The 54,130-nt window shown below is 71.0% G+C and carries 45 protein-coding genes and 5 pseudogenes; 29 read left to right on the top strand and 21 right to left on the bottom strand.

Going from position 1 to position 54,130, the window contains the following annotated elements; all coding sequences use genetic code 11:
* A pseudogene (locus IG08_RS58240) lies at positions 1–765 on the top strand (helix-turn-helix transcriptional regulator); the annotation flags it as partial.
* Positions 766–822: 57 nt separating this feature from the next.
* Here the strand turns inward: IG08_RS58240 and IG08_RS0148285 are convergent.
* On the bottom strand, positions 823–1,734 hold the full coding sequence (locus IG08_RS0148285; protein WP_030619565.1) for a helix-turn-helix transcriptional regulator: 912 nt from the start codon (positions 1,732–1,734) through the stop codon (positions 823–825).
* Between the two features lie 167 nt (positions 1,735–1,901).
* Here IG08_RS0148285 and IG08_RS0148280 point away from each other — a divergent pair, with 167 nt between their 5' ends.
* The 12 genes from IG08_RS0148280 (at position 1,902) to IG08_RS0148225 (ending at position 16,261) form a co-directional block, all read left to right on the top strand.
* Positions 1,902–3,350 carry an MFS transporter gene (locus IG08_RS0148280; protein ID WP_063757851.1) on the top strand — a complete coding sequence of 483 codons (1,449 nt, stop codon included), beginning with the start codon at positions 1,902–1,904 and terminating at the stop codon, positions 3,348–3,350.
* A 43-nt stretch (positions 3,351–3,393) separates the two neighbouring features.
* Positions 3,394–4,245, top strand: coding sequence for an aldo/keto reductase (locus IG08_RS0148275; protein ID WP_030619560.1), 852 nt, complete (start codon positions 3,394–3,396; stop codon positions 4,243–4,245).
* Positions 4,246–4,358: 113 nt separating this feature from the next.
* Positions 4,359–5,138, top strand: a complete 780-nt coding sequence (locus tag IG08_RS0148270; protein ID WP_030619554.1) for an SDR family oxidoreductase — start codon at positions 4,359–4,361, stop codon at positions 5,136–5,138.
* 92 nt (positions 5,139–5,230) lie between these two features.
* Positions 5,231–5,851, top strand: a complete 621-nt coding sequence (locus IG08_RS0148265) for a flavodoxin (RefSeq protein WP_030619550.1) — start codon at positions 5,231–5,233, stop codon at positions 5,849–5,851.
* A gap of 236 nt (positions 5,852–6,087) precedes the next feature.
* Entirely contained in the window at positions 6,088–6,729 is a 642-nt protein-coding gene (locus tag IG08_RS0148260) for a (2Fe-2S)-binding protein (protein ID WP_030619543.1), read from the top strand.
* A 6-nt stretch (positions 6,730–6,735) separates the two neighbouring features.
* Entirely contained in the window at positions 6,736–7,716 is a 981-nt protein-coding gene (locus IG08_RS0148255; RefSeq protein ID WP_030619542.1) for an FAD binding domain-containing protein, read from the top strand.
* Entirely contained in the window at positions 7,713–9,908 is a 2,196-nt protein-coding gene (locus IG08_RS0148250; RefSeq protein ID WP_030619539.1) for a xanthine dehydrogenase family protein molybdopterin-binding subunit, read from the top strand. The genes IG08_RS0148255 and IG08_RS0148250 overlap by 4 nt, the downstream gene beginning before the upstream one ends.
* A gap of 73 nt (positions 9,909–9,981) precedes the next feature.
* A complete protein-coding gene (locus tag IG08_RS0148245; protein WP_030619537.1) occupies positions 9,982–11,103 on the top strand; it encodes an XdhC family protein in 1,122 nt (373 codons plus the stop codon).
* Between the two features lie 407 nt (positions 11,104–11,510).
* A complete protein-coding gene (locus tag IG08_RS0148240; RefSeq protein ID WP_078656041.1) occupies positions 11,511–12,455 on the top strand; it encodes an FAD:protein FMN transferase in 945 nt (314 codons plus the stop codon).
* Between the two features lie 51 nt (positions 12,456–12,506).
* Positions 12,507–12,950 carry a hypothetical protein gene (locus tag IG08_RS60940; protein WP_199821092.1) on the top strand — a complete coding sequence of 148 codons (444 nt, stop codon included), beginning with the start codon at positions 12,507–12,509 and terminating at the stop codon, positions 12,948–12,950.
* 103 nt (positions 12,951–13,053) lie between these two features.
* The gene (locus tag IG08_RS0148230) at positions 13,054–14,409 is read left to right on the top strand and encodes a metallophosphoesterase (RefSeq protein ID WP_030619534.1); all 1,356 of its coding nucleotides are present in this window, start codon (positions 13,054–13,056) and stop codon (positions 14,407–14,409) included.
* A 646-nt stretch (positions 14,410–15,055) separates the two neighbouring features.
* The gene (locus tag IG08_RS0148225; protein WP_030619531.1) at positions 15,056–16,261 is read left to right on the top strand and encodes an aldo/keto reductase; all 1,206 of its coding nucleotides are present in this window, start codon (positions 15,056–15,058) and stop codon (positions 16,259–16,261) included.
* Between the two features lie 212 nt (positions 16,262–16,473).
* Here IG08_RS0148225 and IG08_RS0148220 read toward each other — a convergent pair whose 3' ends face one another.
* From IG08_RS0148220 to IG08_RS0148205, 4 genes and pseudogenes are all read right to left on the bottom strand, one after another.
* The gene (locus IG08_RS0148220; RefSeq protein WP_234343175.1) at positions 16,474–19,299 is read right to left on the bottom strand and encodes an ATP-binding protein; all 2,826 of its coding nucleotides are present in this window, start codon (positions 19,297–19,299) and stop codon (positions 16,474–16,476) included.
* Positions 19,300–19,521: 222 nt separating this feature from the next.
* Positions 19,522–19,896, bottom strand: coding sequence for a WhiB family transcriptional regulator (locus IG08_RS56520; RefSeq protein ID WP_063757850.1), 375 nt, complete (start codon positions 19,894–19,896; stop codon positions 19,522–19,524).
* A complete protein-coding gene (locus IG08_RS0148210) occupies positions 19,893–21,326 on the bottom strand; it encodes a sugar porter family MFS transporter (RefSeq protein WP_030619523.1) in 1,434 nt (477 codons plus the stop codon). Before IG08_RS0148210 ends, IG08_RS56520 begins: the two co-directional genes overlap by 4 nt.
* A gap of 155 nt (positions 21,327–21,481) precedes the next feature.
* Positions 21,482–22,408, bottom strand: a pseudogene (locus IG08_RS0148205) (ROK family glucokinase); the annotation flags it as partial.
* A gap of 153 nt (positions 22,409–22,561) precedes the next feature.
* Here IG08_RS0148205 and IG08_RS0148200 point away from each other — a divergent pair.
* Both IG08_RS0148200 and IG08_RS0148195 read left to right on the top strand, forming a co-directional pair.
* Complete coding sequence (locus tag IG08_RS0148200) at positions 22,562–22,936, top strand: cupin domain-containing protein (protein ID WP_106981161.1); 375 nt, start codon at positions 22,562–22,564, stop codon at positions 22,934–22,936.
* A gap of 71 nt (positions 22,937–23,007) precedes the next feature.
* The gene (locus IG08_RS0148195) at positions 23,008–25,818 is read left to right on the top strand and encodes a helix-turn-helix transcriptional regulator (RefSeq protein ID WP_030619514.1); all 2,811 of its coding nucleotides are present in this window, start codon (positions 23,008–23,010) and stop codon (positions 25,816–25,818) included.
* Here the strand turns inward: IG08_RS0148195 and IG08_RS0148190 are convergent.
* Positions 25,815–28,601, bottom strand: coding sequence for a helix-turn-helix transcriptional regulator (locus IG08_RS0148190; RefSeq protein ID WP_052425235.1), 2,787 nt, complete (start codon positions 28,599–28,601; stop codon positions 25,815–25,817). The genes IG08_RS0148195 and IG08_RS0148190 overlap by 4 nt on opposite strands.
* Before the next feature lie 384 nt (positions 28,602–28,985).
* On the opposite strand from IG08_RS0148190, the gene IG08_RS0148185 reads away from it, so the two are divergent.
* The 3 genes and pseudogenes from IG08_RS0148185 (at position 28,986) to IG08_RS0148170 (ending at position 31,329) form a co-directional block, all read left to right on the top strand.
* Complete coding sequence (locus tag IG08_RS0148185; RefSeq protein ID WP_030619508.1) at positions 28,986–29,435, top strand: SsgA family sporulation/cell division regulator; 450 nt, start codon at positions 28,986–28,988, stop codon at positions 29,433–29,435.
* A 243-nt stretch (positions 29,436–29,678) separates the two neighbouring features.
* Positions 29,679–30,952 (top strand): annotated as a pseudogene (locus IG08_RS55205) (NAD(P)/FAD-dependent oxidoreductase).
* Between the two features lie 35 nt (positions 30,953–30,987).
* The gene (locus IG08_RS0148170) at positions 30,988–31,329 is read left to right on the top strand and encodes a hypothetical protein (protein ID WP_030619505.1); all 342 of its coding nucleotides are present in this window, start codon (positions 30,988–30,990) and stop codon (positions 31,327–31,329) included.
* Here IG08_RS0148170 and IG08_RS63265 read toward each other — a convergent pair.
* Both IG08_RS63265 and IG08_RS0148160 read right to left on the bottom strand, forming a co-directional pair.
* The gene (locus IG08_RS63265; RefSeq protein ID WP_052425233.1) at positions 31,277–31,693 is read right to left on the bottom strand and encodes a hypothetical protein; all 417 of its coding nucleotides are present in this window, start codon (positions 31,691–31,693) and stop codon (positions 31,277–31,279) included. The genes IG08_RS0148170 and IG08_RS63265 overlap by 53 nt on opposite strands.
* Positions 31,694–31,825: 132 nt before the next feature.
* Positions 31,826–32,791, bottom strand: coding sequence for a pirin family protein (locus tag IG08_RS0148160; RefSeq protein WP_030619502.1), 966 nt, complete (start codon positions 32,789–32,791; stop codon positions 31,826–31,828).
* Between the two features lie 156 nt (positions 32,792–32,947).
* Between IG08_RS0148160 and IG08_RS0148155 the strand changes: the two genes are divergently transcribed.
* Together IG08_RS0148155 and IG08_RS63260 are read left to right on the top strand one after the other, a co-directional pair.
* Positions 32,948–33,391: a MarR family winged helix-turn-helix transcriptional regulator gene (locus tag IG08_RS0148155; protein WP_030619500.1), complete on the top strand. Its 444-nt coding sequence runs from the start codon at positions 32,948–32,950 to the stop codon at positions 33,389–33,391.
* Positions 33,392–33,462: 71 nt separating this feature from the next.
* Positions 33,463–33,888: a tetratricopeptide repeat protein gene (locus IG08_RS63260; RefSeq protein ID WP_420823324.1), complete on the top strand. Its 426-nt coding sequence runs from the start codon at positions 33,463–33,465 to the stop codon at positions 33,886–33,888.
* Here IG08_RS63260 and IG08_RS0148150 read toward each other — a convergent pair.
* Positions 33,798–35,174: pseudogene (locus IG08_RS0148150) on the bottom strand (PepSY-associated TM helix domain-containing protein); the annotation flags it as partial. The gene IG08_RS63260 and the pseudogene IG08_RS0148150 overlap by 91 nt on opposite strands.
* Before the next feature lie 138 nt (positions 35,175–35,312).
* Between IG08_RS0148150 and IG08_RS0148145 the strand changes: the two are divergent.
* On the top strand, positions 35,313–35,957 hold the full coding sequence (locus tag IG08_RS0148145) for a peptide deformylase (RefSeq protein ID WP_030619496.1): 645 nt from the start codon (positions 35,313–35,315) through the stop codon (positions 35,955–35,957).
* A gap of 155 nt (positions 35,958–36,112) precedes the next feature.
* Here the strand turns inward: IG08_RS0148145 and IG08_RS0148140 are convergent, their stop codons facing one another.
* Positions 36,113–37,555, bottom strand: coding sequence for a dihydrolipoyl dehydrogenase family protein (locus tag IG08_RS0148140; RefSeq protein WP_030619493.1), 1,443 nt, complete (start codon positions 37,553–37,555; stop codon positions 36,113–36,115).
* 142 nt (positions 37,556–37,697) lie between these two features.
* Here IG08_RS0148140 and trxA point away from each other — a divergent pair, with 142 nt between their 5' ends.
* On the top strand, positions 37,698–38,084 hold the full coding sequence (gene trxA, locus IG08_RS0148135) for a thioredoxin (protein WP_030619491.1): 387 nt from the start codon (positions 37,698–37,700) through the stop codon (positions 38,082–38,084).
* A 12-nt stretch (positions 38,085–38,096) separates the two neighbouring features.
* Here trxA and IG08_RS0148130 read toward each other — a convergent pair whose 3' ends face one another.
* The 4 genes from IG08_RS0148130 to IG08_RS0148115 are packed head-to-tail and all read right to left on the bottom strand — an operon-like array spanning position 38,097 to position 42,546.
* A complete protein-coding gene (locus tag IG08_RS0148130; protein WP_030619487.1) occupies positions 38,097–39,533 on the bottom strand; it encodes a benzaldehyde dehydrogenase in 1,437 nt (478 codons plus the stop codon).
* 30 nt (positions 39,534–39,563) lie between these two features.
* Positions 39,564–40,742, bottom strand: coding sequence for a 4-hydroxybenzoate 3-monooxygenase (locus IG08_RS0148125; protein WP_030619484.1), 1,179 nt, complete (start codon positions 40,740–40,742; stop codon positions 39,564–39,566).
* A gap of 17 nt (positions 40,743–40,759) precedes the next feature.
* The gene (locus IG08_RS0148120; RefSeq protein ID WP_030619482.1) at positions 40,760–41,806 is read right to left on the bottom strand and encodes a LacI family DNA-binding transcriptional regulator; all 1,047 of its coding nucleotides are present in this window, start codon (positions 41,804–41,806) and stop codon (positions 40,760–40,762) included.
* A gap of 59 nt (positions 41,807–41,865) precedes the next feature.
* Positions 41,866–42,546, bottom strand: a complete 681-nt coding sequence (locus IG08_RS0148115; RefSeq protein ID WP_030619480.1) for a TetR/AcrR family transcriptional regulator — start codon at positions 42,544–42,546, stop codon at positions 41,866–41,868.
* Between the two features lie 101 nt (positions 42,547–42,647).
* On the opposite strand from IG08_RS0148115, the gene IG08_RS0148110 reads away from it, so the two are divergent.
* The gene (locus tag IG08_RS0148110) at positions 42,648–43,211 is read left to right on the top strand and encodes an NAD(P)H-dependent oxidoreductase (protein WP_030619478.1); all 564 of its coding nucleotides are present in this window, start codon (positions 42,648–42,650) and stop codon (positions 43,209–43,211) included.
* Positions 43,212–43,271: 60 nt separating this feature from the next.
* Here the strand turns inward: IG08_RS0148110 and IG08_RS0148105 are convergent, their stop codons facing one another.
* Positions 43,272–44,177 (bottom strand): LysR family transcriptional regulator, encoded by a 906-nt coding sequence (locus tag IG08_RS0148105; RefSeq protein WP_030619475.1) that lies wholly within the window; start codon positions 44,175–44,177, stop codon positions 43,272–43,274.
* Between the two features lie 114 nt (positions 44,178–44,291).
* Between IG08_RS0148105 and IG08_RS0148100 the strand changes: the two genes are divergently transcribed.
* Positions 44,292–44,513, top strand: coding sequence for a hypothetical protein (locus IG08_RS0148100; protein WP_030619474.1), 222 nt, complete (start codon positions 44,292–44,294; stop codon positions 44,511–44,513).
* Here the strand turns inward: IG08_RS0148100 and IG08_RS0148095 are convergent.
* Together IG08_RS0148095 and IG08_RS0148090 are read right to left on the bottom strand one after the other, a co-directional pair.
* Positions 44,489–45,370 (bottom strand): LLM class F420-dependent oxidoreductase, encoded by an 882-nt coding sequence (locus IG08_RS0148095; protein WP_030619471.1) that lies wholly within the window; start codon positions 45,368–45,370, stop codon positions 44,489–44,491. The genes IG08_RS0148100 and IG08_RS0148095 overlap by 25 nt on opposite strands.
* Positions 45,371–45,436: 66 nt before the next feature.
* A complete protein-coding gene (locus IG08_RS0148090) occupies positions 45,437–46,441 on the bottom strand; it encodes a TerC/Alx family metal homeostasis membrane protein (protein WP_030619467.1) in 1,005 nt (334 codons plus the stop codon).
* 245 nt (positions 46,442–46,686) lie between these two features.
* Between IG08_RS0148090 and IG08_RS0148085 the strand changes: the two genes are divergently transcribed.
* Positions 46,687–47,664: an alpha/beta hydrolase gene (locus tag IG08_RS0148085; RefSeq protein WP_030619465.1), complete on the top strand. Its 978-nt coding sequence runs from the start codon at positions 46,687–46,689 to the stop codon at positions 47,662–47,664.
* A gap of 124 nt (positions 47,665–47,788) precedes the next feature.
* Here the strand turns inward: IG08_RS0148085 and IG08_RS0148080 are convergent, their stop codons facing one another.
* Both IG08_RS0148080 and IG08_RS0148075 read right to left on the bottom strand, forming a co-directional pair.
* Positions 47,789–48,868 (bottom strand): endonuclease/exonuclease/phosphatase family protein, encoded by a 1,080-nt coding sequence (locus IG08_RS0148080; protein WP_030619461.1) that lies wholly within the window; start codon positions 48,866–48,868, stop codon positions 47,789–47,791.
* A gap of 23 nt (positions 48,869–48,891) precedes the next feature.
* Complete coding sequence (locus tag IG08_RS0148075) at positions 48,892–49,527, bottom strand: M15 family metallopeptidase (protein ID WP_030619459.1); 636 nt, start codon at positions 49,525–49,527, stop codon at positions 48,892–48,894.
* Positions 49,528–49,614: 87 nt separating this feature from the next.
* Between IG08_RS0148075 and IG08_RS0148070 the strand changes: the two genes are divergently transcribed.
* From IG08_RS0148070 to IG08_RS0148060, 3 genes are all read left to right on the top strand, one after another.
* Positions 49,615–50,310 (top strand): response regulator transcription factor, encoded by a 696-nt coding sequence (locus tag IG08_RS0148070; protein WP_030619456.1) that lies wholly within the window; start codon positions 49,615–49,617, stop codon positions 50,308–50,310.
* Positions 50,303–51,427 (top strand): sensor histidine kinase, encoded by a 1,125-nt coding sequence (locus IG08_RS0148065; protein WP_030619454.1) that lies wholly within the window; start codon positions 50,303–50,305, stop codon positions 51,425–51,427. The genes IG08_RS0148070 and IG08_RS0148065 overlap by 8 nt, the downstream gene beginning before the upstream one ends.
* A gap of 490 nt (positions 51,428–51,917) precedes the next feature.
* Positions 51,918–52,907, top strand: a complete 990-nt coding sequence (locus tag IG08_RS0148060) for a helix-turn-helix domain-containing protein (protein WP_030619452.1) — start codon at positions 51,918–51,920, stop codon at positions 52,905–52,907.
* Between the two features lie 20 nt (positions 52,908–52,927).
* On the opposite strand, the gene IG08_RS0148055 is transcribed toward IG08_RS0148060, so the two are convergent.
* Both IG08_RS0148055 and IG08_RS0148050 read right to left on the bottom strand, forming a co-directional pair.
* Positions 52,928–53,281, bottom strand: coding sequence for a hypothetical protein (locus IG08_RS0148055; RefSeq protein WP_030619450.1), 354 nt, complete (start codon positions 53,279–53,281; stop codon positions 52,928–52,930).
* Positions 53,282–53,397: 116 nt separating this feature from the next.
* On the bottom strand, positions 53,398–53,934 hold the full coding sequence (locus IG08_RS0148050; protein ID WP_030619449.1) for a 2'-5' RNA ligase family protein: 537 nt from the start codon (positions 53,932–53,934) through the stop codon (positions 53,398–53,400).
* 117 nt (positions 53,935–54,051) lie between these two features.
* Between IG08_RS0148050 and IG08_RS62015 the strand changes: the two are divergent.
* Positions 54,052–54,130 (top strand): annotated as a pseudogene (locus tag IG08_RS62015) (MarR family transcriptional regulator); the annotation flags it as partial.

The raw sequence follows: 54,130 nt of genomic DNA, 5'->3' as shown, positions 1-54,130 counted from the left end.
CACGCCCGGGCTGCGCCGTGAGGAACTGGCCACCCTGGCCGGCATCAGCATCGACTACTACACCCGCCTGGAGCGCGGCAAGGAAACCCGCCCCAGCCCGTCCGTCGTCGACGCCCTGGCCCGCGCCCTGCTCCTGGAGGACGACGAGCACGAGCACCTGCGCAGCCTCGCCGCCCTCGCCGCCCGCACCGCGCCGGAACCTCCGACGCCGCCCAGCCGCACCATACGGCCGGGCGTGAAGCTGCTGTTGGAGAACCTGCGCCCGAACCCCGCGCATGTGGTCAGCCGTACCAACGACCTCCTCGCGGCCAACCCCAGCGGGCTGAGACTGCTTTCCGGAATCGAGGAATGGCCGGCCAGGCAGCGCAACATCGCCCGCTACGTCTTCCTCCACCCCACCGCCCGCGGCCTCTTCCACGACTGGGCCACCCAGGTCCGCGGCTGCGTCGCCCGCCTGCGCGCCCTGGCCGGCACCGACCCGGACGCCCCCGACCTGACCCGGCTCGCCGGTGAACTCCTCCCTACGACGTCAAGGGCCACGCCCACGGCCGCAAGACGTTCCACCACCCCGAGGTCGGCGACCTCACCCTCGGCTACCAGTCCATGGAACTGGAGGGCACACCGGGCCACCGGCTCATCACGTACTACGCCGAGCCGGGCACCGCCGCCTACGACGCCCTCGTCCTTCTCGACATGCTCGGCTCGCAGCCGACTCCGCACGGACCGACAGCTTCCGCGGACGAGACCACGTCGTCCTCCACCTGAGCCCGCGCAGCGCTCTCCGCGCAGACGGGAAGGTACCTGACAGGCAGTAGGTGTTCGTCAGGACTGTGTGCGTCGTCGCTGTTCGGCCGTCGTGTCGGGATGTGCGGCGGGCTGCGGCGCGGTCATGTCGAGCAGGAGCATGGCGTCGTGGTCGGGGCTGCCGGGTTCGGCGGTGTAGACGCCGAGGCGTTGGCCGGGGGTGCCTTCAAGCTGCATGCTCTGGCCGCTCAGGGTGAGGTCGCCGACCTCGGGATGGTGGAAGGTCTTCTGGATCTTCTTGCGGCCGACAACTTCGTAGCGCTCCCACAACTTGGCGAAGTCGGGGCTCTTGAGCAGGAGTTCACCCACGAGACTGGTGAGATCGGGGGCGTCCGGGTCGGTGCCGGCCACGGCGCGGAGCCGGGCGACGCAGCCGCGGACCAGGTACTCCCAGTCGTCCTGGAAAAGGGTGTGCGCGGTGGGGTGGAGGAAGAGGTAGCGGCCGAGGTTGCGCTGCGTGGCGGGCCAGTCGGCGAGGCCCGCGTACAGGGCGAGGCCGCCGGGATTCCAGGCGAGCAGGTCCATGCTGCGGCTGATGACGTAGGCCGGGCTCGGCCGCAAGGTCTCCAGGACCAGCTTCAGGTGCGGGGGCACGGTTCGGCTGGGCGGCGGCAGTTCGGGAGCGTACCGGGCGGCCTGGGCGCCGAGGTCGCGCATGTGCTGGTGCTCGGCCTCGTCGAGGTGCAGGGCGCGGGCCAGGGCGTCGAGGACAGAGGGACTGGGACGGGTCTCCTTGCCGCGCTCCAGGCGGATGTAATAGTCGATGCTGATACCGGCGAGCGTGGCCAGCTCCTCGCGGCGCAGGCCGGGGGTCCGGCGCAGACCGGCTCCTACGGTGAGGCCGACCTGGTCGGGGCTCGTCTGGGTGCGACGCGCGCGCAGGAACCGGCCCAGTTCCATGTCGGCGCTGCTGCTCTGCTGCGATGCCATAGCGCCAGTGTCACACCGCGCTGACCTGCGTGGCAGGCGCGTGGGGGGCCCTGTCACACCCCTGAACGTCAGTGCCTGGCAGATCCCGGCCTGCCACCGGGGCCGGAAAAGCGCGAGGCTCGATTTCCGACCGCACACCCGGCCTTCCCCGTGCAGGAGATCACCCCTTGTCCACGTCCGCCCCGCCCGCATCGCTCCAAGTCGGCGAGGCCGGTCCGCCACCGCGGAGCACGTCCGGCACTCGCCCGGCGCTCGCCGCCGTACTGCTGGGCTTCTTCACGATCATGGTCGACGCGATGATCGTGAACGTGGCCCTGCCCTCGATCGGACGCGGCTTCGACAGCGGCATGACCGGGCTGCAGTGGGTGGTCGACGGCTACACCCTCGCCTTCGCCGCGTTCCTGCTGTCCGCGGGCGCGGTCAGTGACCGTATCGGAGCCCGCCAGGCGTTCGCCTGCGGCCTCGGCCTGTTCGTGGCGGCGTCCGCGGTCTGCGCGATGGCGCCGAGCCTGGGTGTTCTGGTGGCGGCGCGGCTGGTGCAGGGAGCCGGGGCCGCGCTCGCCGTTCCGTCCTCCCTCTCTCTGCTGCGCGAAACCTTCCCCGACCCGGCGGCCCGGGCGAAGGCGATCGCCCTGTGGGGCGTGGGCGGCTCCGTCGGCGCCGCGGCCGGGCCCGTGGCCGGCGGGCTGCTCACCCTCGTCGACTGGCGGATGATCTTCTTCGTCAACCTGCCCGCCGGCGCGGTGGCCCTGGCGCTCCTCAAGCGCGCCCAGCGCTCCCCGCGCCAGGAGGTGCCCTTCGACTGGACCGGCCAGGTGGCCGCCGTCGCCGCCATGGGCGCGCTGACCTACGCGGTCATCGAGGCCGGTGCCGACGGGTTCGGCGCCGGGCAGGTCCTGGTCGCCTTCGCGGTGGCGGTCGTGGCGGCCGTCGTCTACCTGATCGCCCAGGCTCGTGGACGGCATCCGATGACGCCGCTGCCGCTGCTGCGCTCCCGCACGATGTCGCTCTCGGCCGCCATCGGGTTCGCCCTGAACGTCGGCTTCTACGGAATGATCTTCCTGCTGGGGCTGTACCTCCAGCAGGTGCACGGGCCGAGCGCGCTCGCCACCGGCGTGGCCTTCCTGCCGACGACCGTGCTCACCTCCTTCATGGGCCCCGTCGCCGCCCGCCTGGCCACCCGGTTCGGTGCACGGATGCCGGTGGTCACCGGCCAGTGCCTGATAGCCGCGGGCCTGCTGGCGATGGTGGCCCTGCCCGCCGGCGCGCCGGTATGGCTGACGGTGGTGCTGATGGTGCCCGTCGGCGCCGGCGGTGCGATGGCCGTGACCGCGCTGACGGCGCTGCTGCTGGAGAAGGTGCCCGCCGAACGCGCCGGTGTCGCCGGCGGTGTGCTGAACGCCGCCCGCCAGCTCGGCGGCGCTCTGGCCGTCGCGGTCTTCGGCGCGCTGGTCGCCGACCGGACCGCGTTCGTGTCCGGTCTGCACACCAGCCTCCTGATCGCCGCGGCAACCGTGGCGGCGAGCGTCGTGGCCACCGTGCTGCTGCGCACCCAAGTCCCTCATCGGATTCCGGCCTTCGCCGCCGATACGGGCCCATGCCCGCTCGAACGCTGACCGGTCACCTGCCCCGCCCCATCCCGCACAGAAAGACATCCCCATGCAGAACGTCACCCTCAACAACGGCGTCGAGATGCCGATCCTCGGCTTCGGCGTCTTCCAGATCGCCCCGGAACAGACCGAGCAGGCCGTCACCGACGCCCTGGCCGCCGGCTACCGGCTGCTCGACACCGCCGCCGCGTACGGCAACGAGGAGGCCGTCGGCCGCGCCATCAAGGCCAGCGGCATCCCGCGCGAGGAGCTGTTCGTCACCACCAAGCTGTGGGTCCAGGAGGCGCCCGCCGAGGAGAACACCGAGCGCGCCTTCGAGACCTCGCTGAACAAGCTCGGCCTGGACTACCTCGACCTGTACCTGATGCACCAGCCCTACGGTGACGTGTACGGCCAGTGGCGCGCCATGGAGGCCCTGAACCGCGAGGGCCGCGCCAAGGCGATCGGCGTCGCAAACTTCTACCCCGACCGTCTCCTCGACCTCGTCATCAACAACGAGGTCACCCCCGCGGTCAACCAGATCGAGACCCACCCGTTCTTCCAGCGCACGGCCGACCAGGAGTTGATGCGCGAGCACGGGGTCCAGATCCAGTCGTGGGGCGGGTTCGCCGAGGGCAAGAACGACCTCTTCACCAACCCGGTCCTGAGCGGGATCAGTGAGAAGCACGGCAAGTCCGTGGCCCAGGTCGTGCTCCGCTGGCTGACCCAGCGCGGCGTCGTCGCGATCCCGAAGTCGGTGCGCCCCGAGCGCATGGCGGAGAACCTGGACGTCTTCGACTTCGAGCTCACCGACGACCAGATGGCGGCCATCGCCACCCTGGAAACCGGCGGCTCGCTGTTCTTCGACCACCACGACCCCGCCATGGTCAACTGGCTCAGCGCGCGGCGCCTGGACAGCTGACCTGACCTTCTCGGGTGGGTGCCGTTGGCCGTACGCCCCCAGGCACCCGCCCGAGAGGCACCTTTCCATGCCGTCCTCCCGGCAGCACCCACCTCACGGACCAAGGCCTCACCATGTCCCGGAACCAGAACATCACCGACGTACTCATGGTCGGCGCGACCGGCAGCATCGGACAGCTCGCCGTGCGCGCCGCGCAGCGACACGGCCTGCGCCCGCGGGCACTCGTGCGCGACATGCGACGAGCCGAACAACTGCTCCCCGGCGTCGAGTTGGTACAGGGCGACCTCGAGGACCCCGCCTCCCTGGGGCAGGCGGTCAGCGGAGTCGACGCCATCGTCCTCACCCACGGATCTGGTGGCGACTCCCGCTCGGACGCCCGTGCGCACGTCGACTACGGCGGCGTACGCAACATCCTGCAGGCCCTCGACGGCGCCCGGCCGCGCGTGGCACTCATGACCTCCATCTACGCCACACGCAGCGATATCCCCGGCGCCACCCCCTGGAAGCGGCGCTCCGAACGCCTCCTGCGAGCCAGCGGCCTGCCCTACACGATCGTCCGGCCCGGCTGGTTCGACCACGCCGCACCCACGCAGCGGCGGCTCGTCCTGGAGCAGGGCGGTACGGCCGACGGCGGGATCGCCCGCGACCAGATCGCCGAGACGCTGGTACGCAGCCTGCTGACCGGCACCGCACTCGGCAAGAGCTTCGAGCTCATCGCCACCGAAGGCGAAGAGCCGTCCGACTGGGCTGAGCTCTTCGGCGCCCTGAAGAGCGACGAGTCCGGCTCCGTGGACGGCGTGCTGGACCCGGCCGACCTCCCCGTCGAAGCCGAGCCGCGGGCAGTGCGCGCGGATCTCGACGCTGTCCGTTCCCTCAACGGAAGCGGCGGATGACAGCGGGTGGATTCGGCAGCGGGAAGAGCAGACCCGCCGCGCCGGGGCGACGCACGCTCCTTCGTGGCGTACTTCTGGGAGGAGCCACCGTCATGACCGGTGTCCAGATCACCGGCTGTTCCCCGTCGCAGTCGAGCGGGACGGCGACGGAGTCCAGTGAACGCCCCGCCCCGGCGTCCGGGTCCGGGAAGCGGGTCCTGCTGGCCTACTTCTCCCGGCCGGGTGAGAACTACTCCTACGGTGGGCGTACGAATCTCAAGACCGGGAACACGGAAGTCCTCGCCCGCATGATCAGCGAGCGCATCGAGTGCGACGTGCACCGCATCGAAGCCGTCGCCCCCTACTCCGACGACTACGACGAGACGGTCGCCCGCAACGTCCGCGAACAGGACGCCGACGCACGGCCGGCCATCGCCAACCCCCCGTCCTCGGTCGACCGTTACGACGTGGTCCTGCTGGCCGGCCCCATCTGGAACGTCCGAGCACCCATGATCATGTCGACCTTCGCCGACAGGTACGACTTCCGCGGCAAGACGGTCCATCCGGTCACGACGCATGCAATGAGCGGACTGGGTACCACCGAGCGCGACTACGCGGCCTCCTGCCGGGGCGCGACCATCGGGGAAGGACTCGCGGTGCGCGGCGAGGAAGTCCGGAAGGCCGATGCAGAAGTGCGGTCGTGGCTGCGGCGCATCGACGTTCTCCAGGACTGACTCCGTTTCTCGAACCGAACAGTCTGACAGCTCCGTGGCCTGTGCGACAGGCGGGAGAGGGGCTCTGTCACACCCTGGCTGGTCGATACCTGGCACAACCCGCCCTGCCACACGGCCGGTTGGCCCATCAGGCTGGGGGCGGAAGCCGAAACGCCGTGAGGGGCAACGGTGAACCTCCGTCGTGCGCTCACGCCGATCAGCAAGTCCCCCACCTTCCCTGAGTCGAGAGAGTGAGCATGTCTACCGAAACCTCCGAGTCAGCCACATCTCCCCCCACCCAGCCCCCGTCCGCACCCTCGCGCCGTACCTTCATCGCGACGACCTCCGTGGCCGGCGGTGTCATCGCGGCGGGCGGCCTGACCGCCGGTTCGTCGCTCCTCGGCGCCGATGAGGCCGCGGCCGCCGATACGGCGCCCAGCAGCCGCGTCTCCTTGACCGTGAACGGCTGGCGGCACACCGTCACGGTCGACAACCGGACCTCGCTGCTGGACCTGCTGCGCGAGCACTTCGGCCTGACCGGCTCGAAGAAGGGCTGCAACGCGGGTGCCTGCGGGGCCTGCACGGTCATGGTCGACGGACACCGGGTCAACTCCTGTCTGACGTTGGCGGTTCGATTGGAGGGTGCGGAGGTCACCACCGTCGAGGGACTGGCCGAGGGGGATCAACTGCATCCGCTGCAGCAGGCGTTCATCGACCAGGACGCCTTCCAGTGCGGCTACTGCACACCGGGCCAGATCGTGTCCGGTGTCGGCTGTATCCAGGAGGGCCACACCGGCTCCGCCGAGGAGATCCGGGAGTGGATGAGCGGCAACATCTGCCGCTGCGGCTGCTACGTGAAGATCGTGCGCGCGGTCGAGCAGGCCACGGGCCGGAAGTGAGTGGCCATGTATCCCTTCTCCTTCACCAAGGCGTCCGACACCCAAGATGCCCTCAACGCCGGTCGTCGCGGCGGGCGTTACATCGCGGGCGGCACCACGCTGGTCGACCTGATGCGCGAGACCGTCGAACGCCCCGAGGCTCTGGTCGACATCAGCGCGCTGCCGCTGAGAGAGGTCACGGTCACCGAGCGAGGGGGCCTGCGGATCGGCGCGCTGGTGACCATGGCCGAGACCGCCGCCCACCCCAAGGTGCGCACCACGTTTCCGGTGATCTCCGAGGCGTTGGAGCTGAGCGCGTCCGCGCAGCTGCGGAACATGGCCACCCTCGGCGGCAACATCATGCAGCGCACCCGGTGCACGTACTTCCGTGATGTGACGGCCGCCTGCAACAAGCGTGAGCCCGGCTCGGGTTGCGCGGCGCGGGAGGGCTTCAACCGCAGCCACGCGATTCTGGGCACCTCCGACGCCTGTGTGGCCACCCACCCCTCCGACGTGGCTGTGGCGTTCGCCGCGCTGGAGGCGCGGGTGCATCTGCTGGGCCCGGACGGGCAGCGTCAGGTCCCCTTCGCTGACTTCCTGCTGCGACCTGGCAACACCCCACAGCATGAACAGGCCCTGAACCAGGGTGAGTTGATCACGGCGGTGGAGATCCCAGCGCTTCCGCGCCCGCTCAAGTCCGGCTACCTGAAGGTGCGCGACCGCCAGTCGTACGAGTTCGCCCTGACCTCGGCGGCCGTCGCCCTGCACATCCGTGGCGGTGTGATCCGGGAGGCGAAGGTGGCCGCCGGAGGCGTCGGCACCGTGCCCTGGAAGCTGCCCGCCGTCGAAGAGGCCCTGATCGGCGAACGCCCCTCGGACCGGCTCTGGGCCGAGGCCGCCGCACACGCAGGGGACGGCGCCCGCCCGCTTCAGCACAATCGCTTCAAGGTCGAGCTGCTGAAACGAACTGTCGAACGCCAGCTGCGCATCGTAGGAGGTACGAAGTGAGCCCCCAGCCGCAGGCAGCCGTCGGCGCACCGCTCTCCCGCGTGGATGGGCGTCTGAAGGTGACGGGTCGGGCCAAGTACGCCGCCGACCACGAGCCCGAGGGAGTCGTGCACGCGGTGGTCGTCGACAGCAGCGTCGGCCGCGGTCGCATCACCGGCATCGACACCCGCGCCGCCGAGGCCCAGCCCGGCGTCCTGAAGGTGATCCACCACCGCAACGCCCCCGAGCTGCCGTACGGGCCCAACCCCGGATCGCTCAACCTGCCGGGTGAGCGGCTGCGTGTCTTCCAGGACGACCAGGTCCGCTTCCACGGCCAGCCGGTCGCCGCAGTCGTGGCCACCACCCTGGAGGCCGCCCAGCACGCCGCGAGCCTGGTGAAGATCGACTACGACGCCGAACGGCCCGCCACCGACCTGACCGAGGCCCCGGCGGCGGGCGAGCCCCGCACCTACGCGCGCGGCGACGCGGAGGCGGCCCTGCGCGACGCCCCCGTCCGCCTCGAGATGACCTACCGGCTCGCCCGTACCCACCACAACGCGATGGAGCTCCACGCCACCGTCGCCCAGTGGGAGGGCGAGCGGCTCACGCTGTGGGACAAGACCCAGTGGGTACAGAGCCCGCGCGACGAACTCGCCGCTAACTTCGGCATCCCGGCGGCGAACATCCGCGTCATCTCACCCTTCGTCGGCGGCGCGTTCGGCAACGCCGCGCGGGCCTGGCCGCACCTCACCATCGCGGCCCTCGCCGCACGCGAGACGGGCCGCCCCGCCAAGCTCGTCCTGACGCGCAGGCAGCTCTACTTCGGGGTCGGCTACCGGCCGTCGTACGAGTACAAGGTGCGGTTGGGCAGCGACCGGCGCGGGCGGCTGACCGCCATGACCCACGACCTGCGCTCCGAGACGTCCGGCTACGAGACGTTCGCCGAGCGCGGAGTCATCGTCCCGGGGCAGATGCTCTACACCACCCCCAACGTCAGCCAGACGCACCGGACGGTGCCCCTGGACGTGAACACCCCGACCCCGATGCGCGGCCCGGGCTACTCCACCGCCGCCTTCCCCATCGAGAGCGCGATGGACCAGCTCGCGGCCGAGCTCGGGATGGACCCGATCGAGCTGCGGCGGCGCAACGAGCCCGAGAACGACCAGTCCAGTGGACGGCCGTTCTCCACCCGGCGGCTGCGCGAGTGCTACACCGTCGGCGCCCGCGAGTTCGGCTGGGACCGCCGCAACCCGAAGCCCCGGTCCACCCGCGACGGCGACTGGCTGATCGGCACCGGCATGGCCACCGCGCTCTACGACACCCTGCGCGCCCCGGGTCAGGCCTCGGTGCGGCTGGACGCCGACGGCGCCGCCCTGGTCGAGTCCTCCACCAGCGACATGGGTCCCGGCACCTACACCTCCATGACCCAGGTCGCCGCCGACGCCCTCGGCCTCGCGGTCCGCAACGTGACCTTCCGGCTCGGCGACACCAACATGCCCACGGCCCCGCTCCACGGCGGCTCGCTGACCATGGCGAGTGTCGGCTCCACCGTCCAGGACGGCTGCGACAAGCTGCGGCAGCAGGCGATCGAACTCGCCGTCGAGGACGCGCGATCACCGCTGTACGGCGTCGACGCCGGCGACGTGGTGGTGCGCGGCGGCCGTCTGCACGTACGGGACAACCCCGCACGCGGGGAGACGTACCGGCAGCTCCTCACCCGCAACAACCGCGAGTATCTGGAGGCGACGGGCTCCTGGACACCCGGCCAGTCCCGGTCGTCCATGTTCGCGTACGGCGCGGTGTTCGCCGAGGTCGCCGTGGACGCCCGTCTGGGCCTGGTCCGGGTGCGGCGGATGCTCGGTGTCTTCGACGCGGGCCGCATCATCAGCCCGAAGCTGGCCGACAGCCAGGCCATCGGCGCGATGACCGGCGGCATCGGTGCCGCGCTGCTGGAGCACACGGTCACCGACCACCGCGACGGCCGGATCGTCAACGCCAACCTGGCCGACTACCTCGTCCCGGTCAACGCCGACGTCCCCGACCTCAAGGCGATCTACGTCGACGGCCGGGACGACGAGGCCGACCCCCTCGGCGTCAAGGGCCTCGGCGAGGTCGTCCTGGTGGGCGTGGCGCCCGCCATCGCCAACGCCGTCTTCCACGCGACCGGCCGCCGCGTGCGCGAACTGCCCATCACCGCCGAGTCCCTGCTGTGAGCCGAGCCCTGTGCGGCGGTGCGGCGGTGAACACGCACCGCCGCCCAGACCGTCCCTCCTGGAGAGCCCGCCCATGCTGAACATCGCGGACACGCTGTACGACTGGTGCCGCGCGGCCCGCCCCTTCGCCCTCGCCACCGTCGTCCAGGTCAGCGGCAGCGCACCGCTGCCCGTCGGCACCGCGCTGGCCATGGACGCCGACGGCACCGTGGTCGGCAGTGTGTCCGGCGGCTGCGTGGAGGGCACCGTCCACGAGCTGTGCCAACAGGTACTCAAGGGGGACGGACCTCCGACCCGGGCACGGTTCGGGTACTCCGACGACGACGCCTTCGCCGTAGGTCTGACCTGCGGCGGCGAAATCGACGTCCTGGTGCAGCGGATCGACCCCACCGACCAGCCCCAACTCACCGCGGCCTTCGACGAGGTGACGTCCGGCAGGCCCGTCGCCGTGGCCCAGATCATCGACGGACCCGAAGAACTCCTCGGCCGCACCCTGAGCCTCACCGGCGACGGCAGCACGGAGGACGGAGCAGTGGGTGGCGAGGGCTGGGAGGGTGCGGTGGCAGCACAAGCCGGCGCCCTGCTGCGCGCGGGCCGTACGGGCCCGGTAGAGGTCGGCGGAGACGCGACCATCTGCCCGGAGAGGCTGTCCGTCCTCGTCCACACCCGCGCGTCCCGCCCGCGCATGCTGATCTTCGGCGCCGTCGACTTCGCCGGCGCGCTCAGCGAGATCGGCCGCTTCCTCGGCTACCGGGTCACCGTGTGCGACGCCCGCCCCGTGTTCGCCACCCCCGACCGCTTCCCGCAGGCCGACGAGGTCGTGGCCGACTGGCCGCACCGCTACCTCGCCGCCACCGAAGTGGACGCCCGCACCGCCGTCTGCGTCCTCACCCACGACGCCAAGTTCGACATCCCCCTGCTCCGCCTGGCACTGAGCATGCCGGTCGGCTACGTCGGCGCCATGGGCTCACGCCGTACCCACACCCATCGCCTGGAACTGCTGCGGGAGACCGGAGTTCCCGAGGAACACCTCACCCGCCTGCACTCCCCGATCGGCCTCGACCTCGGCGCCCACACCCCCGAGGAGACCGCCATCTCCATCGCGGCGGAGATCGTCGCCCACACGCATCGGGGCTCGGGGACTCCCCTGACCTGGAGCACAGGGCCCATCCATCGCCGACGGACAGCAGCGTGAGCGTGCCCAGATCGTGGCCGCGCCCCGACCTGCCCGTCCGACCTGCCCGTCCGACCTGCTGGTCCGACCGACCGCGTGGCAGACCGCGCTGTGCCAGGGAACGGCGTTCAGGGGTGTGACAGGGCCCCCCTCACACCTGTCCCGCTGGTCAAGGAAATGCAAAGATGCATGTCACGCTGGCCGCAGGGGATCTCCACCCGCCGTCGGCTTCTGACGGCGCCGGATCCCGAGCACACAGTCGTGTGAGGGACTCCCTCGAACGTGGCTCCCCCGGCACAGCACGGTCTGCCACGCCACGGCCGGAGCCGCGACTCCGGACACGGTGCCGAAGTCCCCGTGTGTGCGACAAACCGCTCACAGCACCCAGGGAGATCGTCAACAGACAGGAAGCAACAGCAGTGAGCCCCATGAAGCCAGGTACGAAGGAGCCGTCAGCGTCGGCCGTCCTGGGCAGGTCCGAGGCCGGCGGCAGCCGGTTCGACTTCGATGCGCTCGGCACCCGTTGGCAGATCGAGACCGACGAGCCTTTGAGCCCGGACCTGCGCTCGCGCATCCTCGACCGGATCGAGCAGTTCGACGCCACGTACTCCCGTTTCCGTCCGGACTCATTGGTCTCCCGGATTGCAACCGCTCCCGACGGCGGGCGATTCGAGTTCCCCGAGGACTCGCTCGCCCTGTTCTCTCTCTACGACCGCCTCCATGCGGCCACCGATGGCGCCGTGGACCCGCTCGTCGGCCGGGAGTTGGAGCTCCTGGGCTACGACTCGGTGTACTCGCTCACACCCGCGCCCGACGAGGTGCGGGCCGCTGAACGCGCCCGGGGACGGGCTTCTTGGGCCGGGGACGTCCGTCGGGACGGCAGGTCAGTCGTCACAAACCGGCCGTTGGTGATCGACGTCGGGGCCGTCGGGAAGGGCTACCTGGTCGACCTCCTCTCGGCGATCCTCCGGGAGGCGGGCCACACCGATTTCGTCGTCGACGGAAGCGGCGACCTGCGTCATGTGGCCGAGCGGGCCATCCGCGTCGGCCTGGAGCACCCCTTCGATCCACGGCGGGTGATCGGTGTGGCCCACCTGCGGGCGCAGGCATTGTGCGCGTCCGGGACCAGCCGGCGAGCCTGGGGCGACGGGCTGCACCACGTTCTCGACGCCAGGACCGGGGTCCCCGTCCGCGAGGTGGTCGCCACGTGGGTCATGGCCGACGAGGCCGCACTCGCCGACGGGCTGGCGACGGCGCTCTTCTTCACCGAGGCGCGTCGGCTCGCGGAGTCCTTCGAGTTCACCTATGTGCGCGTGCGCTCCGACGGACGGGCCGAGTTCTCACCGGATTTCACGGGCGAGCTCTTCACCTGAGGACAGGCAGCCCGACCCCGCAACGAAGCCCCGCACCAAAGCAAGGAAGACATGTCAGCACTGAGCAAGAAGATCGCGACGGCACTGGTGGGGATCTCCGTCACCGCCGCGATCGCCGGCTGCACGGACACGGACAGCGCGAGTTCACCGTCCGCCTCGAACATCACCAGCGCCGCCCCTTCCCGATCCCCCTCGAATCGCGGCCCGTACGAGGACGGCGAGTACACCGTGGACGGCGAGTACGGAACTCGGGGCTCGAGTATCGGGGTGGCCATCACGCTCGAAGACGACGCGATCACCACTGTCGACGTCACCCCTCACGCGACGGACGAGACCTCGCTCGCGTTGCAGAGGCGCTTTGCCGAAGCGGTCCCGACTCTCGTGGTCGGCAGGGACATCGACGCCGTGCGTCTCGACCGCGTGGCGGGGAACAGCCACACGCCCGCCGGATTCAACGACGCACTCGAAAAGATCAAGGCCGAAGCCTCCGGGTGACGCTGTCAGTAACAGGTCGTCAGGGCTCATCCGGCCCGGCGGCATCTCAGTCATATGGGCTCATGGGCCCGCGGACATCTCAAGGGAAGGGCTGCGCAAGGTCGTGGTCGTCATATTCGCGCTCGTCAGTGCCGTCGTGCTGGCGCTGTTCGGCGCACTCCACTGGTACGTGTGGCGCCGCCTCATACGGGACACCATGCCCAAGGGCTCGCTCCTCCGACGAGCAGGAAGCATCGTCTTCGTGGCGGGGCCCCTCCTGTCGATAGGTGCCATGACGGCGGAGGGCGACGCTGTCCCCTTCCTTGTGCAGCGCATCCTGGCCTGGCCCGGATACCTGTGGATGGCCCTGTTCCTGTACCTGCTGCTCGCGCTGCTGGCCGGCGAGGCCGTACGGCCTGTGCTACGGCGGTGGCTCGCGCGTCGGGGCGCCGGGGCAGACCCCCGGCAGGGCGCTCTGCCGACGGCGCAGGCGGCAGAAGCAGGTGACTCCGGCGCGGAGGAACTCGTTTCGGCCGGTGAGCCGCTGTCCGCAACGGCGCATCGCGGCGATTCCGATGCCGCACGGGGCAGCACCGGACCGGTTGCCGTACTGGACCCCCCGCCCACGCCGTCGGCCGGCACTGCCCCCACCGGTCCGTCACGCCGCCTCTTCGTTTCCCGTGTCGTGGGTGGCACCGCGGCGGCCGTCGCGGTCGGTACCGTCGGCCACGGCACATACGGTGTGCTGCGCGGGCCGAAGGTGAAGCGCCTCACGGTTCCGCTGGCCAAACTGCCCCGCAGCGCGCACGGGTTCCGGATCGCCGTGGTCAGCGACATCCACATCGGCCCGGTCCTGGGGCGTGGCTTCTCCCAGCGGGTCGTCGACACCATCAACGCGACCCAGCCCGACCTGATCGCGGTCGTCGGCGACCTGGTGGACGGTAGCGTCGAAAACCTCGCCCCGGCCGTCGAACCCCTCGCCCAACTCCGGGCACCGCACGGCACGTTCTTCGTCACGGGCAACCACGAGTACATCTCCGGCGCCGAACCGTGGATCGAGAAGGTCCGGGATCTGGGGCTGCGCCCGCTGGAGAACGCCCGCACGGAGCTGCCCGGCTTCGACCTGGCGGGCGTCAACGACGTCCGGGGCGAAGCAGAAGGCCAGGGCCCCGACTTCGGCAAGGCCCTCGGCGACCGCGACCGTTCCCGCGCCGCTGTCCTCCTCGCCCACCAGCCCGTCGTCATCCAGGACGCCGTCCGCCACGGCGTCGACCTCCAGCTCTCCGGCCACACCCACGGCGGCCAACTCTGGCCGGGCAACCTCATCGCCGAACTGGCGAACCCCACCGTCGCCGGTCTGGAGCGCTACGCCGACACCCAGCTGTACGTGAGCCGCGGCGCCGGCGCCTGGGGCCCGCCCGTCCGTGTGGGCGCACCGTCCGACATCACCGTCGTCGAACTCGCGTCAAGGCAGGCGTAGTCTCCGGCCGACCGCGCGGCAATCAGCAGCCCTCACCGCACGTTCCGGGGCATCCGGCATGGCCGGACGGACGCGCGGTGGGGCGGAGCACCCGAGACCGACGGAGGGAGTAGCAGCACCGCGTCGCTCACGACCTGACGCTGACGGTGGCCCCTGCCGTGCCCTGAACGACCGGAACCCCTACGCGGCCTCGCGAGTGGTCCAACTCCGCTCTGTTGCACAGGAGTTCATCGCCTCACGGGACGCGGGGCGGCACCCGGCGCCCCCGCCTGCGAGAGCCTCCCCAGGCCCTGGTCGCCGCTGCGACCAGGGCAACATCCTTTTTACGCCAGCGCTCTGTCCGGGAGTGAGGGGTACTGCCGTTGCCTGGCACAGCACGCCCTCCCACCCCGCCGGACACACTGCTTGAATCAGCCTCACCGCCCGGCATCATCCGAAGCCACGGACGTGGACCGACGCCGCCGGACGAAGTGCCCAGGTGCTCATCTCGGGCGCGGTCCGCTTCGGCCGCTCGACAAGGCCGGCCCCCTGGTGGCCCCTCCGGGCCGGGGCCACAACCCCGCCAGGGCAACAGGATCTGCTTCTTCGTCACCGACGGTGACACACCGCGGGTGCTCACAACCGACGACCATGAGGGATGTAATCCATGCACGAACAGGACAGCACGCCGAACGGCAACTCGACAGACCGCGGCCGTCGCAGCTTCCTGAGCGCAGCGGCACTCGCAGCAACCTCGCTGGTGGCCATGACGGGGGCCGCACCGTCACAGGCAAACGCAGCATCGCCTGCCACAGCCACCGGGGCCCCCACCCGCGGTCGTCACCAGGTGGCCGCGGCGATCACGCAGACCGGTCGCCGCAGGCTCGGGTCCCTGAAGGTCTCCAGCATCGGCCTCGGCACCCAGACCATGCCGGGCGACCTTTACGGCCCCGTCACCAGCCGCAAGGACATGATCGCCCTCATCCGGACAGCCGCCGATCAGGGGGTGACGTTCTTCGACACGGCCGAGGCGTACGGGCCGTTCGAGTCGGAACGCATCGTCGGGGACGCCCTCCGCCCTGTCCGCGACAACGTGGTGATCGCGTCCAAGTTCGGCTGGGACATCGACCCGGACACGGGGGCCCGCAACGGCCTGAACAGCCGCCCGGACCATATCCGCCGAGCCGTCGACGGCATGTTGCAGCGCCTCAGGACGGACCACATCGACCTGCTCTACCAGCACCGGGTCGACCCCACCGTCCCGATCGAGGACGTCGCGGACACGGTGAAGGACCTCATCTCCCAGGGCAAGGTCCTGCACTGGGGCCTTTCCGAACCGGGCCTGCAGACCATCCGCCGGGCCCACGCGGTCCTGCCGCTGACCGCGATCCAGAACGAGTACTCCACGCTGTGGCGCGGACCGGAGGAGCAGGTCCTGCCGCTCTGCGAGGAACTCGGTATCGGCTTCGTGTGCTGGGCGCCTCTGGGCATGGGCTTCACGACCGGCACGATGAGCCCGTACTTCCGGTTCACGGAGGACGACCGCCGGACCGCGATGCCCCGCAACAGCCAGGACAACCTGGCCGCCAACATGCCGCTGGTGCAGCTGCTCCAGGACTGGGCCGTACGCAAGGGCGCCACGCCCGCCCAGATCGACCTCGCCTGGCTGCTGGCCCAGAAGCCATGGATCGTGCCGATACCCAGCACCACCAGGCTGCCGCACCTGCTGGAGAACATCGGCGCGGAAGAAGTCAGGTTCAGCCCCGACGAACTCCAGGAACTGAACACCGCCGTCGCGCGCATCACCATCCACGGTGACCGGCTTCCGCCGGCGGCCCTCGCCATGACGGGCGTCGAAGCACCGCCCCGCTGACCGATCACGCGGGCCCGTCACGTCCCGACCCCGCCGAACTCCCGTATGCCGACGGGATGTTCACGAAGCCTCCAGGACGGCCGTCCTGGAGGCTTCGCCGGCACCGGCTGGAGGGCGGTTCCGGACACGGCCTGTGGTTTCCGCAGGCCCGGTGGTGGCCACGGCCTTGCGATACAACGACAGGGCTGCACAGTGCGGGTCGGCACGCACCGTCAGCCGGCGTTGGCGCCTGGCGAGTCGGCCGCCAGGTTTCCGTCGTGGAGTGCGGCGAGTGCGGCGGCGAGCCTGCCACGGCTGGTGATGCCCAGGCGGGGATAGATGCGGTACAGATGGGCTCCGACAGTGCGGTGCGAGATGAACAGGCGCTGGCCGATCTCCCGGTTGCTCAGCCCCTGCGACGCCAGCACGGCGATCTGCATCTCCTGGGCCGACAGCCGGTCGCTGGTGTTCGCATGCCGCCGGTTGCTCGACTCGCCGGCGGCGCGCAGCTGCTCGCGAGCCATCTCGGCCCAGGGCCCCGCGCCGACCCGGTCGAACTCGTCGCGGGCGCTGCGCAGCGGGCTGCGGGCGTCGACGTTGCGCCGTTGCCGACGCAGCCAGCGGCCGTGGTGCAGGTGCAGCCGGGCCCGCGACAGGGCCCAGCCGGCGGGCAGCGCGGCCAGCGCCGCGGTATAGCGCTCCTCCGCCGCGTCGTCCGGCGCCAGCACCGCCTCTGTGTAGGCCTGGGCCACCACCATCATTTCCGAGGGCAGCCGGGCGGCCAACTCGGGGAGTCCGTCCAGTAGTTCCCGGGCCTGCTGCACGGTGCCCGCGGCCACCGCGGCGTCCGCCAGATCCGGTGCGAGCAGCCAGCGGCTGACCGAGTGGTAGTGCGGGTCGGCCGGATCGAAGGCGCGCGCGAGAACGTCGTACGCCTCGGTCGTGCGGCCGTCGAACAGCGCGAGCAGGCCCTCGACCTGCTGCGCCATCACGGCGGCGAACGGCATGCCGGGGAACAGCCGGTGGGCGCGCAGCTCACCGAGCATCCGCGCCGCGGCCTCGGTCTCCCCGCGCAGCGCCGCCACCAGGCTCCCCGTCGCCTTCACTCCCAGCCAGACGATCCATTCCCCGGTCTCCTCGGCCAGGGCGAGTCCTTCGCCGGACTCCTCGCGGGCCTGGTCGAGCTGACCGAGGTACACCCGCGGCCAACTGCCCGCAAGTGACCGGGCGAGCAGCCCGAGCCTGCCCTGCGACCGCCACGCCGCGGCCGCCAGCGACAGGTACCGGGCGGCGCGGGTGACCTCGCCCAGAACCATCGCGCCGCTGCCGAGGAAATGCATGATCCGGCCGTCCTGGCGGTCCGGCCGGAGGCTGTCGAGCCGTGCGATCACCTCGGCGGCGTGCCGGTACGGTTCGGTGTACGCCCGTACCGTCAGGACGACGGGGGCGTCCGGATCGGGGTTCCAGCGGTCCAACTCGGCCGCGGCCAGCGTGCGCACGCGTGCGTCGCCGTCCTGGAAGAAGCACCGGGCGGCGGCCCGCCACAGCAGGTTCTCGGCGACCCGCACGTCTCCTGTGTCGAACGCGCCAGCCGCCGTGGTCACCATGTCCTCGATCCGGCGGTGCGGCTCGTCGGGTTCGAACGCCGCCTTGTCGGACACGACCATGAGGCGGGCCCGCTCCAGTGGACCGAGTTCGCTCATGTCGGCCCGGTCCAGCAACAACTGGGTGTGGACCCGGTCATTGATCTCGCTGGCCGACTCGACCGCCCGGACCAGGATTTCGGTCCTGCGGCGCGGGTTCTGGACGAGCTCGGCCGCCTGGCGAAGGGCCGGGACGGCCGACGCCACCTTGCCCCGAGCCAGCGCGGTGTCGGCGAAACGTTCCAGCCGGGCGGCGAGTTCCTCGTCCGGGCCGAGCGATGCGGCGGCCAGGTGGAGGAGTTGGTGCTCGGGGACATCGGCCATGACCGCGGCGATGGCACTGTGGGTGTCCAGCCGGTCGGAGACCGTGGCGCGGGTGTAGATCGCCGAACGCATCAGCGGATGCCGGAACTCGAGAGTACGGCCGACCAGGCCGACCAGGCCCGCGTCGACCGCCTCCTGCACCGCGTCCACGGAAACCGCCGTTCCCGTCAGACGGCTCGACACGTCCAGCAGCCGGTTCAGTGGTGCGTTGGGCTCGGCGGCCAGGGCCAGCAGGAGCTTTCGGCACTCCGGACTCACCGAGTCCGTACGGGCGGCGAACGCCTCCTCCAGCCGCTGGGTCAGCGGCAGATCGTCCAGCCGCGGTGCCATGTCCTGCACCGTCTTGGGCAGCTCGACCAGGGCCAGCGGGTTGCCCTCGGCGCGCTCCAGGATGAGAGCCCGCATCGGCGCCGACAGGTCCGGTGCACCCGCATCGAGCAGTTCGGCGGCGGCCGACCGGTCGAGCGGTTGCAGAGGGAGGACCGGCTGCGCGCGCGGGTCGTAGGAGTCGGGAGAGTGGAGCCGGGAGGCGCCGATGACCAGTACGGGGAGGTCGCGGGTGCGCCGGGCGACGAATCTGAGGACATCCCGGCTCGACGCGTCGATCCACTGCAGATCGTCGACGAGCAGCAGGAGCGGCTGCCGGTCGGCCTCGTCGGCGAGTAGTTCGAGCACGGCGAGCGCGACCCGGAAGATGTGGGGCTCGGTCTGCGTGGCGCTGAACGCGTCGACCAGCGCCGTCCGGTGCGGGGACGGCAGTTTTCCGATGCCGGCGGCGGCCGGTTGCAGCAGCAGTTGCAGCGCCGCGAACGGCAGCCACCGCTCGGTCTCCACACCGGCTGCGCTCAGCACCTTGAAACCGCCTTCGGTGCCCTCGGCGCCGACCGTGCGCAGCAGAGCCGACTTGCCGACGCCTGCGGTGCCGTGAATCAACAGCGCACTGCCGCGTCCGTCCGCCGCGTCCGTCAGCAGCCTGCGCAGGATTCGCAGCTCCTCGTCCCGGCCGATCATCGCGCGTGTGCCGGGTTCGGCCTCAGGAAGGCTCCGGCTGCTGGGCTGAGCATGTGCGGCTTCCTCCGTGCAGAGGGTCACGTCGCGCGACATCCTAATCGCGACCCATTACACCCTCAGTGCGACCGCACCATCAGTCAAACGACTCAAGCCTCGTCGGTGCTGCGGCGCCGAGACGGGGATTCCAAGGCGTTGACGCGATGGAACCGGCCGGGCTGGTGCTCTCCGGCCGGTTCTTTCGATGACGGCGCTGTTGGGATCAGCTCGGTGTCAGGAGGAACCCTTCGTAGGGGTTCGCCACATTCACCGCGCCGTCCATGACGAATCCGGAGGGGCGATCCACGTCCTCGGTTCGACGAGGAGTTCGGCGGGTTCAGGTGACCGGGTGCGTACGTCCGGCGGCGGCCCCATGCGGATGAGCGTCTCGCGTGTCTCCTCGGTCAGACCGCCCCAGATCCCGTGCCGTTCCCGGTGGTCGAGCGCGTACCGGCGACACGGGATCCGCACCGGGCACTGATCGCAGATCATCAGCGCCCGTCGGACGGTCGCCAGGTCGCCCGGAGGGGGGAAGAAGGTCTCGATGTCGGCGCCTCGGCAGGACGCGGCCGGCCACCAGCCCGTCGCCGAGCGGACGGGCAGGGCACGGTTGTTCAGCCGAGGGGTGCCTGGCGCTGTCATCCCATCTCCTCCAGTTTCCTGCCGTTGGTCTCGCGCACCCGGACGGCGACGAAGACGAAGGAGAGCACGGCGAAGCCCGCGTAGACGGCGTAGGTGGACGACAGGTTCCAGTCCGACATGCGGGGGAAGCTCTCGGTGACGGCCCAGTTGGCGATCCAGTTGGCGGCGGTCGCCACCGACATCGCGGCGGCGCGGATCCGCAGCGGGAACATCTCGCCGACCATCACCCAGAGCACCACGCCCCAGGAGACCGCGAAGAAGAAGACGAAGGCGTGGGCGGCAACCAGCGCCACGGTGCCCTGCGTGTCCGGAATGGACAGACCGCTGCCACTGCCCGTCTTGTACGAGAACGCCCAGGCGGCGACGGCCAGCGACACGGCCATGCCGGCCGAGCCGGACAGCGCGAGCGGTTTGCGGCCGACCCGGTCGATCAGAAGCATCGCCACGACGGTTCCGACGATGTTGATGATCGACGTGGACAGGCTGATCAGCAGGGAGTCGGCCTGGTCGATGCCCACCGACTGCCACAGCAGCGACGAGTAGTAGAAGATGACGTTGATGCCGACGAGTTGCTGGAACACGGCCAGCCCGATGCCGACCCACACGATCGGCAGCAGCCCGAAGCGGCCGTCGAGCAGATCGCGTACGCGCGGCTTGTGGTCGGTCCTGAGCGCGCGCTGGATCTCGGTGATCCGGTCCTCGGCGCCGTCGTATGTGCCCTGCAGGTCGCGCAGTACGGCGAGGGCCTGGACTTCGCGGCCCGTGGCGACGAGGAAGTGCGGCGACTCCGGGATGCGCAGGCTGAGGACCAGGTAGGCGAGCGCCGGGACGACGGCGGCCATGAGCATCCACTGCCAGGCATGCAGGGCGCCGAGCGAGTTCTCGCTCCTGCCGTCGGCCCCTTGGGCTATACCCCAGTTGACGAGCTGGGAGGCGGTGATGCCGAGCACGATGGCCGCCTGCTGGAACGAGGCCAGCCGACCGCGGTGGTCGGGCGGTGCGACCTCGGCGATGTAAGTGGGCCCGATCAGCGAGGCGAGGCCGATCGCCATACCGCCGACGACGCGCCAGGCTCCCAGGTCCCAGGCGGAGAAGGGCATGGACGAGCCGAGCGCGCTGATCGCGAAGAGGGCGGCGGCGAGGTGCATCACGCGCGGACGGCCGATGCGGTCGGCGAGACGCCCTGCGACGGCCGCTCCGAAGGCGGAACCGAGCAGGGCGGAGGCGACGATGGTGCCCGTCTCGCTGGAGGTGACAGCGAATCGGTGCTGGATTCCGGTGACGGCACCGTTGATGACGGCGCTGTCGTAGCCGAACAGGAAGCCGCCGATCGACGCGGCCGCCGAGATGTGGGTGATGCGCCGGAGGTTGGTCGGGCGGAGCGCGGCTCTTGAGTGGGCCGGCCCTTTGGAAGAGGCGTTCGTGATCATGGACAAGGACTCCTTCACAGGACCGGGCGCGCGGACTTGTGGGCGGGGGCTCCCGGCCAGGCGGGCGTACCGGTCGTAGAGGACGTGGATCGGGATGACGACTGCGCTGCTGCCTGGGCACCGCTCTTCGGGCCTGTCGGCGTGCGCGCCGCCGGTCAGAGACTGGCTGCCGGGGATGAGAGCAGTTCGTGGAGGCGGGCGAGGTTGGCCGCGCCGACGAGGCCGGCGTCCGATCCGACGGTGGCGGTGCGGACCTCGGCGTGGACACGGTGCTCGCCGCCGCCGAGGGCCCGACGGTAGGAGATCTCGGCCGGACGCCTGATCAGCTCGCCGGTGTCTCCGAGGCCGCCGCCGATGACGAGGACGGACGGGTCGAGGACGGACGCGAGGTCGGCGAGGACCTGACCCAGCCAGCGGCCCGACTGCGCGAACACATCGAGGGAGAAGGGGTCGCCGCTGAGAGCGGCCTTGGCCACATGGTGCCCCTCAAGGCCGGAGGGGGTGCCGTCGCCCAGCGCGAGCACCACCGCGGCCCGTGCCGGATCGGCGGCCGCCATCTCGCGGGCGCGGCGTGTGTGGGCCGCTCCGCTGGCGTACTGCTCCATGCAGCCGTGCTGGCCGCAGGGGCACGGGAGCCCGTCGGGGACCGCCCGGTAGTGGCCGATCTCGCCGGCCATGCCGAACTGGCCGCGGAAGAGCCGCCCTCTGCTGACGATGCCTCCGCCCAGGCCGGTGCCCGCCATGACCATCAGCATGTCGTCGTGTCCGGCACCGGCTCCGTGGATGAACTCGCCCCATGCGGCGGCGTTCGCGTCGTTCTCGACGACGACCGGAAGCCCGGTGGCCGCCTGGACGATGTCCCGGATCGCCTTGTCGTGCCAGCCCAGGTTGGGCGCGAAGCGCACCGTCGAGCGGTCCGCGTCCACATATCCGGCGGCTCCGACGCCGACCGCCCGGACGTCGTCCCAGCCTCTGCGGACCCGCTGGACCGCCTCGGCGATCGCCTCGGCGATCCGGTCCGGGTCGTGCGGGGTGGGGATGCGCACACGGGAGACGACCTCCCCTCCGGGGTCGACCGCACCTGGACGTCGTCCCCCGCCCTGTCACACATGCGGGCCGTGCCCGGTCTCCTCCTGTGGAGCAAGTTGGATCGACGGAGGTGTGACACGGTGTTGGAGAGGGAATCGACGGGCGGCGACGGCGAGTACGGGGACCGGGAAGGGACCGGCCCCAGGATGCTGGCGGACGTCAGGCCGCCCTTCGTGCCGGAGGGCGCCTCGGCGATGACCGTGCTGGTCGAGTGGCCACCGGGACACCCCGGCACTCCCCCGCACCGGCACTCGGGGCCGTGTTTCGGCTACGTCACCGAGGGCGCCGTCCGGTGGGAACTCGAAGGCGAGCCCGAGCGTGTGATCAAGGCCGGTGAGACGTTCTGGGAGCCGGGCGGTGACGTGATCCACTACCAGAACGGCAACGCCCTGTCGGACACGACGGCCAAGTACGTCGTCGTCATGTTGTGCGCGCCCGGCCGGCCGATGCTCACGCTGGTCGACGACAAGGAGCTGGAGAAGCGGGCCCACCTGCGCGCCCCACAGCCTTCCGCCGACTGAACCACCGCCCGGAGACGGGGAGTTCGTCACGTCAGTTCTCGAAGGGGGCCACTGTGGCCGGTAATGGGTCGATGCCGCGTAGCACGGCCGCGGGGCTGGTGGGACGCGACCGGGAGCTGGAGCTGCTTCGGTCGTACGTCGACCAGGTGCTCGGCCGCGGTGGGGTGCTGCTGCTGTCCGGGGAGCCGGGCGTCGGCAAGTCCGTTCTCCTTGATGCCGCGGCGACGGCGGCGACGGCGGCCGGTGCGCTGGTGCTGCGCTCGGCCGGGGTCGAGTTCCTCGCGGATCTGAGCTTCTCCGGACTGAACCACGTGCTCGAACCGTTGCTGCACGAGCGCGACGGGCTCGACCCGGCACACCGCGAGGCCCTGACCGTTGCGCTGGGCGCGGGTGACGGTGCCCCGGTGGATCGGCTGGTCGTCTACGGAGCCGTACTGGCGCTGCTCCGCCGGGCCGCGAACACCCGTCCGGTTCTGCTCGTGGTCGACGACCTGCAATGGGTCGACCGGGCCAGCGCCGCGGCGCTCGCGTTCGTCGCCCGGCGGCTGACCGCGAGCCGAGTGGGCCTCCTCGCCGCTTCACGGCCGGGGTTCGAGAGCTTCTTCGAACGTGCCGGACTTCCAGAGCTCATCGTGTCGCCGCTGGACGACAGGGCCGCGGCCGACCTGGTCGGCACCCGGTTCCCGCTGCTCGCCGGGCAGGAACTGCGGCGTGTCCTCGCACACGCCCAGGGCAATCCGCTGGCCCTGCTGGAACTGCCGGCCGCACTCGACGACTCGCGAGGCAGCGCCGGAGTGGTGCTGTCCGAGGTGCTCCCGCTCAGCCGTCGACTGCGGGACCTGTATGCCTCCCGGGTCGCGGAGATGCCGGCACCTACCCGCCGGCTGCTGCTTCTGGCCGCACTGGAGGACAGCGGCGACCTGCCGGTCCTGCGGGCCGCGGCCCCCGGCGAGGACGTGCTGTCCCTTCTCGCCCCCGCGGAGCGGGCACAGCTGCTGCGGGTCGAGCACCGCGGCCTGGGGCGGCTGTCCTTCCGTCATCCGCTGATCCGCGCGACGATCGTGTCGGGCTCGACCAGCGGTCAGCGCCTGGACGCCCACCACGCTCTGGCGGAGGCACTGACCGATCAGCCCGATCGCCGGGCGTGGCACCTGGCCGAGGCCACACCCGATCCGGACGAGCAGGTCGCGGCACTCCTGGAGCACACCGCCCACCGGGTCCGCCGACGCGGCGACGCCGTCGGCGCGTTCAACGCACTGGTACGGGCCGCCGACCTCACTCCCAGCGCAGCGGACCGCAGCAGACGGCTGGCCGAAGCCGCCTTCGTGGGCGCGGACGTCGCCGGAGAGCTGCGCACGGCGGCAGAACTGCTAGTGGAGGCCCGGCGCTCCGACCCCGAGCTCAGGGGATCGCTGCGGGCGGCGGCCGCGGCCTCCCACGTGCTGCTCAACCGAGACGGTGACGTCAACACCGCGCACCGGCTGCTCGTCGGTGCGATCACGACCCGCGAGGGCAGGTCCGACGGCGACGACGAGTCGCTCTTCGAGGCGCTGTGCACCCTGCGCAGGGTGTGCCTGTGCGCGGGCAGACCCGAGCTCTGGGACACGTATCACGCGGCCATGTCGCAGCTGACCGTGCCGATGCCTCCCCTCCAGGAAGTGCTCGGCGATGTCTACGCCGACCCGGCACGCTCCTCCGCGACCTCCCTCGGCCTGCTCGATGCGGTGATCCACGACCTGCACCGGGAAGCAGACCCGAGCCGGATCGAACGGATCGCGATGGCGGCACTCTTCGTGGACCGGGCGACGGGGTGCCGTGCCGCTCTCTGGCCCGTCGTCGACGACGGGCGCGAAGGCGGCGCGGTCACCTCGGCTCTCATCGCGCTGGTGGTGCTGTGCCTGGACGACTTCATGACAGGTCGGTGGGACGAGTGCGGCCGCCTCGCCGCGGAGGGGCTGGCGCTGTGCGAGGCCCACGGCTATCAACTGCTGGCCCAGCAGTTCCACCGGGCCCAGGGCCTGCTCGCCGCGGCGCGGGGCGACGACGGCACGGTGCGGGGACTGGCGCAGCGGATCACGGAGTGGGCGGTACCCCGCGGCGCCCGGACCGTCGGGCACTTCGCACTGCACATGACGGCACTGGCCGCCCTGGGACGCGGCGACCACGAGGAGGCCTACCTCGACGCATCGGCGATCAGCCCTTCAGGTGTGCTGGCCTCCCATGCTCCGCTGGCTCTGTGGGTTCCCATGGACCTGGTGGAGGCCGCCGTCCGCAGCGGACGCCGAGCCGAGGCACTCGCGCATGTCGCCGCGATGCGACAGACAGGTCTGCCCGGCATCTCCGGCCGCCTGGCACTGGTCACCGCCGGTTCGGCCGCGATCGCCGCCCCCGAGGACCGGGCCGCCGGCTTCTTCGAGGAGGCGCTCGCCATTCCCGGTGCCGAGCGCTGGCCCTTCGACCTCGCCCGGGTCCGCCTGGCCTACGGGCAGCACCTGCGTCGCACACGGGCCGTCAAGGAGGCCCGGGTGCACCTCGCCGCCGCCCTCAAGACCTTCCGCCGTCTCGGGGCCGTCCCCTGGGCCGCGCGGGCGGCCGAGGAGCTGCGGGCCACCGGCCGTACCGCCACCCGGGCACACCAGGACCTGGGGACCATCCCGCTCACGGAGCAGGAACACCGGATCGCCGCACTCGCCGCCTCCGGAATGACCAACAAACAGATCGGCAAACGTCTGTTTCTCTCCCACCGAACCGTGGCGGCCCACCTGCACCGGATCTTCCCGAAGCTCGGCATCACCTCCCGTGTCACGCTCGGCGAGGCCCTCGCCGCACTGCCGCCGGAGCAGCCCCGGGCACAGCGGTCCCCCACCTCGTCGCAGCCCTAGAACGCGGTACTCGGGGGAAGAGACGCGAGCGCGTCCCTGAGTGCCGCGCGTGAGGCGATTCCGAGTTTCGGGAACAGCTGATAGAGGTGCGAACCCACGGTTCGCGGCGAAAGGTGGAGACGTTCACCGATCTGCTTGTTGGTCATTCCGGAAGCCGCGAGTGCGGCGATCTCCTGTTCCTGCGCGGTGAGAGTCACGGAGCCGTGCTTCGCCCCGGTCCGGGACCGGCGGGTGGCGCGTAGTTCGCCCGCGGCCCGGTCGGCCCACGGCTGGGCACCCAGGCGCTCGAACGCCTCGGCCGCCGCGTCCAGTTGCGCCCGGGCCTCCGTGACGAAGCGCATGCGCCGCAGACGTTCCCCATAGGCCAGCCGTATCCGGGCGAGGTCGAAGGGCTGGCCCTGTGCCCCCGGGACGGCCAAGGCCTGCTCGAAGCGTCCGACCGCGCCGTCATCGGGTGCGACGAGCGCGGCAGAGCCCGCGACCAGCAGCGCCAGCCGCGGGGAGAGCGCCGCGATACCGGCCTTCCGCATCGCACGCACGTGTGCCGCCGCCTCAGCGGTGCGCCGGGTGTGCACCGCCGCCTCCACGAGGTCCATGCAGGCCCACAGCACGTGCGGAGCGTGGGACGCGAGTCGGCCCGCGGGACTGATCGCCACGGCGTGGCGGTATGCGCACTCGTAGTCGCCCGCACCGAGTTCGGCGAGGACCCGGGCGTGGTCGGCGAAGGCCACCGCCCCCAGAACCCCACGAGGAACGGCCCACTGCGTGATCCGGTCTGCCAGGCTCCGGCTCTCCTCGAAGTGCCCGTGGACGGCGGCGAGCAGGGATTGGTGGTACTCGAAGTACCAGGAGAAGAACGGGTATCGGTGCTCGTCGCAGATCCTCAGGCCCTCGGCGGCCAGCGTTCCGGCCTCCTCCCACCGGCCGGTCGGGAAGTCCTGCAGGCACAGGTGCATGAGCGCGTCGATGTGCCGGCGGACGTGACCGCCCCGGCGTCCCCGACGGACCACACGCCAGGAGACGTCCCGTAGCTCCGCGAGCCGGTCGGGGTGGACCGAGCCCGTGCCGATGCGGACGATCTGCCCCGGGTCCTCCCCGTTCCGGATGCCGGCGAGGATCGAGTCGAGCTCCTGACGGCCGGCCAAGCCGGTGCCGGCCGGGTCCGCCCGCGTCCTGGCGCAGGCGGAGAGCAGCGGCGGAGCAGCCGGCTTCAGACGGTCGAGGGCAGCGTGGAAGGGTTCCCACAGGGCATCGCGACCACCGGACCAGCACACCAGCAGCAGGATGTGCAGTGCCTCGATGAGGGCGTCGTCCTCGGCGTCGTATCCGTGGGTGCCGGTCTCGATGGCCTCCACCAGGAGGCGGTGAGCCATGTCGATGTCGCCGTCACCGCCGTTGAGCAGGAGGAGCGCCGCCGTGGCGGCGGTGAGCGGAGACCCGGTGAGGTCCGGGTCCGCGCGCCTGGCGCGGTCGAGGAGCTCCGATGCCGAGCGCAGCTCGCCGGTCGCGTCGGCACCGAGGTAGGCGGCCCGGGTCAGTCGGCGTCCTCGGTCCGCGGGACGGGGGCTCAGCTCGGCGGCCCTGGTGAAGGTGGCGACCGCTGCCGTGGCGTCACCTCGTCGGGCGGCCCGGTGCCCGGCCTCCTCGAGCAGGGCGGCGACGCGCTCGTCGGGAACGAGGGTTGCCCGGCCCAGGTGCCAGGCCCGCCGCTCGGGGGCCTCCGCGCGGATCTCGGCGAGCGCGCGATGAGCCTGGCAGCGCTCGGTCAGGGTACTGGTCTCGACGACCGCGGCCCTCATGAGCGGATGGCGGAAGGTGACCCGGCGGTTCGTGCCGTCGACGGTGATCAGGTGGTCCGATTCCGCCGCTGACAGCGCCGTGAGAGCCTTCGGGTCCTCCGATCCGGCCCGGAGGACACCCGGATCTCCGGTGTCGTCGAGGGCCAGGAGCAGGAGGAGCCGGCGCGATTCGGCCGGAAGGCCGGCCACGCGCGAAGCGTGGAGGCTCCGAAGACGTGGGGAGAGGGGCAGTACGTCGGGCAGATCGGCCAGCGCGCTGCGTTGCGGGCCGCTCAGCGCGGCGGGCAGCTCCACGAGCGCCAGTGGATTGCCCTGGGCCTGCGCCAGGACGCGGTCCCGTACAGGTGCGGCCAGCCTCGGAAAGCGGGCTGCGAGCAGTTCCGCGGCCGCGTCGTGTTCCAGCGGCGGCAGCTCGTACTCGGTGAGCCCGGCTCGCTCGAAGGAGGTCTCGGCTCCCGATCTGGAGGCGGCGAGGAATCCGATACGGCTGCCCGACAGCCGACGGGCGACGAAGCCCAGCACCGCCGAACTGGCCCGGTCGAGCCAGGCGAGGTCGTCCACGACGATGAACACCGGGCGTTCGGTTGCCGCTTGGCGCAGCAGGAAGAGCACCGCGTCGGAAACGTGAAGCCCGTCGGGCACCGGATCGCCGCCGTAACCCAGCGCACCGCGCAGAACCTTCCGATGGGTGTCTCCCATGTGCTCGAACCGGTCGTTCAGCGGCAACAGCAACTGGTGGAGACCGGCGTAGGCGAGTTCGGCCTCGAACCGGACGCCGACGGCCGACAGCACCCGGGCACCCGCCCCGGACATGACCCTGGCGACCTCACCGAGCAGCACGCTCTTGCCCACCCCCGGCTCCCCGGAGAGCAGCAGGGCACGGCCCGCGGCCGTTCCCGGCCCGAGCAGCACCGTGATCTCCTGGAGTTGGCGGGCACGCCCCACCACCTCAGGGGGCTGACCGCCGTCCGCGTCCAACCACACTGTCTCACTCGACGGTGCGGGCTTGGCCCTGCGTGGGGGTGCCGGTGTGGGATGGTGCTGCGGCCATCGTGAGGGCAGATGTCCGGCAGGGGTCCGGGACAGCCGTTCGACGCGCGGGCCGAGTGACATGAGTACTCCGTACGTTGCGCCGTCCTCCCCGCTGCACGGCGGGAAAGCTTGGGCTCACCGTGCACCCGGCCCGCGAGGACGAACATCAGTAACGTGACTGCGCGGCGACTCTCGGGTCATTTGACTGATGGTGCGAGCCCACGGGGCCTCGCAGAATCGTGATGTCCCTGAATCACACCATTGGGCGCATGCCGCATCACACCGTGTGCCCTCCGAGCCCCCCTTGATCCCACCGGTTTACCGAGCGGTGATGTGATGAGAGAACCCGACAGTTTCACTCTGGTGGTGTGCCGGATGCTTGTGCGCCTGGCCGTCGCCGAAGGAGTGGACCGGCCCGTGATGCTCGATCTTTCCTACGACACAGCCGATCCCTACGCGGTGTCCTTGACGTTCCACATGTGCACTGACGCGACCGTGCGTTGGGTGGTCGGGCGCGATCTCCTCCTGGACGGACTGGAGAGCCCCGTCGGCGTCGGCGACATTCAGGTCTGGCCCTCCCAGCGCCCATGGGTGGGCAAGGTGCACATCGCGCTGTGCCCGTGTCCCAAGCAGGAGACGGTCGTGGTGACCGTCTCGGCGCGAGCCCTGGAAGCCTTCCTCGGACGAACCCTCGCGATGGTGCCCGCGGACACCGAGGAATGCCACCTGGACGTGGACGCAGCCGTCCACCAACTCCTGAGCGACCCCGGCGAGTCACGTCGATAGAGACCGTCCGAGCCGGACGGACCGGCTCCGGACAAGGTCGCAGACCCCGTCCCCGTCCCCGTTCTCGTGCACACGCTCACCATCGAGATCCACGAAGCGGTGAACGCCGTGGCCGTTGGCGAGACGGACACAGGCGACAACGCGGAGCACCTACCCACATCCACGGCCTGAGCCGCCTTCGCATGTCACATCGGCGCGGCCTGCGCGGTCTACGTGGTGACCGACAACAAAGCAGAGGGAATCATGCGAGAGATTCTGATCGTCGGCGGCGGCCGCGCGGGCTTCTGCACCGCATGGGGCCCGCAGAAGAAGCTGCGTCCGGGCGAGGAGCAGGTCACGGTCGTCGACCCGCGCCCGTACATGACCTGTCAGCCCTTCCTGCCGGAGGTGGCGGCCGGTTCGGTGGAGGCACGTCATGCCGTCGTCTCGCTGCGGCGGCATGTGAGTCGTACGCAGCTGATCGCGGGGACCGTGACCGAGATCCGTGACGAGGCCACGCGGTGACCGGCCGCCCCGCGCGCGGAGACACCTACGAGCTGCGCTACGACATCCTCGTGGTCACCGCCGGCGCCGTGACCCGCTCCTTCCCCATACCCGGCCCGGCGCAGCAGACCATCGGCCTCAAGCACGTCGAGGAGGCCGTGGCGATCCGTGACCGGCTGATGACCGCATTCGACCAGGCCGCGTCGCCGCCACCCGGCCCCGAGCGGCGAAAGCTGCTCACCCTCGCGTTCGTGGGAGCTGGGTTCCCCGGCGTCGAGGGCTTCAGGGAACTGCTGTCGCTGGCGACCGCGATGCTCAGGTCCTGTCCGGAGCTGACCATCGACGACCTGTCCTTCCACCTGGTCGAGGCCCGGGGCCGCATCCTGCCCGAGGTGAGCGACAAGCCCGGTGCCTGGGTGGTGCGCCACCTGGAACGCCGCGGCGCGCCTGCCCGCCTGAACACGCGACTGCTGTCCGCCGAGGACGGCCACGTCGTCCTCTCCGACGGAGGGGAGTACGACGCCACGCCGATCGTCCGGGCCGCCGGCAACGCCCCGAACCCGGTCGTGCACCACCACACGGACCTGCCGCTCGACGAGCGTGGCCTGCTGCTCGTCCGCCCCGAAATGCGCGTGGGCACGGAAAGCGAGCCGGTGCCGGACGTCCGGGCGGCCGGGGACGACGCGACCATTCCCGACCTGGCCTCGCCGCTGCCGGGGGCGCGCACAGTACCGAACGCCCAGCACGCCGTGCGGCAGGGGAGGCTCCTCGCCACGAACCTCGTGGCCGATCTGCGCGGGCGGCGAGTACGGAACCACCGCCACGGCAGCCTGGGCGTGGTGGCGACGCTGGGGCTCGGGCGGGGCATTTTCCAGTACAAGGGCATCGTCCGCGTTCTGGCGGTCTGGCTCACCGCGGCCCTGACGGGCCGGGATCTCGTGTCCCTCGTGCAGCACCCGCGGGACGCTCTCGTCACGAGTGAGCGGACGCAGAACCCGGGTGCCGCCCGTGCGAAGGAAGGCAGCACGGCATGACCATGTGGGGTTCTCGTTTCCATCGGGGGTACGCCATGACCGCACGCGAGGAGGCCGCCCGCGGCCTCACCGACATCGAGGGCTTCCTTTACCAGGAGGCTCATACAGGAGCTACGCACCGCCGCGTAGCGGCCTTCACCGCGCGCGTGGAGGGGCTCACCCCCGAGCAGAAACGGGACATCGAGCAGTGGTACGTCGACGAGCAGAAAGACGTCGCCCGCATGGTGACCGATCACATCGCCGAGCGCGGCGAAGCGCTGGAAGCGCAACACCACGTCCGGATGCGGCAATGGCTGCGGGGAACACTCACCGCGATGGGGCTGATCACCCTGGCGATGATCGCGTGTGTCGTGGTGATCCTGGGATCGTCGCGTTGACCACCGTGTACCGCCCAGGAACGCCGGCCTGCCGGCGCGCTGGATGCGGGAGGAGGCGACGAGGCGTGCTGCGGACCGCGTTGATGCTTCCACTGTCGGCGTCGCGGCCGAGCGCCGCCGCGACCTCACGGGCTCGTACGTCGACGTCACCGATCTTGGTGAAGTACGCCATGATCTGCTCGGTGAGCCTTCCGTACTGCTTGTCCGCGTCCTCGTCGGTGGCCGTCCGTGAGGCGCCGGGCGCGGTGTGCTCGTCCACCGGGAGATCGGCGGCCGGGGCGACCAGCGCGCGCTCGACGTCGAGTTCGGCGACCAGGCCGCGCACGACGGGACCGTACTCCGGGCGGGAGAGGGCGAATGCCATCTGGGCGACCAGTTAGTCGGCCGCAAGCGGACCGCCACAGCCGCCCGCACAACCTCCTGCCCCGTCCAGGCGCCGAAGACGGAGGACCACACGCCCCCGTCCCCGACAACTTCATTGGCGCGTCTCAGCAGGTCAACGCACCCTGCCCCGCGGCTTCAACGGCACCGGCGGCAGTTCCGGAGCCGGAATCGGAGCTCCGTCGTACCCCTTCACCTCGCCGAAGCGCGATCCCGTCATCCAGTCGGCGCGGGCCTGCTCGATCTCTTCCTGGGACCGCCCGATCCAGTTCCAGAACATGATCAGCTCCTCGTCGAACGGCTCGCCGCCCAGGAGCATCAGATCGGCGTCCGACTCGGCGCGCAGCGGGAGTTCGGTGCGGCCGCAGCCGAGGTAGAGCATCGAGCCCGCCAGCAGCGGCACCCCGTCCACGTGGGCCTCGCCGGACATGGAGAGCACGGCGTACTCGAAGTCAGGCTCCAGCGGGAGGCGCACGTCCGTGCCGCGAGCGAGGGCCAGGTCGGCGCCGACGATGGGGGTGTAGGTCGTTCCGGGCGAGCTCGCGCCGTCGAGGTCGCCGAGGATGAGCGTGGCCGTCAGGCCCGGTGCCGTGACGCGCGGCAGCTCGGCGTGGTGTTCGAAGCGCGGGTCGGTGTGGCGGTGGCTGTCCGGGAGGGCGACCCACAGCTGGGCGCCGTGCAGGAAGCGGGCGTGGGACTGCGGGCTCTCCTCCGAGTGGCTGATCGCGCGGCCTGAGGTCATCAGGCCCAGTTCCCGGGGGCGGATCGTCTGGAGGCTGCCGGTGGAGTCACGGTGCAGCACCTCGCCCTCGTGCAGCCAGCTCACCGTCTGCAGGCCCATGTGCGGGTGCGGCGGTACCTGCATGCCGGGCTCGTCGGCGATGTCGTCCGGGCCGTAGTGATCGACGAAGCACCAGGCGCCGACCATGCGGCGGCCCAGGTTGGGCAGCAGACGGCGGACCTCGCTGGACTCGCCGAGCTTGACGGTGCGCGGGCTGAGGAGTTCACGGACGGGCTCCGCCACCACGAAGCCGCGGCCACCGCACAGAGCGGGAACCGCCTGCCGATCAAGATTGCTCATGGCGCCCAACCTAGCCGTGCGGGGGTCGTCCCGTCAGTCCGTCAATCGGGGCTGCTTCCATGAGTCCCGCGAAATAATAGCCATGGACATAGTAGCCATGTACCGTATTGTTTCGTAGGCGACGAACTCCCTTGCACGGCACCCGAAGGAGCAGCCATGACCACCACCGCACCCACCCTCGACTCCCGCGTCATCGGCCTGGCGCACTACGCCGCCCGCGCCGTCCTCGAGTCCGTACTGACCCGTTACGACCTGACCTTCCAGCAGTCGGTGACCCTCCGACCCGTCGCGATCGCCGACGCACCGGTCGAGCGCGACGAGCTCGTCGGACAGGTCGCCGGCTCGCTCAAGGTCGACACGGCGGACATCCACGACACCATCGAGGAGTTGATCGGCAAGGGCCTGGTGGCGGCGGAAGCGTCCCTGCTGCAGGTCACGGACTCGGGTCGGGGACTCTACGCCGAGACAAGCGCCGAGACCGGGCAGTTCTCCGCCCGGATCTACGCCGGGATCTCCACGGAGGACCGGGCGACCGCCGGCCGCGTACTGACTCTGATCACCGAGCGGGCGAACGCCGAGCTGGCCGCCCTGCCCGCCTGACCGGCCCCCGGTTCCAAGTAGTGGAATGTTTAAGCACCCTGCCGGGTTGTAGGGGCCGAAGGAGGTCAGCAGTGAACACGACGTACTACGACCACGGAACACCGGCGGAGCGCTGGGAGCGCGCGCAGCTGTTCTTCGACGCGAAGGACTACACCGCCGCGGCGCGCGTCCTGGGCGGACTGGTCGAGGAGGTGCCGGAGCAGACCGGACCCCGGCTGCTGCTGGCACGCGCTTACTACCACTCGGCCCAACTGCACCGCGCAGAGACGGAGTTGCGCATCATCGTCGAGCGCGACCCGGTGGAGCAGTACGCCACCGCAACACGGGGGGCCGGGGCCCCGGCCCCGCGGCGGGCGGGGGCGGGAGCCATGCTGTCCTACTTCGACCCGGCCTCGACCGTGTCCTTCCGCCCTCCCCGCCGGTGGGCGATCTCCCCGAGGACGACGTCGGCGACGATGAACCCGGCCAGCGGGATGCCCAGCAGCGGCACGAAGTAGCCGAGCACGGCGATCGCCACCACGCACGGCAGCAGGATCTGCGGGGGCACCTGCTGCCAGGCGCCGCGCGGGATCGGGCGGCCGAACGAAGAGCCGCGGCCGCGCTGCCACCACATGCGGTAGCCCCACACGATCAGCAGGACCAGCGACAGCGCGAGCAGCATCAGGGCGATCTGGTTGACCAGACCGAACAGGACACCGGTGTGCAGGTCGATGCCCCAGCGGGTCAGCTTCGCGAGCAACGGGTAGTCGGCGAACCGCAGGACGTCGGTGACCTCGCCGGTGGTGGGATCGATCGCGACCGCGTCCTGCTTCTCGGGCCAGCTGCGCTGCACCTGCTTCACGACGTACGCGGACGACTCGTCGGCGGGCGGGACGATCTCGACGGGATCGCCGAGGCCCTCGGCGCGGGCGGCCGCCAGGACCTTGTCGAGGCCGACGCCGTGCTCGGCGTCCCCGGCCGAGGAGGACGCGCCGTGCCCCGAGTGGTCACCGCCGGAGGCCGAGGAGACCGACGGGGTGGACTGGCCGAGCGAGGTGCGCAGTTCGTCGATGTTGGCTCCGGCGTACGTCGACCAGGTCAGGCCGGTCGCCGAGAGGAAGATGAACCCGGCCGCGGCCCAGACGCCGACGCTGCCGTGCAGCCCGAGCGTACGGCGCCGCCCGCTGGTGCCGCGCACCTTGCGCAGGGCGCGGCGGCGGGAGAACCACAGCACCAGGCCACCGCCCGCGATCACCCACAGCCAGCTCGCGGCGAGCTCGCTGTAGAGGCGGCCGTTCTCTCCGAGCTGCAGGTCGCGGTGGAACTCGTCGATCCAGGTGCGCAGAGGCAGCGCGCCGGTGGAGCCGTACTGTTCCAGCGCCCCGCGGACCTTGCCGGTGTACGGGTCGACGAACACCGCGAGGGTGTGGGTGGCGTCGACTCCCTTGACGCCGGACAGCATCACCCTGGTGGTCGCGTCGTCCTCGGGCGAGGGACGTACGGCCGAGACCGCGCCCTCGGAGTAGGCCTTGCGGGCAGCGGCCACCTGCTCCGATATCGGCAGCTTGGCGTCGCCGACGGGGACGGTCATCTCGTGGGAGTAGACGATCTTCTCGGCCTGGAACGCACCGGCGTACAGGAAGCCCGTGACGGCGGCGACGAGCAGGAACGGCGCGACGAACACACCGGCGTAGAAGTGCAGTCGGAGGATCAGCGGACGCAGCGGGGACCATCTGCCGGGGGACGGCGCCGGAGTGACCGGCGGCGGGGCCTCGTCCGTGGTGGTCGAGGGAGCGGTGGACATCGGCGGCTTCTCCGAGGGCTGGGGACTGTAGCGGTCCAGTAGTCGGAGGGAGAGGGCGTCGAGTTCCCGGAGGCGTGAGTGACCTGCGTCACACAGGAGCGTGAGGGTCCCGTTGAGGCGCCGTGGCATCCTGGCGCGATGGCAACTCCGAGTGATCGCACGCCCCTTGCCGAGCTGGTCGAGGAACTCCTCGCCACGGACGGTCCGCTGCCGATCGTGGCGGCCGGCGAACCGGTGCTACGGCGCGCGACCGAGCCCTTCGACGGCCAGTTGGACGCCCCGCTGCTCGCCCGTTTCGTCGAGGCCCTGCGCATCACCATGCACGCGGCGCCGGGCGTGGGCCTCGCCGCCCCCCAGGTGGGTGTGCCGCTGCGGATCGCGGTCATCGAGGACCCGGCGCCCGTGCCGGACGAGGTGCGGGTGGCGCGCGGACGGGCTCCGCAGCCGTTCCGGGTCCTGGTCAACCCGTCGTACGAGCCCGTCGGCACCGCCCGGGCCGCGTTCTTCGAGGGCTGTCTGAGTGTGCCGGGATGGCAGGCGGTGGTCGCTCGGCACGCCGAGGTCCGGCTGACCGGCGAGGACGAGCAGGGCCGCCCGGTGGACGAGGTGTTCACCGGCTGGCCCGCCCGCATCGTCCAGCACGAGACCGACCACCTCGACGGCATGCTGTACCTCGACCGGGCCGAACTCCGCTCACTGTCCTCGAACCAGGCGATGTCCGAGCGCTGGACGCAGCCGACGCCGGAGACGGCGGCCGCGTCCCTGGGCTTCGAGCTCCCCTGAGCAGTTCGGTTCGGCAGCGCCCTGAAGGGGCGCGGGGCCATGTCGATACGCGGCACCGCCGCGTGGGCGCGACCAGCCACGACGGCACCGCAGAGAACCGACGACACATCGCGGCCCCGCGGCGGAGCGGCATATCGACACAACCGGCGGAGCGCTCAGTTGTCCCGGTAAGCCTCCAGCAACCGCAGCCACACCTCACTGATCGTCGGATACGACGGAACCGCGTGCCACAGACGGCTGATCGGCACCTGCCCGGCGACCGCGATCGTCGCCGAGTGGATCAGCTCGCCGACGCCGGGGCCGACAAAGGTGACCCCGAGAAGGATCTCGCGTTCGAGGTCGACGACCATGCGGGCCCGGCCCCGGTAGCCCTCCCCGTACAGGCTCGCCCCGGAGACGTTGCCCAGTTCGTAGTCGACGGCACGGACCCGGTGGCCCGCCTGCTCGGCCTCCGCCAGGGAGAGGCCTACGGCGGCCGCCTCGGGGTCGGTGAAGACGACCTGCGGGACGGCCGCATGGTCGGCGGTGGCGGCGTGAGCTCCCCAGGGGTCGGACTCCAGCAACGGCACCCCGGAGGCGCGGGCAGCGATGGCGGCGCCTGCGATGCGCGCCTGGTACTTGCCCTGGTGGGTGAGCAGAGCACGGTGATTCACGTCGCCGACCGCGTACAGCCACTCGCTGCCGGTGACACGCAGACTGTCGTCCACCTCCAGCCATGAGCCCGGCTCGAGGCCGACGGTGTCCAGACCGATGTCGCCCGTGTGCGGGGCACGCCCCGTGGCGAAGAGGATCTCGTCGGCCTCGATGCGGTCGCCGGTGCCGGTGACGACCACGACCGTGCCGTTCTCACGGGTGACCGACTCGACCGAGGTACCGGTGCGCACGTCGGCACCCGCCCCGGCGAGCCCTTCGGTGACGAGTTCGCCGGCGAAGGGTTCCATGCGGTTCAGCAGGCCCTTGCCACGGACGAGGAGCGTGACCTGCGAGCCGAGGGCCTGCCAGGCGGTGGCCATCTCGGTGGCGACCACTCCCCCGCCGACCACGACCAGCCGCCCGGGGGCCGCCTTGGCACTGGTGGCCTCCCGGCTGGTCCACGGCCTGACGTCGGCGAGGCCCGGCAGGTCGGGCAGCACGGCCGTCGTACCGGTGCAGACGGCCACCGCGTGCCGTGCGGTCAGCACATGCCGTTCCCCGTCGGGCCCGGTGACCGTCACCGTGCGCTCTCCGGCGAGGCGGCCGTGGCCGCGGTACAGATCGGCGCCGATGGCGTCGAGCCACCCGACCTGGCCGTCGTCCTTCCAGTGGGAGGTGTACTCGTCCCGGCGGGCGAGGACCGCGGCCGCGTCGAGGGGACCCTGTACCGAGTCGCGCAGCCCGGGCAGGCGGCGCGCGTCCGCCTGGGCGATCACCGGTCGCAGCAGCGCTTTGCTGGGCATGCACGCCCAGTAGGAGCACTCCCCGCCGACCAGCTCGCTCTCCACGACCGCGGTGGACAGCCCGGCCGCGCGGGTGCGGTCGGCGACGTTCTCCCCCACGGGTCCGGCCCCGAGCACCACTACATCGTAGGCGGTGCACGCGATGTTTTCCGTTTCCGTCATGGGCCCAGTCTGGTGGGTGGTGTGCGCGGAGGCCACACGGGTACGCGCGCCGAATACGACGTGGAAGTGCAGTGGAATACACGGCCGACCGGCCGTGTTGTGCCGACGGCTTCGCTCCGAGACCAGGAAGAGGGATCACGCCATGAGCAGCACCGTGGAGCTCACCAAGGAGAACTTCGACGAGACGGTCACGGACAACGAGTTCGTCCTGATCGACTTCTGGGCGACCTGGTGCGGTCCGTGCCGCCAGTTCGCGCCGGTCTACGAGAAGGCCGCCGAGGAGAACCCCGACCTGGTGTTCGGCAAGGTGGACACCGAGGCGCAGCCGGAGCTGGCCGCCGCCTTCGGTATCCAGTCGATCCCGACGCTGATGATCGTGCGCGATCAGGTTGCCGTGTTCGCGCAGCCGGGCGCCCTGCCCGAATCCGCCTTGGCGGACGTCATCGGGCAGGCCCGCAAGCTGGACATGGACGAGGTTCGCAAGGCAGTGGAAGCCCAGCAGGCCCAGGCCGAGCAGGACGGCGAGTAGAGCCCTTCCCCTCTAGAAGGGGTACGTCGCCACGTCGCCGCGCACCGTCGTCCAGCGCACGTCGGTGAAGGCCTCCAGATTGGCCTCGCCGCCGAAGCGGGCGCCGGTGCCGGACGCGGCGATCCCGCCGAAGGGCGCCACCGCCTCGTCGTTCACGGTCTGGTCGTTGATGTGGACGATGCCGGTCGGGATCCGTTCGGCCAGGCCGAGGCCGCGGGCGGCGTCGCCGGTGACGATGCCGAGCGAGAGGCCGTAGGGGCCGTCCGTCGCGAGGGCCACCGCCTCGTCGACCGTGGTGAAGGACCGTACGGGCGCGACGGGACCGAACACCTCCTCCGCGTACGCGGGTGTGCTGCCGTCGAGGCCGGCGAGCACCGTCGGTCGGTAGAAGAGGTCCTCGTGGGTGCCGCCCGCGGCCAGCTTGGCGCCCTGCGCCGTGCTGGCCTCCACCAGGCCGTGCACCTTGGCGAGTTGGGCGGCGTCGATGATCGGGCCGAGGTGGACCTGCTCCCGGTTCGGGTCGCCGACGGCCAGTGAGTCGGCCTTCGCCGCGAGCCGCTCGACGTACTCCTCGTACAGCGAGTCATGGACGAGGTGGCGGCCCGTCGTCATGCAGATCTGGCCCTGGTGGAAGAAGGAACCCCACGCGGCCGTGGAGATGACGGCCTCGATGTCGGCGTCCTCCAGGACGATCAGGGCGGAGTTGCCGCCCAGTTCGAGGTGAGCGCGCTTCAGGTGGCGGCCGGCGGCCTCGCCGACGGCCCGGCCGGCCGCGGTCGATCCGGTGAAGGAGATGACCGGCACCCGCGGATCGGCGACGAGGGCCTGGCCGACGTCCGGGCCGCCCGGCAGCACGTGGAACAGGCCCTCGGGCAGCCCGGCCTCGGCGAAGATCGCAGCGAGGGAGAGACCACCGCAGACCGCCGTACGCGGGTCCGGCTTCAGGACGACCGCGTTGCCGAGGGCGAGGGCCGGGGCGACGGAGCGGATGGAGAGGATCAGCGGGGCGTTGAAGGGCGAGATCACGCCTACGACGCCGACCGGGACGCGCCGCGTGTACGACAGCCGGGGCGCCTCGCTGGGCAGGACCTGCCCGGCCGGGCGGGAGGCGAGGGCGGCCGCCTCGTAGCACTCCTGGGCGGCGACGTGCAGCTCGAACTCGGCCTTGCCCGGGATGGACCCGGACTCGCGGACGATCCACTCGCGCAGTTCGTCGGCGTGCGCGGCGAACAGGTCACCGGCCTTGCGCAGCACCCCGGCGCGGACGAAGTGAGGAACGCGGGCCCATTCGGCCTGGGCGGCGCGGGCGGCCTCCGCGGCCGTCTCGACATCCGCCGCGGAGGCGAGGGTGACGGTGGCGAGCGTGTCGCCGGTGGCGGGCTCGGTGACGGCGTACTCAGGGCCCGAAAGGGGGTGGGACTGCCACGACTTGGGGTCGAGGAACGACATGACGGCTCTCCGTTCGTTCACCGGTGGGACTCACAGGGGGAGCGGTAGTCCCGTGTAGTTCGCGGCCAGTTCGGCGGCCGCGTGGCGGGATGCGGTGATCCGGTGCAGCCGTGCGAGCTGCATCCGGCTCTCGAACGCATCCCCGTTTGGTTGAGCGTGCAACATCCTAGTCATGTCGTACGAGAATCGCGTGGCCTGCCACACACGGTCCAGGCACAACTCCGAGTAGCTGTCGAGGAGTTGTTCGGAACCTGTGCGGTGGAGTTCGGCGAAGGCACGGCCGAGGACACGGACGTCGGACACGGCGAGGTTGAGTCCCTTGGCACCGGTCGGCGGCACGATGTGGGCCGCGTCCCCGGCGAGCAGCAGACGGCCGTGACGCATCGGCTCGTGGACATGACTGCGCATCGGGGTCACGGACTTGGCGGTGATCGGGCCCCGGCCGAGGGTCCAGTCGGCGTCGATCGCGAAGCGGGCGGCGAGTTCGTCCCAGATGCGGTCGTCGGGCCAGTCGTCGGGCTCGGTGCCGTTGGGGACCTGGAGGTAGAGCCGGGAGACGGACGGCGAGCGCATGCTGTGCAGGGCGAAGCCGTTCTCCCCGCGAGCGTAGATCAACTCGTCGCAGGACGGCGCGACATCGGCGAGGACGCCGAGCCAGGAGTACGGGTAGTCGTGTGCGTACGTCCGGCTCGTCGCCGCCGGGAACGCGTCCCGGGAGATGCCGTGGAAGCCGTCGCAGCCGGCCACCCAGTCGCAGGTCAGCGTCTGCTCGCGGCCTTCGTGGAGGAACCGTACGACGGGCTGCTCGCTCTCCGGCTTCTCGACCGCGAGCGCCTGCGCCTCGAACAACAGCGGGGGTCCGTCGGCCAGTTGGAGGGCGACGAGGTCCTTCACGATCTCGGTCTGGGCGTAGATCGTGACCGTGCGGCCGCCGGTGAGGACCGGGAAGTCGATGTGGTGGCGTTCGCCGGCGAACCGCAGCTCGATGCCCTGGTGGACCAGCCCCTCGGCCTCCAGCCGAGCGGCCGCGCCGCACGCGCGCAGGGCGTCGACCGTGCCCTGCTCCAGCATGCCGGCGCGCTGGCGGTGTTCGACGTACTCCCGCGTCCTGGCCTCCAGGACCACGCAGTCGATGCCGACGCGGTGCAGCAGGCGGGCCAGGAGCAGTCCGGCGGGGCCGCCGCCGATGATGCCGACCGTCGTGCGCATGGCCCGCCTCCCTTGCGTCAGCTGGAGTCCCGGTGCACGACCGTGGCTCCCAGCACCTTGTGCGTCTCGGGCGCGGTGCCCGGGTCGCGCACCGCGCGGTCGACCAGTTCGGCGAGGTCACGGCCGGACGGCAGCTCGATGTGGACCGTGCTCAGCCGCGGTCGCAGCAGCCTCCCGAGCAGCAGGTCGTCAGCACCGATCATCGCCGTGTCCTCCGGGATGCGCACGCCCTCGTCCTGGAGCGCCCGCATCAGCAGCATCGCGTACTCGTCGTTGTACGTGAACACGGCGTCGAGGTCGAGATCCCGCCAGCGGGCGGCGAGCCGGACGGCAGCGCCCTCCTCGTAGGGCAGGGACAGCTCGGTCAGGGCGGCGTCCGTGTCGCGCAGGGCTCGGCGCACCCCGGCGAGGCGGGGCAGGGAGAAGGCCTCGAGGCCCGCCTCCTCGGGCACGACGACCCCGATACGGCGCCGGCCGCGGGCGTAGAGATGGGTACCGGCGCAGTGGCCGACGCCCTCGTGGTCCATGAGCAGGGCGTGGGCGCCCTCGACGGACTCGGGGCCGAGGGTGACCACGGCCCGGGCGCCGGAGCGCTTGAGCACCGCCACCCCCTGCGGACCGAGCCCGAAGCCGGGCACCAGGACGGCGACCGGGCGCAGTTCGGCCCAGGCCCGGGCGGCCTCGTCGTCGTGCAGTCCGACGGTGCCGTACTGGACGACGGTGTAGTCGAGGCGGCCGAGCGCCCACTGGAGTTCGTTGATGAACTGGCTGTAGAGCGGGCCGACGGGGATGGCCGGGGCGGGCATCAGGACCATACGGCTGTGCCCGGCGCGCAGGCTGCGGGCCGCCGCGTGCGGCACGTACCCGAGCTCTTTCGCGGCCTCGTGGACGCGGCGGCGCGTGGGCTCGCTGATCCGGACGGCGCTGGTGTTGTTGAGGACGTAGGAGACGGTCGCGCGCGAGACGCCGGCCAGGCGGGCCACATCGGCGCTCGTGGGCACGGAGCGCGGCGCGGAGGACGTGGGCGCGGGCGTGTTCTGTATCTGCACCATGACGGTCGTCATCTTTGCAGAAGCTGTGAAGGTGTCCCCGAGCGGGTCGGCCGCCCCAGGATGAGCGCAGCTCAGCGGGGCGGCTCGGTACGGGTGACGCGGGCGACCAGGTCCACCCAGCCCGCCTCCAGCCTCTCCATGGGTACGCCGCACTGCCGGGTCAGGTGGTGGACGAGGGCGGGGTCGAGATAGGCCAGGAGCGTGTGGGCGAGGAGCTCACAGTCGGCGTCGGGCAGGATCTGCCGCAGCAGCATCGCGGCGTGCGTGTGCAGCGCCCGGAGCGAGGGGTGGGAGAAGCGGCGGGTCGGCTCCGTCTGGGCGGCCAGCAGCAGGTCCAGCTGCTCGACCGAGCGGTACAGCATCGCCACGCCGAGGGCCCTCAGCCGGTCCACCGGCGGTGCCCCGGGCCCCAGCGGCGGGGGGCCGCCGAGGAAGTCGGCCTGGAGCTTGTGCGTGGAGTGGTCCAGCAGCGCCATCAGCAGTCCGGTGCGGTCGCCGAAACGGCGGAAGACCGTGCCCTTACCCACCCCGGCCGCAGTGGCCACCGCCTCCATGGTGACCCCGGCCACACCGTGCTCCGCGATCAGCCGGGCGGCCGCCTCCAGCAGCCGTGCGCGGTTGCGGGCCGCGTCGGCGCGCAGGCAGGGCTCCTCGGGGGCGGAGCCGACCTCCAGCAACTGGGGCGCTTCGAAGGGCTCCTGAGGCTTCGGGAAGGGCGGCAGGGTGGCGGACATGAAGCCAGCGTAAAGCATCGGGAACAAAACTGGACCTCGGTCCGGTTAGGGTGCTAGAACATTAAACGGACCCCGGTCCGGAACATTACGGCAGTGTTTCAGCACCCCTGGAGATTCGCATGTCTGTTCGCATTCTCGCGCTCGTCGGAAGCCTTCGAGCCGGCTCGCACAACCGTCAGCTCGCCGAGGCGGCCGTCAAGCTCGCTCCCGAGGGCGCCGACGTCGTGATCTACGAGGGTCTGGCCGACATCCCGTTCTACAACGAGGACATCGACGTCGAGGGCGACGTCCCGGCGGCCGCCGCCAAGCTGCGTGAGGCCGCCCAGGCCTCCGACGCGTTCCTGCTGTTCTCCCCCGAGTACAACGGCACCATCCCGGCCGTGCTCAAGAACGCCATCGACTGGCTGTCCCGTCCGTACGGCGCCGGCTCCTTCGCCGGCAAGCCGACCGCCGTGCTCGGCACCGCCTACGGCCAGTTCGGCGGCGTATGGGCGCAGGACGAGACCCGCAAGTCCCTGGGCATCGCCGGCGCCAAGGTGCTGGAGGACGTCAAGCTGTCCATCCCGGGTTCCGTGGTCCGCTTCGCCGAGACACACCCGGCCGACGACGCCGAGGTCGCGGCCCAGCTGACCGAGGTCATCGCCCTGGTCCACGGCCACGCCGACGAGACGGCTGCCGCCTGATCCGACCGCAGGTCCCGGGGAGGGGCCGGAGCCCGACGTGGCTCCGGCCCCTCTTCCGCGTCAGGCCACCGCCGTCGGTGCCAGCTCCCGCAGTTCCAAGAGCGCGGCCGCCACCGCGGGCCGTTCATGACCGCCGCGACGGGTGCAGGTGAGCAGCTTGCGGTGCGGGTTGCCCGTGCAGCGCACCCGCACGATCGGCAGGTGCGGGGTCAGCTGGGCGAGGCGCGGGATCAGCGCGACACCGAGCCGGTGGGCGACGAGGTGGGCGGTGACGTTCCAGTCCAGGGCGTGGTGGACGACGTCCGGAGTGAATCCGGCCGCGCCGCACGCCGACCGCACGTGGGGGCTGCAGGGGCTGTCCGGCACAGGGGCGATCCAGTCCTCGCGCGCCGCCTCCGCGAGGTCCACGCGGTCCCGCCCGGCCAGTGGATGGTCCTCGGGTACGACCAGGTCGAACGGGTCGTCCAGGAGCGACTGTTGGTCATAGCGCGCGTCGCTCAGCGGCGGGTTGCGCGGGGTCGCCTCCACGACCGCCAGATCGATCTCCCCCTCGAAGAGCAGGTCGAAGCTCTCCTGCACGCCCAACTCCTGGATGCTGACGGCCAGTCGACGGTGCCGCTCGCGCAGCCGGACCGCCATCGGGGCCAGCAGCACCGAGATGGCCACCGGGAAACCGCTCACACGCAGCGGGCCCGCCGGCTCACCGTGGTCCGCGCGCAGATCCAGCTCTGCCAGTTCCCAGCGGGCCTGGATGGCGTCGGCGTGCGCGAGCAGGCTCTCGGCGGCCGAGGTCAGCCGTACTCCTCGCCCCTGCGGTTCCAGAAGATCCACGCCCAGGTCGCGGGCCAGTTGGCGGATCTGCTGGGAGGCGGCGGACGGGGTGAAGTGCAGGGCCTGGGCGGCGGCGGTGACCGTGCCGTAGTGGGAGACCGCCCTGAGGACATGCAGTCGGCGCAGGTCAATCATGAAGCCCACGCTTCAAGGTGAGGTCCAGAAAGTCAACCTGGACGTGTACGAAGACTTCGCTGCACCCTGGCTGTGTCGCGACGGACGACCAGTCACCGGACCAGAGGAGTTGCCATGACCAGCACGACCGGTGTCGTCTGCCCGCACTGCGGTTGGCCGGACGACGCCGAGCCCTTCCAGGTGGTGTCCCGGCACGGCACGGCCGAGGGCCGTACCGTGTGGACCCGTTGCGGCTGCGGCTCGTTGCAGGTCCGGGTGGTCGACGGCCGCGGGGTGCGGGTCGTGTCCCGCAGCCGTCCGGCCGCCGTCGCTCAGTCGAGTCCCGCCAGCCGCTGAACGGCAGGGGCGACGAAGCGTTCGATCCACTCGGCGGGCGCCCCGATGCGCGGGGCGAGGATCACCGTGTCGATGCCGAGTTTGGTGTAGCCCGTGATGTCCCGGGTGAAGGCGTCGAGGTCGCCCTCGGTGGCCGGCTCGCCCGTGTACGCGACGGTCTTGCGGATCTCGTCGTAGTCGCGGCCCACGGTGTCGCAGTGGCCGCGCAGCACGTCGAGCTTGTGCGTGACCTCCTCGGGCGAGGTGGCGAACAGGTTGCACGCGTCGCCGTACTCGGCGACCAGCCGGAGGGTCTTCTTCTCCCCGCCGCCGCCGATCATGATCTCCGGATGCGGGCTGCTGACCGGTGCCGGGACGCACAGGGTCTCGGCGAGCCGGTGGTGCTCGCCCTCGAAGGGGCCGTTCGCCGCCGGGTCCCACATCTGCAGACAGATCCGCAGGGTCTCCTCCAGCCGCTCGAAGCGCTCCGCGAGCGGCGGGAACGGCACGCCGAGCCCTTCGTGTTCCCGGTCGTACCAGGCCGCCCCGATACCGAGGGTGGCCCGGCCGCCGGACAGCACGTCGAGCGTGGTGGCGATCTTGGCGAGCAGTCCGGGGTGGCGATACGTCACTCCGGTCACCAGCGCGCCGAGCCGGACCGTGGAGGTGTGGGCCGCGAGGAAGCCGAGGGTCGTGTAGGCCTCCAGCATGGGGTCCTCGGCGCGGTCGTTGAACTCCATCTGGAAGTAGTGGTCCATGACCGACAGCCAGGCCACTTGGGCCGCCTCGGCCGCGGTGCCCGCCGCGGCGAGTTCGGCCCCGAGAACGGGACCGCCCCCGGGGTGGTCGAACCGGTTGATGTGCACGCCCACGCGCATGTCAGTCTCCGTTCACCGGGGCCTTCGCCGACCTTGGTGACGCTAGAACTTCGAGCGCTCTCGAAGTCAAGCGACGCGTTCGGCCTCGGCCTTCGCCTGCTCCTCCTGCTCCTCCTGCTCCTCCTGCTCCTCCTGCTTCTTCGCGGCCCTGAGGCTGGTCAGCGTGGTGACCGTCAGGACGAGCACGATGAAGCCGAGCGAGAAGGGAATGCTGATCTCGGGGACGTGGACCCCGGACTCGTGCAGAGCGTGCAGCACCAGTTTGACGCCGATGAAGCCCAGGATGATCGACAGGCCGTAGCTGAGGTGGACCAGCTTCCTGAGCAGGCCGCCGATGAGGAAGTACAGCTGCCTGAGGCCCATCAGCGCGAAGGCGTTGGCCGTGAAGACGATGTACGGGTCCTGAGTCAGGCCGTAGATGGCGGGGATGGAGTCCAGGGCGAACAGGACGTCGGTGGAACCGATCGCGAGCATCACGACCAGCATCGGGGTCATGATCCGCTTGCCGTTCTCCGTGATGAACAGCTTGGTGCCGTGGTAGCGGTCGGCCACGCCGAAACGCTTCTCCACCGCCTTCAGCAGCTTGTTCTCCTCGTACTCCTCGTCGTGCCCCTCCTTGCGTGCATCCTGGACCAGCTTCCAGGCGGTCCAGATCAGGAAGGCGCCGAAGAGGTAGAACACCCAGGAGAAGGCGGAGATGATCGCCGCTCCGGCCGCGATGAAGCCGGCACGCAGCACCAGGGCCATGACGACCCCGACCATCAGCACCCGCTGCTGGTACTGCGAGGGCACCGCGAACTTGCCCATGATCAGCACGAAGACGAAGAGGTTGTCGACGCTCAGCGACTTCTCGGTGACGTATCCGGCGAAGAACTCCCCCGTGGGCTTGCCCCCGCCGAAAAGGAACAGTCCGAGCCCGAACAGACAGGCCAGGACGACCCAGACGACCGTCCAGATCCCGGCTTCCTTGACCGACACGTCGTGCGGTTTTCGGCCGATGAAGAAGTCCGCGCCGACCAGCGCGCACAGGGCTGCGATGGTCACCAGCCAGACGGAGAGGGAAACGTTCACGGGTGCTCCTGGTACATGGGGGGTCTCGACAGCGTTGTCACCATCGGCAATCCTTTCCACCGACAGACGGTGAACAAAAGGTCATGTCATGGCAAGGAAGTGCAGGTCACGACAGGCCGGGGCGGAAGACGGGGGCACCACCCGCCGGACGGCGGGCAGGTTCCGCCGTCCGGCGGCATCCCGAACGGCCGTCTGTGCGCGGATCATCGCTCCACGAGCCGCCGCGTCCCGCGTCAGGAGAAGCCATGTCCCAGGTCCCGCCCCCGTTCGACCCCGAGCTCGCCGCCGCCCTCGATCTGATCAAGGAAGTGGTGTCGCCCGGCCTCACCCTGGACGAGATCGACATGGTCCGGCAGGGGCCCGGCATCCAGATGCTGGCCGATCTGGACCTGACCCTCGGCGGGTTCTTCGAGGTCGAGGACCGGTCGGTGCCGGGGCCCGAGGGCGCTCCCGACATCTCGCTGCTGATCGCCCGTCCCGCCGCCCCGGCGCCCGCGGACACAGCGCGGCCCGTCGTCTACCACGTCCACGGCGGCGGCCTGGTCATCGGCAACAACCGGGTCGGGGTGGACGGCCCGCTGGCCTGGGCGAAGGAGCTGGACGCGGTCGTGGTGTCGGTGGAGTACCGGCTGGCGCCCGAGCATCGGTATCCCGCCGCGATCGAGGACGTCTACGCGGGACTCGTGTGGACCGCGGAACACGCCGCGGAACTCGGCGCCGACCCGGAGCGGATCGTCCTCGCGGGTGCCAGCGCGGGCGGGGGCCTGTCCGCAGCCCTGGCCCTGCTCACCCGGGACCGCAAGGGCCCGCAGCCCGTCGGCCAGCTGCTGATGTGCCCGATGCTGGACGACCGCAACGACACCCCGTCCGCCCATCAGATGGCCGGGCTCGGCGTCTGGGACCGTACGGCCAACGAGACCGGCTGGACGGCGCTGCTCGGTGAGCTGCGCGGCGGTCCGGACGTGTCCGCGTACGCGGCGCCGGCCCGGGCCGAGGACCTGTCCGGGCTGCCCCCGGCCTTCCTCGACGTGGGCTCCGCGGAGACCTTCCGGGACGAGGCCGTCGCCTACGCCTCCCGGATCTGGCAGGCCGGCGGAGTGGCCGAACTGCACGTGTGGCCCGGCGGCTTCCACGGCTTCGACGGCTTCGCCCCCCAGGCAGCACTCTCGCAGGCGGCCCGGGCGGCTCAACTGGCGTGGCTGCGCAGGCTGCTGGGGAACTGAGCGCTGAGCCCCGGACACGGTCGTCGACTTCGTGCACCGCGCGGTCGACCTACCGGAGGGCACCGTGCAGAGAGCAGAGAGCTGCGAACCTGACGGCGGACACCCCCGCCGTCAGGCGCGGTGTTCACCAACTGATTCCGGCACCGACCGGCAGGTGGTCGCTGCCGGTGGCCGGCAGCACCCACGAACTGTCCGGCTCCACTCCCCTGACCAGGATCTGGTCGATCCGCGCCACCGGGAACTTCGCCGGCCAAGTGAAGCCGAAGCCGTCCCCGGCCGTGTCCTGGGCCGAGTGCAGCTGTGAGGTGATGCCGGCGAAAGCGCGGTCGTCCATGGTGCCGTTCAGGTCGCCGAGCAGCACCACCCGCTTGCTCCGCTCGGCGGCGATGGCCTTGCCGAGCGCCTGCGCGTTTCTGTCCCGGCTGTCCGTCCAGAAGCCCGTCCTGGGAGTCACGCGTACGGACCCGAGGTGGGCCACATACACCGCCAGCGGCCCGTGGTCCGTGGTCACCGTGGCGCGTAGCGCCCGGTTGTAGGCCAGCTTGACCTCGGCGGGCTTGGTGTCCCCCAGCGGCCCGACGTCCTGCTCGATGTCGACCGGCCGGGTGTCCGACAGCGGCAGCTTGCTCCACAGCCCGACCGTGCCCTGCACCGTGTGGTACCGGTATGTCTTCGCCAGCTCCGTCTCGTACGTGCCCCGGTCCTGCTCGGTGATCTCCTCCAGCGCCAGCACGTCCGCACCGGAGGCGGCCAGGTCGCGGGCGGTGCCGGCCGGGTCGGGGTTGTCGGCGCCGACGTTGTGGCCGGCCACGGTGAGGTCGCTGCCTGAGTGGGACTTGTCGCCGAGCAGCCCGCCGAAGAGGTTCAGCCACACCGTGACCGGCAGCAGCAGCGCGGCCACCGCGGAGGCGGAGCGGCGCCAGAGCGCCCCGGCCAGCAGCACCGGGACGAACAGGCCGAACCAGGGCAGGAGGGTCTCCACCAGGCTGCCGATGTTCCCGATCCGGTTCGGGATCTTCGCGTGCAGCAGCATGAGCAGGCCAAGGAGCAGCGCCAGCGCCGCGAGCACCAGGCCGCGCTTCCAGGGCCCCGGCCGGGAGGCGAGGCGGATCGCCCGGTGGATGGGCGCGTGCCAGGTCCCGGCGCCGGTATCGTCGCGGTCGGCGTCGTCCTGTCCGGTCTCCGCCGTGTCCACCTGCGTCATCGTCCGTCCTCGCTCACTGCCGGTCACTGCTGCATCCTCGGGTCCTGGGTGGGGTCGGCATACATGTGCGGGCAACCACGATCGATCGCTTCGGGGCGCAGTTCGTAGTGCCAGGGTTCGTTCCGGTAGATCTGGCACAGCCCGTACTCGGCGCCATGCTCGGACAGCCAGGCCGTCGCATCGGAGTGCCCGATGTCGACCGCGTCCCCCGACACGTGAGGAGACGTCGCCGCGGTGGCCACCCATCGGGCAGCCTCTTCTTCGGACCCGTACTCGGCGACCGCCTTGCCGAGAAGCTGATTCTGGTACGCCGGGGAACGCCAGCCGCTGGTGACATAGAAGGCGACTCCGTCGTCCCCGGCAGCCGTCGCAGCCTGGCGGAGGGCCTTGAGCAGAGCTGGATCGAGGTTGGCCACGGCCGGAATCGCGTCGTCGAAGACCGTCACGTCGTCGGGGACGGCACCGTCGGCCTCGCCGAGCGCACCACGGCGCTCAAGGTGAAAGGAATTCAGGGGTGCTGCGGCCGAGGGGGGCGAGGACTTCTGCACCTGGTAGCCGAGGGCTGTGGTGATCACTGCTAAGACGGCTAACAGGCCGACGGCAAGGAGCCATCGAATCCGGCGGGTCGGTGTCCGTGCCGATGGTGGGGTACGAGTCATGCCGCCAGTCAAGGCAGCGCGGTGTTGCCGGCACGTATGCGGTTTTCGATATGCCGACGATATGCGCCGACTCGTAGCCTCGAGAGCATGCGTGTGCTGATTGTCGAGGACGAGCCCTATCTGGCAGAAGCCATCCGCGATGGCCTGCGCCTGGAAGCGATCGCGGCCGACCTCGCAGGTGACGGCGACACCGCTCTGGAACTGCTGAGGATCAACATCTACGACATCGCCGTCCTCGACCGCGACATCCCCGGACCGTCCGGTGACGAGATCGCCAAACGCATCGTCGCGTCCGGCAGCGGCATGCCCATCCTCATGCTCACCGCAGCCGACCGTCTTGACGACAAGGCCTCCGGGTTCGAACTCGGCGCCGACGACTACCTCACGAAACCCTTCGAACTCCGAGAACTGGCGCTCAGGCTCAGAGCACTCGACCGCAGACGTGCCCACAACAGGCCGCCCGTACGAGAGATCGCAGGCCTGCGGCTGGACCCGTTCCGCAGAGAGGTCTACCGGGACGGCCGCTACGTCGCGCTGACCCGGAAGCAGTTCGCCGTGCTCGAAGTCCTCGCCGCTGCCGAAGGCGGTGTCGTCAGCGCCGAAGAGCTCCTGGAGCGGGCGTGGGACGAGAACGCCGATCCGTTCACCAACGCCGTGCGCATCACGGTCTCCGCCCTGCGCAAGCGCCTCGGCGAACCCTGGCTCATCGCCACCGTGCCGGGCGTCGGCTACCGCATCGACACGCAACCAGAGGCCGGACACGAGGGAGGCGCGCGTGGATAGGGCACCTGGGTTGAGCGTTCGCCTCAAACTCACCCTCAGCTACGCCGGATTCCTCATGCTTGCCGGTGCCTTGCTGCTCGCGGCGGTGTGGGTGTTCCTCCTGCGTTACGTCCCCGAGCGCGCGATGCTCACCAACGCCGATGAGGACCAGCTCAATGGTGTTTTTCCCATCCGGTCCGTCCTCCTGAACGTTTTCGCTCCGAGGGCGGCCGCAGTACTGGCGTTCCTGCTGGTGTTCGGCCTCATGGGAGGGTGGATCCTCGCCGGCCGGATGCTCGCCCCGCTGACCCGCATCACCGACGCCACCCGCATGGCCACGAGCGGATCACTCTCCCACCGCATCCGGCTGCCGGGCCGCAAAGACGAGTTCAGCGAACTCGCCGACGCCTTCGACACGATGCTGGCACGGCTCGAAGCACACGTCGCCGAACAGCAGAGATTCGCAGCCAACGCCTCTCACGAGTTGCGCACCCCACTCGCGATCTCGAAGACACTTCTCGACGTGGCCCGCACCGATCCGAACCACGACACCGGCGAAATCATCGACCGCCTCCACGCCGTCAACACCCGCGCGATCGACCTCACCGAGGCGCTGCTCCTACTCAGCCGCGCCAACCAGCGGTCCTTCACCCGAGAACACGTCGACCTGTCCCTCCTGGCGGAAGGAGCCACCGAAACACTCCTCCCCCTCGCGGAAAAGCGTGGCGTCACCATCGAGACCGGCGGCGACATCGCCCCCACGATCGGATCGCAGGCACTCCTGCTTCAGCTGACCACAAACCTCGTGCACAACGCGATCGTCCACAACCTGCCCGAACAGGGCACGGTGTGGGTGAACACCAGCGTCCGCACCAGGACTGTGGTGCTCACTGTCGAAAACACTGGCGAAAAGCTCACCCCACAGCTGGCCTCAACACTCACCGAACCATTCCAGCGCGGCACCGAGCGCATACACACCGACCACGCAGGCGTCGGCCTCGGCCTGGCCATCGTCAAGAGCATCGCCCTCGCACACGACGGAACACTCACCCTCACCCCGCGCTCTGCCGGCGGGATGCACATCGCTGTGGAACTACCCGCGGCGTCCCCGCACACCGGCAGCGGCGCCGGGGCGTGAGGCGACGGAGGCAGGAACGGCGTTCTCGCAAACGCTCCTTTCCGGCCGACGCGGACGACGTCGAGCGGCCCCCTGCCCCCGGTGTGCGGCCGAGCCCGGCTCGCCGTGCCGCTCGCGCGGCGGCGCAGTCGCCGGGATCTGCCGCACCGGCCGGGTCAAGAAGGTGCCCCGCCTCGCCGAGAGGCTCCGGGAGCGGACTCCGGCCGACCGGGATCCGGGGCCGCCGCGGCGGCGCGGCACCCCCGCCGCCGGCACCCATCTCCCCGGACGCCCCAAGCGCGGACATTCGGGCCATGCCCCTGGATGTCCGGTGGGTCGACCGCAGGTCCGGCGCGGCTGGGCGCTGCCCGGCCCTCGGCTTCTCCCCCAGCGCGGCGGAGCCGCAATGCGCCCCTTGGGGCGCCGAACCGCACCGGCCCCCGCTCACAGCCGGTCCGGCGGATATCGCCGAGGACTCCTCCAAACCGCCCGCATAGCGCACCATGGGCGTATGAAAGAGCTGGCCGGACGCCTGACCGCGCTGGATCCGGACGCCGGTGCCGCCGTCCAGGTCATCGCCTACTTCGACCGCCTGTCCGAGGCACGGGCCGGTCTGGAGGCACTGGTGCGCGGGGCCGCGGTGCTGGCCGGGGTGCCGGCCCGGCTGACCGACACCGACCGGCGGGTCCATGTCCGCGTCGAGGCCGACGGCACGCGCCGGGACTCCACGCTCCCGCCGGATCCCGCCTGGCCGTCCACACCGCTGGCGCCCGGCGGCGCGGCGGCCCTGTGGCTGGAGCGGGCGGAGGCGGCGCCCAGCGTGGTCGACGCGGTCATCCTGGAGCGCGCCGCCGGCGCCGTACGCCTGGTCCTCGACCGCACGCGGGGCCGTGTCCCCGTCGACGATCCCGCACTGGTCGAGACGGTCCTGGACGCCACGGCCCCGGAGCCGGCCCGGCTGCACGCGGCTCGCCGGCTCGGGCTGGACCCCGCGGCGCCGGCTCGTGTCCTGGCCCCGCTCGACGGCCGGCCCCGGATCGTGCCCGCGCTCCCGGAGGCCGCGGCGCCCGCCGGCCGCGTCGGGGTGGGCCCCGCCGTCCCCGTGCTCGACCTGCCGCGGTCCTGTGCCGCCGCCCGCACCGCCCTGCGGTTCACGGCGGAGGGCACCGCGCAGGATCCGGGTCAGTGCGTCGTGCACGCCGACGAGCTGGGCGGCATCGCCCTCCTGGCCGACCTCGTCGCGCCGGGTACGGAGCCGCCGCCCGACGTCCACGCCCTGGAGGCGGCCGGTGCGGCCACGCCCTGGCTGCTGGCCACGCTGCACGCCGTCGCCTCGACGGCGAGCCTGCGCGCGGCCGCCGCCGAGATCAACGTCCACCACTCCACGCTCCAGGACCGGCTGTCCCACGCCGAGCACCTGCTGGGCTGGCCACTGCGCACACCCCAAGGGCGGCTCAGACTGCAACTGGCCCTGACGATGCGGCACTTGGCACGGCCGTAGCAGTGGTACGGCCATGACCGTCAGCGGAACTCGTGCACCACCTGGATCTCGCCGACGAGGTGGGCGTTGAACTCGTCGAGCTCCTCGGCGGGTACCCACAGTTCGAGGATCGTCCGCCCGCCCGCCTGCTGTACGGGGTATCGGCTCACGAACTCCGTGTCGATCTCGAAACGGGTGACGAAACCGGCGCCGTCGTGCTTGACGTTCCAGTCCCGCGCGATCTTGATGGCGTAGTCCTCGTTGAGCACCGGGTAGAAGATCGTCTGCTCGGGCAACCGGGGCGGCCAGGCACGCCAGTTGAGCTCCCGGACCAGGTCCAGCTCCTTAGGTCCGCTGGGGCGCCACAGGGTCGTCGTCGGTCGCGGGCCGGGCATGGGACCACTCTCTGCAGGGGCGGCCGCCGGGTGCGGCCGATCGGGAGTGCGGACGATACCGGCGGGACAAGTGCACCGGCCATGGGGTTTTCGGGGCCGCGGACGGTACCGGCTCGCTACCGGAGTGCGAAGGACGCCCGCTGCCCCCACTCGGCGCCGTCGAAGACCACGAGATCGACCGACGACACCCGGGCCGTGAAGGGCAGACCGGGGCGAAGACCCGCCTCCGCCTCGTCCAGGACGGTGTCGTCCTGCCCCTGCGCGACGGTCAGATGCGGGACGATTCCGGCGCCGAACTTGCCGCCGTACGGCGGGGTTTGCGGCCACCGGCCGACGACCGCCTCGGTGAGCCGGCGGAACGGCACGTCCGGGACGGGGGCGAGGTACAGCACCCCGGGAAACCGTCCGCAGCTCTCGAAGCGGACCTCGAAGGACTCGTGCCGCCCGACCGTCTCGGCGAGGGCGGCGCACGCGTCGTCGTCGATGAGGGACGCGTGCAGGAAGGGGAAGAGCACGGTCACATGGGCCGGGACACCGGCTCGGGCCGCGGGGTCGAGGCCGTCGCGCCATGTCCGGACCGCCGGTTCGGCCTCGGGGATCCTGACGACGAGGCCCGACTGTCCTGCCTGGAATCCGCTGGAGTCTTCCGTCACCGCATGTGTGTAACACAGCGACATCCCTTGCGCACGCGCCTTACATGCTCCAGCTGACTATTTCAAAGGTGCCCTATCCTGGATGCCAGCCACTTCGGGACGGAGGAAGCAGGCCCCATGACCGCCACAGACCCCGCACTCACCGCGCTCGCCCAGGGCTGGTGCGCGCTCTCCCTGCTGCACGGCAGGATCGAGG

It is taken from the genome of Streptomyces fulvoviolaceus, assembly GCF_000718165.1.
GTDB lineage: Bacteria > Actinomycetota > Actinomycetes > Streptomycetales > Streptomycetaceae > Streptomyces > Streptomyces fulvoviolaceus.
Note: the sequence above shows the minus strand (reverse complement) of the source record. Positions and strands in the feature narration are given on the sequence as shown.

What these genes read in the sequence shown, in the direction of transcription:
- IG08_RS0148285 (WP_030619565.1), bottom strand. Translation starts at nt 1,734, where the DNA reads ATGGCATCGCAGCAGAGCAGCAGCGCCGACATGGAACTGGGCCGGTTC.
- IG08_RS0148275 (WP_030619560.1), top strand. Translation starts at nt 3,394, where the DNA reads ATGCAGAACGTCACCCTCAACAACGGCGTCGAGATGCCGATCCTCGGC.
- IG08_RS0148270 (WP_030619554.1), top strand. Translation starts at nt 4,359, where the DNA reads ATGTCCCGGAACCAGAACATCACCGACGTACTCATGGTCGGCGCGACC.
- IG08_RS0148265 (WP_030619550.1), top strand. Translation starts at nt 5,231, where the DNA reads ATGACCGGTGTCCAGATCACCGGCTGTTCCCCGTCGCAGTCGAGCGGG.
- IG08_RS0148260 (WP_030619543.1), top strand. Translation starts at nt 6,088, where the DNA reads ATGTCTACCGAAACCTCCGAGTCAGCCACATCTCCCCCCACCCAGCCC.
- IG08_RS0148255 (WP_030619542.1), top strand. Translation starts at nt 6,736, where the DNA reads ATGTATCCCTTCTCCTTCACCAAGGCGTCCGACACCCAAGATGCCCTC.
- IG08_RS0148245 (WP_030619537.1), top strand. Translation starts at nt 9,982, where the DNA reads ATGCTGAACATCGCGGACACGCTGTACGACTGGTGCCGCGCGGCCCGC.
- IG08_RS0148240 (WP_078656041.1), top strand. Translation starts at nt 11,511, where the DNA reads ATGAAGCCAGGTACGAAGGAGCCGTCAGCGTCGGCCGTCCTGGGCAGG.
- IG08_RS60940 (WP_199821092.1), top strand. Translation starts at nt 12,507, where the DNA reads ATGTCAGCACTGAGCAAGAAGATCGCGACGGCACTGGTGGGGATCTCC.
- IG08_RS0148225 (WP_030619531.1), top strand. Translation starts at nt 15,056, where the DNA reads ATGCACGAACAGGACAGCACGCCGAACGGCAACTCGACAGACCGCGGC.
- IG08_RS56520 (WP_063757850.1), bottom strand. Translation starts at nt 19,896, where the DNA reads ATGACAGCGCCAGGCACCCCTCGGCTGAACAACCGTGCCCTGCCCGTC.
- IG08_RS0148210 (WP_030619523.1), bottom strand. Translation starts at nt 21,326, where the DNA reads ATGATCACGAACGCCTCTTCCAAAGGGCCGGCCCACTCAAGAGCCGCG.
- IG08_RS0148200 (WP_106981161.1), top strand. Translation starts at nt 22,562, where the DNA reads ATGCTGGCGGACGTCAGGCCGCCCTTCGTGCCGGAGGGCGCCTCGGCG.
- IG08_RS0148195 (WP_030619514.1), top strand. Translation starts at nt 23,008, where the DNA reads ATGCCGCGTAGCACGGCCGCGGGGCTGGTGGGACGCGACCGGGAGCTG.
- IG08_RS0148185 (WP_030619508.1), top strand. Translation starts at nt 28,986, where the DNA reads ATGAGAGAACCCGACAGTTTCACTCTGGTGGTGTGCCGGATGCTTGTG.
- IG08_RS0148170 (WP_030619505.1), top strand. Translation starts at nt 30,988, where the DNA reads ATGACCGCACGCGAGGAGGCCGCCCGCGGCCTCACCGACATCGAGGGC.
- IG08_RS63265 (WP_052425233.1), bottom strand. Translation starts at nt 31,693, where the DNA reads ATGGCATTCGCCCTCTCCCGCCCGGAGTACGGTCCCGTCGTGCGCGGC.
- IG08_RS0148160 (WP_030619502.1), bottom strand. Translation starts at nt 32,791, where the DNA reads ATGAGCAATCTTGATCGGCAGGCGGTTCCCGCTCTGTGCGGTGGCCGC.
- IG08_RS0148155 (WP_030619500.1), top strand. Translation starts at nt 32,948, where the DNA reads ATGACCACCACCGCACCCACCCTCGACTCCCGCGTCATCGGCCTGGCG.
- IG08_RS0148145 (WP_030619496.1), top strand. Translation starts at nt 35,313, where the DNA reads ATGGCAACTCCGAGTGATCGCACGCCCCTTGCCGAGCTGGTCGAGGAA.
- IG08_RS0148140 (WP_030619493.1), bottom strand. Translation starts at nt 37,555, where the DNA reads ATGACGGAAACGGAAAACATCGCGTGCACCGCCTACGATGTAGTGGTG.
- trxA (WP_030619491.1), top strand. Translation starts at nt 37,698, where the DNA reads ATGAGCAGCACCGTGGAGCTCACCAAGGAGAACTTCGACGAGACGGTC.
- IG08_RS0148130 (WP_030619487.1), bottom strand. Translation starts at nt 39,533, where the DNA reads ATGTCGTTCCTCGACCCCAAGTCGTGGCAGTCCCACCCCCTTTCGGGC.
- IG08_RS0148125 (WP_030619484.1), bottom strand. Translation starts at nt 40,742, where the DNA reads ATGCGCACGACGGTCGGCATCATCGGCGGCGGCCCCGCCGGACTGCTC.
- IG08_RS0148120 (WP_030619482.1), bottom strand. Translation starts at nt 41,806, where the DNA reads ATGACGACCGTCATGGTGCAGATACAGAACACGCCCGCGCCCACGTCC.
- IG08_RS0148115 (WP_030619480.1), bottom strand. Translation starts at nt 42,546, where the DNA reads ATGCTTTACGCTGGCTTCATGTCCGCCACCCTGCCGCCCTTCCCGAAG.
- IG08_RS0148110 (WP_030619478.1), top strand. Translation starts at nt 42,648, where the DNA reads ATGTCTGTTCGCATTCTCGCGCTCGTCGGAAGCCTTCGAGCCGGCTCG.
- IG08_RS0148105 (WP_030619475.1), bottom strand. Translation starts at nt 44,177, where the DNA reads ATGATTGACCTGCGCCGACTGCATGTCCTCAGGGCGGTCTCCCACTAC.
- IG08_RS0148100 (WP_030619474.1), top strand. Translation starts at nt 44,292, where the DNA reads ATGACCAGCACGACCGGTGTCGTCTGCCCGCACTGCGGTTGGCCGGAC.
- IG08_RS0148095 (WP_030619471.1), bottom strand. Translation starts at nt 45,370, where the DNA reads ATGCGCGTGGGCGTGCACATCAACCGGTTCGACCACCCCGGGGGCGGT.
- IG08_RS0148085 (WP_030619465.1), top strand. Translation starts at nt 46,687, where the DNA reads ATGTCCCAGGTCCCGCCCCCGTTCGACCCCGAGCTCGCCGCCGCCCTC.
- IG08_RS0148080 (WP_030619461.1), bottom strand. Translation starts at nt 48,868, where the DNA reads ATGACGCAGGTGGACACGGCGGAGACCGGACAGGACGACGCCGACCGC.
- IG08_RS0148075 (WP_030619459.1), bottom strand. Translation starts at nt 49,527, where the DNA reads ATGACTCGTACCCCACCATCGGCACGGACACCGACCCGCCGGATTCGA.
- IG08_RS0148070 (WP_030619456.1), top strand. Translation starts at nt 49,615, where the DNA reads ATGCGTGTGCTGATTGTCGAGGACGAGCCCTATCTGGCAGAAGCCATC.
- IG08_RS0148060 (WP_030619452.1), top strand. Translation starts at nt 51,918, where the DNA reads ATGAAAGAGCTGGCCGGACGCCTGACCGCGCTGGATCCGGACGCCGGT.
- IG08_RS0148055 (WP_030619450.1), bottom strand. Translation starts at nt 53,281, where the DNA reads ATGCCCGGCCCGCGACCGACGACGACCCTGTGGCGCCCCAGCGGACCT.